At 44.5% G+C, this 57,671-nt stretch carries 49 protein-coding genes (2 of these 49 running past the window's edge); 30 read left to right on the forward strand and 19 right to left on the reverse strand.

Annotated elements, in window-relative coordinates:
• Together J4N43_RS16985 and J4N43_RS16990 are read left to right on the forward strand one after the other, a co-directional pair.
• Window positions 1-1,233 carry the 3' portion of a methyl-accepting chemotaxis protein gene (locus J4N43_RS16985; RefSeq protein ID WP_005375120.1) on the forward strand. It extends 396 nt beyond the left edge of the window, so the window shows 1,233 of its 1,629 coding nt (coding positions 397-1,629); its start codon lies beyond the left edge, outside the window; its stop codon occupies window positions 1,231-1,233.
• A gap of 397 nt (window positions 1,234-1,630) precedes the next feature.
• Window positions 1,631-2,590, forward strand: a complete 960-nt coding sequence (locus J4N43_RS16990) for a porin (RefSeq protein WP_053350045.1) — start codon at window positions 1,631-1,633, stop codon at window positions 2,588-2,590.
• 123 nt (window positions 2,591-2,713) lie between these two features.
• Here J4N43_RS16990 and J4N43_RS16995 read toward each other — a convergent pair whose 3' ends face one another.
• Entirely contained in the window at window positions 2,714-3,460 is a 747-nt protein-coding gene (locus tag J4N43_RS16995) for a flagellar brake protein (protein WP_042521645.1), read from the reverse strand.
• A gap of 127 nt (window positions 3,461-3,587) precedes the next feature.
• Between J4N43_RS16995 and J4N43_RS17000 the strand changes: the two genes are divergently transcribed.
• Both J4N43_RS17000 and J4N43_RS17005 read left to right on the forward strand, forming a co-directional pair.
• Window positions 3,588-3,863: a GNAT family N-acetyltransferase gene (locus tag J4N43_RS17000; RefSeq protein WP_017635482.1), complete on the forward strand. Its 276-nt coding sequence runs from the start codon at window positions 3,588-3,590 to the stop codon at window positions 3,861-3,863.
• A complete protein-coding gene (locus tag J4N43_RS17005) occupies window positions 3,860-4,837 on the forward strand; it encodes a phosphotransferase (protein ID WP_102970225.1) in 978 nt (325 codons plus the stop codon). Before J4N43_RS17000 ends, J4N43_RS17005 begins: the two co-directional genes overlap by 4 nt.
• Window positions 4,838-4,883: 46 nt before the next feature.
• Here the strand turns inward: J4N43_RS17005 and J4N43_RS17010 are convergent, their stop codons facing one another.
• Complete coding sequence (locus J4N43_RS17010) at window positions 4,884-5,384, reverse strand: GNAT family N-acetyltransferase (RefSeq protein ID WP_017820512.1); 501 nt, start codon at window positions 5,382-5,384, stop codon at window positions 4,884-4,886.
• A gap of 395 nt (window positions 5,385-5,779) precedes the next feature.
• Here J4N43_RS17010 and napG point away from each other — a divergent pair, with 395 nt between their 5' ends.
• The 4 genes from napG (at window position 5,780) to J4N43_RS17030 (ending at window position 9,273) form a co-directional block, all read left to right on the forward strand.
• Complete coding sequence (gene napG / locus J4N43_RS17015; protein WP_005383947.1) at window positions 5,780-6,550, forward strand: ferredoxin-type protein NapG; 771 nt, start codon at window positions 5,780-5,782, stop codon at window positions 6,548-6,550.
• Window positions 6,550-7,404 carry a quinol dehydrogenase ferredoxin subunit NapH gene (gene napH, locus J4N43_RS17020; protein WP_053350046.1) on the forward strand — a complete coding sequence of 285 codons (855 nt, stop codon included), beginning with the start codon at window positions 6,550-6,552 and terminating at the stop codon, window positions 7,402-7,404. The genes napG and napH overlap by 1 nt, the downstream gene beginning before the upstream one ends.
• Before the next feature lie 199 nt (window positions 7,405-7,603).
• Entirely contained in the window at window positions 7,604-8,785 is a 1,182-nt protein-coding gene (locus J4N43_RS17025) for an MFS transporter (protein WP_005375129.1), read from the forward strand.
• Window positions 8,786-8,991: 206 nt separating this feature from the next.
• A complete protein-coding gene (locus tag J4N43_RS17030) occupies window positions 8,992-9,273 on the forward strand; it encodes a YrhK family protein (protein WP_025768568.1) in 282 nt (93 codons plus the stop codon).
• A gap of 122 nt (window positions 9,274-9,395) precedes the next feature.
• Here J4N43_RS17030 and J4N43_RS17035 read toward each other — a convergent pair whose 3' ends face one another.
• The 9 genes from J4N43_RS17035 to deoD all read right to left on the reverse strand — a co-directional run bounded on the left by J4N43_RS17035 (window position 9,396) and on the right by deoD (window position 20,085).
• A complete protein-coding gene (locus tag J4N43_RS17035) occupies window positions 9,396-10,235 on the reverse strand; it encodes an energy-coupling factor transporter transmembrane component T family protein (RefSeq protein WP_005383942.1) in 840 nt (279 codons plus the stop codon).
• Window positions 10,232-11,971 (reverse strand): ABC transporter ATP-binding protein, encoded by a 1,740-nt coding sequence (locus J4N43_RS17040; protein WP_053350047.1) that lies wholly within the window; start codon window positions 11,969-11,971, stop codon window positions 10,232-10,234. Before J4N43_RS17040 ends, J4N43_RS17035 begins: the two co-directional genes overlap by 4 nt.
• A 6-nt stretch (window positions 11,972-11,977) precedes the next feature.
• Complete coding sequence (locus J4N43_RS17045; RefSeq protein ID WP_005375133.1) at window positions 11,978-12,526, reverse strand: ECF-type riboflavin transporter substrate-binding protein; 549 nt, start codon at window positions 12,524-12,526, stop codon at window positions 11,978-11,980.
• Window positions 12,527-12,861: 335 nt separating this feature from the next.
• Window positions 12,862-13,992 (reverse strand): HlyD family secretion protein, encoded by a 1,131-nt coding sequence (locus J4N43_RS17050; protein ID WP_005375134.1) that lies wholly within the window; start codon window positions 13,990-13,992, stop codon window positions 12,862-12,864.
• Window positions 13,992-14,372 carry a DUF3302 domain-containing protein gene (locus J4N43_RS17055; protein WP_042521635.1) on the reverse strand — a complete coding sequence of 127 codons (381 nt, stop codon included), beginning with the start codon at window positions 14,370-14,372 and terminating at the stop codon, window positions 13,992-13,994. The genes J4N43_RS17050 and J4N43_RS17055 overlap by 1 nt, the downstream gene beginning before the upstream one ends.
• Window positions 14,373-14,616: 244 nt before the next feature.
• Complete coding sequence (locus tag J4N43_RS17060) at window positions 14,617-16,200, reverse strand: GGDEF domain-containing protein (protein ID WP_252094189.1); 1,584 nt, start codon at window positions 16,198-16,200, stop codon at window positions 14,617-14,619.
• Complete coding sequence (locus J4N43_RS17065; RefSeq protein ID WP_213972887.1) at window positions 16,184-17,668, reverse strand: tetratricopeptide repeat protein; 1,485 nt, start codon at window positions 17,666-17,668, stop codon at window positions 16,184-16,186. Before J4N43_RS17065 ends, J4N43_RS17060 begins: the two co-directional genes overlap by 17 nt.
• 166 nt (window positions 17,669-17,834) lie before the next feature.
• Window positions 17,835-19,304: a hypothetical protein gene (locus tag J4N43_RS17070; RefSeq protein WP_005383936.1), complete on the reverse strand. Its 1,470-nt coding sequence runs from the start codon at window positions 19,302-19,304 to the stop codon at window positions 17,835-17,837.
• A 70-nt stretch (window positions 19,305-19,374) separates the two neighbouring features.
• Window positions 19,375-20,085 (reverse strand): purine-nucleoside phosphorylase, encoded by a 711-nt coding sequence (gene deoD / locus J4N43_RS17075; RefSeq protein WP_005375140.1) that lies wholly within the window; start codon window positions 20,083-20,085, stop codon window positions 19,375-19,377.
• A 398-nt stretch (window positions 20,086-20,483) separates the two neighbouring features.
• On the opposite strand from deoD, the gene J4N43_RS17080 reads away from it, so the two are divergent.
• The 4 genes from J4N43_RS17080 to J4N43_RS17095 are packed head-to-tail and all read left to right on the forward strand — an operon-like array spanning window position 20,484 to window position 24,595.
• Window positions 20,484-21,434: a YbgA family protein gene (locus J4N43_RS17080; protein ID WP_005375141.1), complete on the forward strand. Its 951-nt coding sequence runs from the start codon at window positions 20,484-20,486 to the stop codon at window positions 21,432-21,434.
• Window positions 21,424-22,224: a MerR family transcriptional regulator gene (locus J4N43_RS17085; protein WP_005375142.1), complete on the forward strand. Its 801-nt coding sequence runs from the start codon at window positions 21,424-21,426 to the stop codon at window positions 22,222-22,224. Before J4N43_RS17080 ends, J4N43_RS17085 begins: the two co-directional genes overlap by 11 nt.
• Before the next feature lie 22 nt (window positions 22,225-22,246).
• Entirely contained in the window at window positions 22,247-23,662 is a 1,416-nt protein-coding gene (gene phrB, locus J4N43_RS17090; protein WP_047104510.1) for a deoxyribodipyrimidine photo-lyase, read from the forward strand.
• Between the two features lie 6 nt (window positions 23,663-23,668).
• A complete protein-coding gene (locus J4N43_RS17095) occupies window positions 23,669-24,595 on the forward strand; it encodes a L,D-transpeptidase family protein (RefSeq protein ID WP_025768560.1) in 927 nt (308 codons plus the stop codon).
• Between the two features lie 26 nt (window positions 24,596-24,621).
• On the opposite strand, the gene J4N43_RS17100 is transcribed toward J4N43_RS17095, so the two are convergent.
• Window positions 24,622-24,876 (reverse strand): Lpp/OprI family alanine-zipper lipoprotein, encoded by a 255-nt coding sequence (locus tag J4N43_RS17100; RefSeq protein ID WP_005375145.1) that lies wholly within the window; start codon window positions 24,874-24,876, stop codon window positions 24,622-24,624.
• Between the two features lie 550 nt (window positions 24,877-25,426).
• On the opposite strand from J4N43_RS17100, the gene J4N43_RS17105 reads away from it, so the two are divergent.
• The 6 genes from J4N43_RS17105 (at window position 25,427) to J4N43_RS17130 (ending at window position 35,550) form a co-directional block, all read left to right on the forward strand.
• Complete coding sequence (locus J4N43_RS17105; RefSeq protein ID WP_031812859.1) at window positions 25,427-26,770, forward strand: DEAD/DEAH box helicase; 1,344 nt, start codon at window positions 25,427-25,429, stop codon at window positions 26,768-26,770.
• A 324-nt stretch (window positions 26,771-27,094) separates the two neighbouring features.
• A complete protein-coding gene (locus J4N43_RS17110; RefSeq protein WP_238952491.1) occupies window positions 27,095-29,092 on the forward strand; it encodes a prolyl oligopeptidase family serine peptidase in 1,998 nt (665 codons plus the stop codon).
• Window positions 29,093-31,234, forward strand: a complete 2,142-nt coding sequence (locus J4N43_RS17115) for a TonB-dependent hemoglobin/transferrin/lactoferrin family receptor (protein ID WP_213891096.1) — start codon at window positions 29,093-29,095, stop codon at window positions 31,232-31,234.
• A 9-nt stretch (window positions 31,235-31,243) separates the two neighbouring features.
• A complete protein-coding gene (locus tag J4N43_RS17120; RefSeq protein ID WP_213891098.1) occupies window positions 31,244-33,496 on the forward strand; it encodes a proprotein convertase P-domain-containing protein in 2,253 nt (750 codons plus the stop codon).
• Between the two features lie 25 nt (window positions 33,497-33,521).
• Window positions 33,522-34,973, forward strand: coding sequence for an Lcl domain-containing protein (locus J4N43_RS17125; RefSeq protein ID WP_252094190.1), 1,452 nt, complete (start codon window positions 33,522-33,524; stop codon window positions 34,971-34,973).
• Window position 34,974: 1 nt separating this feature from the next.
• Window positions 34,975-35,550, forward strand: a complete 576-nt coding sequence (locus tag J4N43_RS17130) for an Lcl C-terminal domain-containing protein (protein WP_017635423.1) — start codon at window positions 34,975-34,977, stop codon at window positions 35,548-35,550.
• Between the two features lie 108 nt (window positions 35,551-35,658).
• Here the strand turns inward: J4N43_RS17130 and J4N43_RS17135 are convergent, their stop codons facing one another.
• A complete protein-coding gene (locus J4N43_RS17135; RefSeq protein WP_252094191.1) occupies window positions 35,659-37,302 on the reverse strand; it encodes a methyl-accepting chemotaxis protein in 1,644 nt (547 codons plus the stop codon).
• A gap of 331 nt (window positions 37,303-37,633) precedes the next feature.
• Between J4N43_RS17135 and J4N43_RS17140 the strand changes: the two genes are divergently transcribed.
• The 5 genes from J4N43_RS17140 (at window position 37,634) to J4N43_RS17160 (ending at window position 43,635) form a co-directional block, all read left to right on the forward strand.
• The gene (locus J4N43_RS17140) at window positions 37,634-38,455 is read left to right on the forward strand and encodes a phosphate ABC transporter substrate-binding protein (protein ID WP_005375153.1); all 822 of its coding nucleotides are present in this window, start codon (window positions 37,634-37,636) and stop codon (window positions 38,453-38,455) included.
• 100 nt (window positions 38,456-38,555) lie between these two features.
• The gene (gene pstC / locus J4N43_RS17145; protein ID WP_005375154.1) at window positions 38,556-39,488 is read left to right on the forward strand and encodes a phosphate ABC transporter permease subunit PstC; all 933 of its coding nucleotides are present in this window, start codon (window positions 38,556-38,558) and stop codon (window positions 39,486-39,488) included.
• 22 nt (window positions 39,489-39,510) lie between these two features.
• Complete coding sequence (gene pstA / locus J4N43_RS17150; protein WP_005383923.1) at window positions 39,511-40,374, forward strand: phosphate ABC transporter permease PstA; 864 nt, start codon at window positions 39,511-39,513, stop codon at window positions 40,372-40,374.
• A gap of 60 nt (window positions 40,375-40,434) precedes the next feature.
• A complete protein-coding gene (gene pstB / locus J4N43_RS17155) occupies window positions 40,435-41,184 on the forward strand; it encodes a phosphate ABC transporter ATP-binding protein PstB (protein ID WP_005375156.1) in 750 nt (249 codons plus the stop codon).
• Between the two features lie 327 nt (window positions 41,185-41,511).
• Window positions 41,512-43,635, forward strand: a complete 2,124-nt coding sequence (locus J4N43_RS17160) for a sensor domain-containing diguanylate cyclase (RefSeq protein ID WP_161441480.1) — start codon at window positions 41,512-41,514, stop codon at window positions 43,633-43,635.
• A 128-nt stretch (window positions 43,636-43,763) separates the two neighbouring features.
• Here the strand turns inward: J4N43_RS17160 and J4N43_RS17165 are convergent, their stop codons facing one another.
• Genes J4N43_RS17165 through J4N43_RS17190 form a run of 6 tightly spaced genes read right to left on the reverse strand, consistent with a single transcriptional unit; the run spans window position 43,764 to window position 50,587 of the window.
• Window positions 43,764-45,410 (reverse strand): BatD family protein, encoded by a 1,647-nt coding sequence (locus tag J4N43_RS17165; protein WP_213891102.1) that lies wholly within the window; start codon window positions 45,408-45,410, stop codon window positions 43,764-43,766.
• Between the two features lie 4 nt (window positions 45,411-45,414).
• The gene (locus J4N43_RS17170; protein ID WP_252094192.1) at window positions 45,415-47,187 is read right to left on the reverse strand and encodes a VWA domain-containing protein; all 1,773 of its coding nucleotides are present in this window, start codon (window positions 47,185-47,187) and stop codon (window positions 45,415-45,417) included.
• Window positions 47,180-48,184 (reverse strand): vWA domain-containing protein, encoded by a 1,005-nt coding sequence (locus J4N43_RS17175; RefSeq protein ID WP_047103941.1) that lies wholly within the window; start codon window positions 48,182-48,184, stop codon window positions 47,180-47,182. The genes J4N43_RS17170 and J4N43_RS17175 overlap by 8 nt, the downstream gene beginning before the upstream one ends.
• A complete protein-coding gene (locus J4N43_RS17180; RefSeq protein ID WP_065275458.1) occupies window positions 48,177-48,653 on the reverse strand; it encodes a DUF4381 domain-containing protein in 477 nt (158 codons plus the stop codon). Before J4N43_RS17180 ends, J4N43_RS17175 begins: the two co-directional genes overlap by 8 nt.
• Window positions 48,654-48,690: 37 nt before the next feature.
• Window positions 48,691-49,617, reverse strand: a complete 927-nt coding sequence (locus J4N43_RS17185; RefSeq protein ID WP_025768548.1) for a DUF58 domain-containing protein — start codon at window positions 49,615-49,617, stop codon at window positions 48,691-48,693.
• 13 nt (window positions 49,618-49,630) lie between these two features.
• Window positions 49,631-50,587: an AAA family ATPase gene (locus J4N43_RS17190; protein ID WP_017635415.1), complete on the reverse strand. Its 957-nt coding sequence runs from the start codon at window positions 50,585-50,587 to the stop codon at window positions 49,631-49,633.
• Between the two features lie 310 nt (window positions 50,588-50,897).
• Between J4N43_RS17190 and J4N43_RS17195 the strand changes: the two genes are divergently transcribed.
• The 7 genes from J4N43_RS17195 to J4N43_RS17225 form a co-directional block, all read left to right on the forward strand.
• Complete coding sequence (locus tag J4N43_RS17195) at window positions 50,898-52,814, forward strand: methyl-accepting chemotaxis protein (RefSeq protein WP_213891108.1); 1,917 nt, start codon at window positions 50,898-50,900, stop codon at window positions 52,812-52,814.
• A gap of 56 nt (window positions 52,815-52,870) precedes the next feature.
• Entirely contained in the window at window positions 52,871-53,071 is a 201-nt protein-coding gene (locus J4N43_RS17200) for a restriction endonuclease subunit S domain-containing protein (RefSeq protein WP_005375165.1), read from the forward strand.
• A gap of 246 nt (window positions 53,072-53,317) precedes the next feature.
• Window positions 53,318-53,986, forward strand: coding sequence for a LuxR C-terminal-related transcriptional regulator (locus J4N43_RS17205; protein ID WP_021707603.1), 669 nt, complete (start codon window positions 53,318-53,320; stop codon window positions 53,984-53,986).
• A gap of 228 nt (window positions 53,987-54,214) precedes the next feature.
• A complete protein-coding gene (locus J4N43_RS17210; RefSeq protein WP_213905452.1) occupies window positions 54,215-54,871 on the forward strand; it encodes a LuxR C-terminal-related transcriptional regulator in 657 nt (218 codons plus the stop codon).
• A gap of 206 nt (window positions 54,872-55,077) precedes the next feature.
• The gene (locus tag J4N43_RS17215) at window positions 55,078-55,668 is read left to right on the forward strand and encodes a calcium-binding protein (protein WP_005375168.1); all 591 of its coding nucleotides are present in this window, start codon (window positions 55,078-55,080) and stop codon (window positions 55,666-55,668) included.
• Between the two features lie 152 nt (window positions 55,669-55,820).
• Complete coding sequence (locus J4N43_RS17220; RefSeq protein ID WP_252094193.1) at window positions 55,821-57,539, forward strand: type I secretion system permease/ATPase; 1,719 nt, start codon at window positions 55,821-55,823, stop codon at window positions 57,537-57,539.
• Window positions 57,514-57,671, forward strand: partial view of an HlyD family type I secretion periplasmic adaptor subunit gene (locus J4N43_RS17225; protein WP_005383906.1) — the start only. Its footprint extends 1,183 nt past the window's final position; 158 of the gene's 1,341 nt are visible here — the first part of the coding sequence; the start codon lies at window positions 57,514-57,516; its stop codon lies beyond the right edge, outside the window. Before J4N43_RS17220 ends, J4N43_RS17225 begins: the two co-directional genes overlap by 26 nt.

A 57,671-nucleotide genomic window follows, 5' to 3' on the forward strand; every position in this document is an offset into this window, starting at 1 on the left:
TTCAACCAATACGATCAAGGTTTGAAATCGGATAGCGAGTACCGTGCATTTGTCAAAGAGTATCGCAATGTTGGCCGAGAAATGGTCCAACAAATTAACACGCTATCAAAGCATGTAAACGAGCAAGCTGAACAATCTACTATCAGAAGTCATCAGCAAAATGAACGTGTGCAAAATAACGCTATGTTGACGGTTTTAGCGGTATTTGCTTTCTCATTGATAGGCGCTTGGTTCCTATCTGGCATGATTGTTACACCAATCCAAAAGCTGCAAGAAGTGATGCGTCAGTTAGCAATGGGTAATCTATCAGTACGTGCAGATGTCGATGGGGACAATGAGATCTCTAAGCTGAGCAAAGATGTAAACCAAACCGCAGAGCAGTTATACAACACTGTGGACCAGTTAACCCGTATTAGTGAGGAAGTTGCATCTGCATCGACCGAATTAGCTGCGGTAATGACGCAAGCGGAAGCGAACGCTCAACAAGAGTTGGCGGAGATCGAGCAAGTTGCATCTGCGGTTAACGAGCTTGCAAGTACTGCGAATAATGTGAGTGATAACGCGACCTCTGCTGACGCAACAGCGCGTGAAGCTGATGGACTTGCTCAATCAGGTTTGGCTATCTTCCAAGAAAGTGCGGAAGCAAGTGCGCAAATGTCTCAAGCATTGAACGATGCAGCGCAAGTTGTTTTGCGTCTAAAAGAGCAATCTGTACAGATCAACGATGTTATTGAAGTGATTCGCGGCGTATCTGAGCAGACCAACTTGCTAGCATTGAATGCTGCGATTGAAGCGGCGCGAGCTGGTGAGTCTGGTCGTGGTTTTGCGGTAGTAGCTGATGAAGTACGCATGCTAGCAGCGCGTACTCAAGACTCGACACAAGAGATCCAAACGATCATTGAAGAGCTTCAAGCGCAGTCTGGGCTGGCGAATGACAGTATGCAAGTCAGCCTTGATATGCTTAGCCGCAACAACGAGCTGACGCAACAAGCGAATGAAGCGTTGGTTGGAATTACCGAGTCGGTCGCCAACATCAACGATTCAAACACGCAAGTAGCAACCGCAGCCGAAGAGCAGTCTCAAGTTACTCAAGATATCAATCGCAACGTGGTTAACATGTCGGAGCTTGTAAACCAAAATGTAGCGGGCATCAGCCAGAGTGCAAGTGCGAGTACTGAGCTTTCATTACTTGCAGAGAAGCAGAAAGAGCAATTAAGTTTCTTTAAGCTTTAATTCATCATCTACTTATCAAATCTCTAAATCCCTGAGTGAATGCTCAGGGATTTTTTTGTTTGTAATAATCGGATTTATTATCAATAAGTCTATCTAAAACAGTTAGTTAACAAGATTTTTTTGCGGGCAATGTCACGTTTTGTGATATTGTTTTTACATTTTTTTCGTCAATTTTTTTTTGACGCGAACATTTTTTTTAACTCAACCGATAACTTGATGGTTGAGAGGTATTCATATCGCCATTTTAAGTGGTGTTTTCTTCTATAAGCGCTGTTTATTCAACACGTTGCGTGAAAAATAACAGCTGCTACTATGCCGCCAGTTTTCTCGTTGGTACAGAAAAGTCCTGTTTTTCTGGTGAGAAAACACATATAAAACAATGATATGGAAAATAAAAATGAAATTAAAAACTTTAGCTGTAGCAGTGGCGCTAATGGCATCAGGATCTCAAGTTGTCGCTTCAGAACTATACAACCAAGATGGCACTTCTCTTGAGATGGGCGGCCGCGCTGAAGCGCGTCTTTCTATGATGGATGGTAAGGCAGAAGACCGTACTCGCATCCGTCTTAACTTCCTAGGCAAACAGGAAATCAATGAAAACCTATACGGTGTTGGTTTTTGGGAAGGTGAGTTCAAAACAAAAGAAGAAGGTGCTGTAGATAACGACAGTGATCTTGAAACTCGTTACGCTTATGCAGGTCTGGGTGGCAAATACGGTGAAGTAACTTACGGTAAAAACGACGGCGCACTAGTGGTTCTTACTGACTTTACTGACATTATGGCTTACCACGGTAACACAGCAGCACTTAAACTGCCTGTTTCTGACCGTACAGATAACATGCTGTCTTACAAAGGCCAATTCGAGCAACTAGCTGTACGCGCTAGCTACCGTTTTGCTGATCGCACAACAGATGCACAAGGCTTTACAGACAACGAGGAAGATGGCTTCTCTCTATCTGGTGTTTACGCGTTTGCTAACACTGGTTTTGAACTAGGTGCTGGTTACGCAGATCAAAACGACAGCGATGAGTTCATGCTGGTAGCTGCATACTCTGTAGGTGACTTCTACTTCGCTGGTAACTACACTGGCGCGGATATGGATGTTGCAGGCAAGACTCTTGATTACAAAGGCTACGAACTAGCCGCTGCTTACACTATGGGTCAAACTGTATTCACTTCTACGTTCAACAAAGGTGAACTAGAAGACGCAGATACTGTAGAAAACCTAGCTGTTGATGTAACTTACTACTTCAAGCCTAACTTCCGTGGCTACGCATCATACAACTTCGATCTAATGGATAACGAAGGCGCTGATGAAAAAGATGAGCTAGCGCTAGGTCTACGTTACGACTTTTAAGTCATGACTCTTATCTAAGATACTGCCTTATTCTTAGTAAATAAAACCCCTTACTGAAAAGTATGGGGTTTCTTGTTTTCTAGCACTTCGAAGCTTCTTGATAAGCGATAGGGGTTATCAAATCTATCTTTTTAGTGTGAGCTTAGTACCATCAAATTTGAGGTGACTGAGGAGGTTTTTAGCGTTGTTTTTACCAACCTCATCAAACTCCATTCCGTAGCGAGCATAGTGCGTTGATTTTTGTAAATTACAAATACGACCTCGCAACGGCGCTAGCATACGACTTTCTCCGGGCATCGTTAGATCCAATGAAACGTGGTCACCAACCTGAAGTGGTCGGCTCATTGGTGATGTTACAAAACGACAGCCACTACGAGATAAATCTCTTATTTCGCATTCAGTTCGATAGGCTTCTAAACAAACACGCGCTCTCAAATTTACTTCGTAACGTACTTCTTTGCGAAGCTGAAAGACCTGCATAGTGTTAGGTAGGTCTAGCACCAAAATTGGGTACGGATCGCCTAGTCGATGCTGTAATTGGGCCCGAAATGGGATAACGGCCCCTTCACCTCGATGAGAGTAGGCTTTTACATTGATCCAAAAGCCTTCTTGAAAATAGAACTTCAAGTCTTCATCGGAGATGTTCGGAACCTCTATCAATGCAGTATTATTTGAGTGACAGCCAACAAATGTGCTGGTTGTAATAAACTTTGTACCAACGGGGGTGGTGACGTTTAAGCTCACTTCACTGCCATGTTCGACCATTGCCATTGCATCGGTGCTATTTAATGTACTTGCCTGACGTTCTGGTGCCTTCTTGCTTTGCAGAGGTAGCTTGCCGTCTCTGGCAATTGGGCTCATATTTCTCATTATAATTGTCGTACCTGATGTAAGAAGGTAATCGCGTGAGGCGAAGCAGCACTCTCGCATGGTATCGATTTTATTCAGTGATATAGTTTGATTCAATCAATCTGTAACAAAAATTAGAGAGCAAGATATGCATAAAGTAACTCATGAGACCACGAATAGTACATTCTGGGTTGATTTAGAGCAGGGTTATAAAGCCAAGGTGATTTATCAGCTTAAGGGTAATGTCATGCACATTACATCAACGGTTGTTCCTGAAGCACTGCGAGGTAAGGGGTACGGAAAAGTGATGATGGAAGCGGTGTTGCCAGAAATTGAGTCACTCGGTTATCAAATCAAACCAGTTTGCCCATATGTTATTCACTATATGGAGAAGAACCAAACGTGGTCACATCTGCTCGCATGATGAGTAACAACCACCAACGCTACCAAACTATTGGCCAGGAACTCAATCTCGGTAATTACCGCTCTGTAGAAGTCATACAATCGCTATGGGGAGGCTATGGGGAGTTAGTCCGAGTTACTTATTCTACTGGTTCGGTGATCATTAAGCATGTAAAACTCCCTAAGCCTTCAGAGCATCCTAGAGGCTGGAATACGGACCGTTCTCATCAAAGAAAGTTGCATTCTTATCAGGTGGAAGTGAATTGGTATGAGTATTTTTCCGGAGGGGTGGATACTCGCTGCCGAGTACCACAAGGTCTAAAAACGTTCCAATCGGAGAATGAATGGCTCATTGTGATGGAAGATCTCGCCGAGGTGGGCTTTCCAAAAGTCATCACAGATGCACAGCTAGAGCATCTACAAGCCTGCCTCACTTGGTTGGCGAACTTTCATGCGCGATACATCGATGTTCGTTCGGATAAGTTGTGGCATACCGGAACATACTGGCACTTAGCAACCAGACCCGACGAGCTTGAAGCATTGCAAGACACTGAGCTACAAAATGCGGCTCAATTGATTGATCAAACGCTTTCGCAAGCTAAGTTTAAAACACTAGTACATGGTGATGCCAAATTGGCGAACTTCTGTTTTGATGAAGAAGAATCAAGCGTTGCTGCGGTTGACTTTCAATACGTTGGATGTGGGTGTGCAATGAAAGATGTGGCACTGTTTATGAGTAGCGCCGTTAAGCCAGAACGTTGTGCAGAGATGGAAGTTTGGGTTTTGGATACGTATTTTGCTCAGTTGCAACACGCGCTAATTGTCTATCAACCGAATCTTGACCCTAATGAAGTCGAGCGTGAGTGGCGTCCTTTGTTTGCTGTGGCTTGGGCAGACTTTCAGCGATTTGTGAAAGGTTGGAGTCCCGACCACTGGAAGATCAATCCCTACACAGAAGCATTGACTCGCAGAGCGTTGGCTTACTTACGAAAGTGAGTCGAAGTTTAAAAAGAAAAGCCTCCAATTAGTAGGAGGCTTTGTTTTATCTTTGGCCTGGTCTGATGCGCGCCATGTAATAGGTATTGATGAATTCACCATCACGGAAGGAACCGTCAATCGCTTCACCCTCAATTTGAAATCCATGCTTTTTATAAAGCCCAATGGCGGCGTCGTTATCGGCATTGACCTCTATCTGAATTCTTCTCACATTTAACCAGTTATCTGCTAGTTCAGTGACTGTTTCTATCAATTTACTACCAATACCGAGTCCGTGGAAACTATCATGTACTCCGATGCCAAACGATGCCGTGTGCATCGTTCTTGGACGTAGAGAGTGGTGAAAGCCAATATTTCCGACGACTTTACCATCAATTTCAGCGACATAGCTATAAACACCATCAGGTATGTTTGACAATCTTTCCACCCACATCGCGAGCGAAGGCTTTGGGAGTTGCAGGGTTTCACGTTGTGCTTTTGGTTGTGAATAGATTTCTACGAGTGCCGCTGCGTCTTCGACGGTCGTTGGACGTACGATAATTTCCATGCCTCTCTCCTTCGCTTTTTAGTTTTAATTTTTAATCTAACCACAGTTTTCTTATTTGGATAGTGTTTTTTTATGTTTAATGGATAAATGCCTTTTAAATTAGCTTGTTATGATGTCATTTTTTGAATTTTTAGTAGTGATTTATCATCGAATTGAGCGAGTAGATTGCAAAGGTGTTGAATTATTGTACTGAGAATGGCGCGTACTGCAGAGTATCGTGGTGAATTTCATGTCGCAGTAAATAAACGCATTTAGTCAAACTGTGACGACGGCACTGTGCGTCAGTTGACTTGAATCAATAGAGGATGGGGTTACCTCCTATGAGGTATAGGGAAACGACACGTTTAGGGCTATTTATGCTTAACTTGATAAGGGAGTTTTGTTGAGGAAATAGCATGAAATCCTCTCAGTCTAAAATATCGCAAAGTCGGCGCCGATTTTTGCGTGATACAGCTCGAACTGCGGCTGGTGTTGGCGCAGCTGCGTGTGTATTGGGCTTACAATCGCTACAAAGCCAAGCTCGAGAAACCAAAGGTGTGCCTATTCGTCCGCCTGGTGCACTGCCGGAAGGCGATTTCGAATCAGCTTGTATTCGATGTGGCTTGTGTGTTCAGGCATGTCCTTACGATACCTTGAAACTTGCGACATTACTTTCACCCGTCGCGACTGGCTCACCTTACTTTACTGCACGCGATATTCCCTGCGAAATGTGCGAAGACATTCCTTGTGTTGTCGCTTGTCCGAGTGGGGCGCTGGATCCGAAACTAACCGATATTGATGATGCTCGAATGGGTACAGCGGTTCTTATTGACCATGAAACTTGCCTTAACTGGCAAGGGTTACGATGCGACGTTTGTTATCGCGTTTGTCCGCTGATTGATGAAGCCATCACATTAGAGATGGTTCACAACGACCGAACCGGTTATCACGCCAAACTTATCCCAACAGTGAATTCCGAAGTGTGTACCGGATGCGGTAAGTGTGAACAAGCGTGCGTGTTGGATGTCGCTGCTATTAAAGTCGTCCCGACGGATTTGGCGAAAGGCAAAGTGGGCAGCCACTACAATTTTGGTTGGAAAGAGATCGACAAACCACTCGAAAATATCCTCCCTAGTGAGACGCCTGTACCGGAAGGTGCGCTTGAATCGCTAAAAGGAGGTAAGTAATGGCAAAGAATTTAGCTCAAAATGCTGGCAAAGAAGCGCTTGAAAAGCTTGGTTGGTGGCGCGCGCATCGGTTTTTGATTTTACGTCGGCTATGTCAGTTCACCATCATTGCGCTGTTTATGGCTGGGCCGACGCTGGGAATTCTAACTGGTAATCTGTCATCAAGTATGTTGCTCGATACCGTGCCGTTAAGTGACCCGTTAATTGTGCTTCAAGCTTTGGCGACAGGGCATGTTCCGGAGTTTAATGCGTTGTTAGGCGTAGTGATTGTCGTTGCGTTTTACGCGATTTTGGCGCCGCGCGCATTTTGTGCTTGGGTGTGCCCGTTGAACATCGTGACAGACTTGGCGGCGTGGTTGCGTCGAAAGTTCAACATTAAAGCGAGCTATCGTTGGTCTCCCATGATTCGTTATTGGCTGATCCCTGTTTTGATGTTGGGCAGTGCGCTATCTGGCGCGATTCTTTGGACATGGTTAGATCCAGTTGCGGCACTGCATCGCGGGTTGGTGTTTGGTATGGGCGCAGGTTGGGTGCTAATCGCCCTAGTGTTTGTGTTGGATTTACTCTTGGTTGAGCATGGGTGGTGTGGGCACTTATGTCCACTGGGGGCTACCTATGGCGTGATAGGCCGAAAAAGCCTGTTGCGCGTTACTGCTGTTCGGCGCGAAGATTGCACCAAATGCATGGATTGCTTTTACATTTGCCCAGAACCAGAAGTGCTTCGGCAGCCTTTGAAAGAGGGAGATCGTCGAGTTATGGATCAAAACTGCATTAGCTGTGGCCGTTGTTTGGATGTGTGTCCAGAACATGTGTTTGAATTTAAAAATCGCCTATCAGTAAAAGTCATTGATTAAGCCACTGAGCACATTTACTCATGCTTTAGTTCTCTTGATACTTGAACATCGCGCTTAGCCAAGGAATTGAGTGCGATGTTTATCTTCATAACAATATTCCTCAGCCATATCAGCTTGCTCTGGGTTGAAAATAATAATGATATTGCGAATTTGTTACATTTAAAGCTATGATGATGCCTTCATATTTAAAGGAAACATCATGACTACCTCATCGCACGGCTGGAGAACGCCGCAAAATTTCCTCCTGTTAATTTCCATTATCGTGCCCATTGCTTTTTCTACCTGGATGGCGTTGTTGAACAACTTTGTTATAGAGAAAGCAAACTTTGATGGTGCCGACATAGGCCTATTGCAAAGTGTGCGCGAAATTCCGGGTTTTTTGGCCTTTACCGCCGTGTTTGTATTGCTGTTTATCCGAGAGCAACGCTTTATGCTCGTATCTTTGGCGATGCTTACGCTTGGTACGGCATTAACAGGTTATTTTCCCACTTTGTACGGTCTACTTTTTACAACCTTGTTAATGTCCACCGGCTTCCATTACTTTGAAACACTCAAGCAGTCTTTGTCTTTACAATGGCTATCTAAAGAAGAAGCGCCAGAAATGCTGGGTAAGTTTATTTCTGTTGGAGCTTTGGCTTCTCTGTTTACCTACGGCGCCATTTGGGTTTCGCTCGAACAGCTCAAACTTGATTTTAAAACGGTCTATTTAATGGCTGGTGGTTTAGGTTTTGTGCTCATTTTGGTGATGGCATTTGCCTTCCCACAATTTAAGACAAAAGTGCCTCAGAACAAGAAGCTCATCCTGCGTAAACGTTACTGGTTATACTATGCGCTTACGTTTATGAGTGGAGCACGCCGTCAAATTTTTACGGTGTTCGCTGGTTTCTTGATGGTAGAAAAGTTTGGTTACTCCGCCGCAGATATTACGTTGCTGTTCCTGATTAACTATGTCTTTAACTTCTTGTTTGCGAAGCGAATAGGCCGTTTTATCGGCGTTGTAGGTGAGCGCAAAGCGTTGATGTTTGAATACGTCGGTTTGATCTTCGTGTTTGTCGGGTACGGTTTGGTGCAAACGGCTGAGTGGGCGGCAGCATTGTATGTTGTCGATCATCTATTTTTCGCGTTAGCGCTTGCGATTAAAACCTACTTCCAGAAAATTGCCGACCCAGCAGATATGGCGTCGACCGCGGGCGTTGCGTTTACGATTAACCATATTGCGGCGGTTGTAATACCTGTTACGTTTGGTGTGATTTGGCTGGTTTCACCTGCTAGCGTATTTTACATCGGCGCTGGTATGGCAGCAGTGAGCTTGCTGTTGTCACTCAATATTCCAGCGAAGCCGGAAGAAGGCAACGAAACTCGCTTGTTGAAGTGGAGTTAAGTTGGTACTCACTATCTAATCATTAAAGCGAATACCTGTAATTAGACTCGCTAAAAAGGGTGCTTATGCGCCCTTTTCTTTTTATTGCAAATAGATAATCCCTCCAATGGTTGTCAATGCATGCCACGTCCGTTAGGGTTTAGAACTAAGTATTTCGAAATAACTTGGGCGTAACTGACGCGAAACAATAAGAGGGGAGCTATACAGTGCAGATACATGGCAGAGAGTTGGATTTAGATCTAGGAAGCCGTCACATCGTTATTCAGCGCCGCTATGAGGCGTTAGGTGCTGCAAACGACCTACTCATTGCTATTTGGTTTTTAATTGGTAGCTTTTTCTTTTTGAATGATTCGTTGATTGAAAGTGGTACTTGGCTTTTCATTGTAGGCAGTGCGCAGTTGATCATTAAGCCCCTGATAAAACTGATGAGTTTAGTTCATGTTGGTCGTTTGAATAAGCAACTTTCTGGCACATCAGCGAGCCGCTGAAATTACCGCTTCTTTTGAATACTTGCAAGCAAGAAGCCAACAGGCGAGTTATCGAGGGGAAAGACGGAAGATAACGTGGTCACAACACTAACCACGTTATGTTCAGTTTGAAGCTTCAGAATTTAAAACGGATACCAGAACAGTTGTGTGTCCATCACACGCTTGCTGATCGCAGCAATCACTATCACCGCAATCCCAGCCATGCAGATCATATCGGCTTTGGTCAGTGGTTTTAAGCTGTACCAAGTGCGAGAGGAGTGGCGGCCAAAACCACGTAGCGTCATCGCGTTTGAGATTTGATCGGCTCTGTCTAAACTAGAGAAAATCAGAGGTCCAAGAATCTTCGCGACGTTCTTCATACGATTGAACAACGGAGCCTTCTTGCTCAGTTCTACTCCGCGTGCTTGTTGCGCGTGCATGATGTTAACAAAGTCCTTTTTCACTTCCGGCAAGTAGCGCAGCGTTAAGCTTACGGCATAGGCGATTTTGTAAGGTACACCCAAGCGGTTCAAGCTGGCTGAAAACTCCGTCGGGTGAGTGGTAAATACAAACACCAACGCGATTGGAAACATGCTGAAGTATTTCAACGTCACTGTTACTAGGTAAAACAACGTCTCTTGAGTGAGCGAGTAATTACCGGGTAACGAGAGTAAAACCGTTGATGAGCCCATGAATTCAGTACCTTGTTGCGGTGCTAACGCGAACATAAACAGGGCATTGATCAGTAATACCGTGCCTGTACCGAATAACAGCGGTTTGTAGACATGAAAGGGCACTTTGGTCATTTTCAGTAAGCCTAAACCAAGCACGATCAACAGTGCGATGATTCGCAAGTCAAATGTGGTCAACACCACCGTTACCCAAGCAATGAAAAGCAAGAACTTAGTAATGCCATTCAACTTATGAAGTGGTGATTGGGTATCGATGTAGTTGATACCAAACTTCATCTTATTGTCTTTCATGCCACCGCTTTCTCTAGTTGGTTTACGTCGTCGCTTTTTTGTTGGCGGTGCGCTTTTTCTACATTGATAAAGTGCTGCATAAAGCCATTGGTGTCTTCGATGCCAACTTTCGTAGCCAACTCAAACAGACTTGTTGTGGTGAGGTTTGCTTTGTCTAGTAGCTCTGGACTGCTGAATACCTGCGTCATTGGTGCATCCGCGACTAATTTACTGTCTGCAATCACGATAGAGCGCGTGGTGTATTCCAGCACTAAATGCATGTCATGAGAGATGATCATCACGGTTACGCCCAACTCGCGATTGAGCTTTTCGATGAAACTCAGCATAGACGTGTAGTTTCGATAGTCCTGACCTGCCGTCGGTTCATCAAGGATCAGAAGCTCTGGTTCCAATACCAAAATTGACGCAATGGTTACGCGCTTTTTCTGGCCGTAGCTCAATGCTTCGATTGGCCAGTGGCGGTATTTGCTCAAACCGCACAGCTCAAGGACTTCAAGTACTTTAGCTTCGATTTGTTTCTCTTCAACGCCACGATTACGGAGGCCGAAGGCCACTTCGTCGAAAATCATGTGATGGGAAATCATGTGATTCGGGTTTTGCATCACCACGCCCACTTTCTGGCTGCGCTCGAAGATGGTCAGTTCGTTAAGATCTTGACCATTCATACTCATTGAGCCGCTATCCGCTTCAATAACGCCCATAATCAGTTTGGTGATGGTCGATTTACCCGAGCCATTTTTGCCAAGTACAGAGACAAACTCGCCACGCTTGATGTCAAAACTCACGTCTTCTAACGCGTTTTTCTCACCGTCGTAAGAATAGGTGAGGCCACGGACTTCAAGCAAAGTCTCGGCTGGCGTTTTGGGCGGTTGTGCTGTTGAACCATCAAACCATGCTTGTACTGCCGGTTTATATTGCTCCAACGGTAAGGTAGTTAAGCTAGAAGGTTTTGCATCGCCCTCAATCGCGCAGCCTGCTTCTTTCAGTGCTGAAATATAAAGCGGTTCGCGGATGCCGTAATCTTCTAGCAAAGGCGACGCTAAAATTTCATCTGGCGTTGTATCGGCAATGATTTTGCCGCTTTCCATCAAGATAATACGGTCAACTGAGCAATGCAGAACGTCTTCAAGACGATGCTCAATGATTACGATGGTTTTGCCCGTTTCGCGGTGTAGATCATCGATGATCTCGATGGTTTTTTTACCCGTTTTAGGGTCAAGCGCAGCTAGTGGTTCATCAAACAAAAGAATATCGACATCATCGACGAGAATGCCCGCCAAAGAAACACGCTGTTTCTGCCCGCCAGATAAATCGTGGGGTGAGCGTTCTAGCATCTGTTCCAAGTCGACCATTTTGGCCGTGGCTTTGACCAATGGGTACATGTCGATATTTGAAGTTAGCTGGTTCTCCAGCGCAAATGCAATGTCTTCGCCAATGCTCAAACCGACAAATTGGCTGTCCGTATCTTGCAGTACGGTGCCAACTTGCTCAGTGTATTGGTGCATGTCGAAAGGGGCGGTGTCTTGACCATTGATGGTCAATGTTCCACTGGTTTCCCCTTTGATTGCGTGTGGGATCAGTCCGTTAAGACATTGCCCAAGGGTAGATTTACCACTACCACTTGGACCGATAATGACGATTTTCTCTCCTTTCTCTATCCTTAGATTGATATTTTTTAGCGTCGGTTTGTCCAGCGACTCATATCTAAAAGAGAAGTTAGAAAATTCGATTGTCATTCGACATTAAGCCTCTGTTAAGTTACGGCTTTGCTTGTTACGTTTAGCGACAGACTTAAGAATGAAGAAGCCAACAATAGCAATAAGAATGGTGTTACCGATCGCGATAATAGAAAGCTGGGTAAACACTTTAGTGAACGGTTCTGCGTATAAAATCGTGTCGAGGAATGCAGAGCAACCGTAACCAAATACGTTGCCTAATAGCGCAAGTACTACGAATAACGCGAAGTCTTTCATATTGAAATCACCTTTCTCCAAACGGTAGCGCGTTAGAGAAGGGAATAGACCGATAATCAAACCAACAATACCTGAACCAAGTACCCAAGTGAGCCATACGCCCCAACCTGCAAATAGGTCAGTAACCCAGTGACCAATAAAACCAACCAAGAAGCCAACAAGTGGTCCAAATAGTACTGAGAACAATGCTAATACTGCCATTGCTGGTTTTAGCGTTGTGTTTGCAAACACAGGGATGCCAAACATAGGTAAGCCGCCGATACCGTAAAGAGCAGCACCGATTGCAATAACCACAACAGTTTTAGCGGAAAGATTCATAGATAACCTCAGTTCAATAGTCGATTTTAAAGAACGTTCATTTATATTGTTGGAAAGCGTTAGTTATTTGATTGTGTAACATATATTCAAAACAACCAAGCTGCTTATTGTTTGCTCTATTTTTCTTCAGGAAATGTGTGATTTGATTCACGCATCCCTTTGACTGGCTTTGGTTTTAGCAAGCATTAAAAATAAGGCGCGCATTATACAGAATATTAATAAAAGTGGGAATGCTATCTATCTGGATGGCTAGAATGAATCAGGGGCTGATCGTCAGCCCCTGATTACACGGTTTGATGTTATTTTTACCAATAAATGAATGCGCTATATGTTCATTAATGGTCGAGGTATAAATAGTTCTGCCAGCTCTTCATACGAATAAGCACTTTGCGCATCACTGATACGTGAGTAAAGCTGTCTGAATAAACTGCAACTTCAACCGCAGTACCCATTGGTAGGTGGTATCCACTCAAGTCGTCGGTAATTTTCAGCTTCGCAAAAACACGTCCGCTCGTGCGCAAGGCATCAGTCCCAAGCAGAGCGCCTCGCGCTTGAATTTGGCTTTCACCAATGGCTGGAATCACGTCAATGACTTCGCCACGGAACACTTTGCCCGGAATTGCGCGGAACATAAATTCTGCTTCAAAGCCTGGCTTCAAGCGTTGTAATGAGTTCTGTCTGAATGCCGCGGTGTACGTAATGTCTTCGGTATGTACGAAGGTCATTGCCGGGGCAAGTGGCAACGGCACAGCCATCACTCCAGGACGTAAAGCCAATTGCGTAACGTAACCATCGGTTGGCGCACGAACGACGGTTTGCTCTAGGTTAAACTCTGCTTTACGCAGCTCGGCAAGAAGTTGCGCGACTTGGGTATTTTCGCCTCCGATTTCAGAGTCCAGAGCGATTTGCGCTTGTTCTTGTTGCAAAATCGCAACGTCTAACATGGCTTCTGCCGCTTTATACGCTTGGCGTCGAGTATCCAAATCTTGTTCAGTAAACGCGCCACGATCAAAGCCCCTTTGATATCGGCTAAATTCCCTTTGTGCTTTATCTCTGTCCGCTTGCGCTTTCAATACAGCAGCTTCTGCCTCTCTTAGATCAGACTCTAAGCCCAACGCACCTTGGCTTGCTTCTTTGACTTTCGCTTCCAGGCGAGCAACTTCTGCTTCAAAAGGCACAGGATCGATTTTGAAAAGAATATCGCCCGTTTTGAGCGGTTGGTTGGCCTGGACTGGCACTTCCACCACGCGGCCACGCACGCCAGAGACGATAGGCGTAGTCGGGAACACTTGGTTACCCAATTGAGTAAATGGGTGGTTGTAGTTCATAAGCAGCACGAGTGTGCCCACTAACACTACGCCGCCAAGTACGGCGGTTGGAACGGTCCATTTGTTTAGAGGAATATTGAAAATTTTAAAAATGGCAATACAAAGAGCGGCGTAAGTCAGAATCAGCAATAAGTCCATTATTCGTCCTCTTTACTTTGTTCAGGCAAAGGCTTTTGCTGAATATTTTGTTGTTTCAACATCGATACTTCGTTTTTGAGTTCGTTGACTTCATCGATGAGTTCTTCAAGGCGGTGATGAATGTCGTGTGTTTCTTGTTCTAGTTGTTTAAAACCCCAGCCGCGTTCCTTGCGCCATAATGTTGCCCAGATCCATAAAAATGGCCACAGCGCATGCAAAGTGAAAAGGCTGACCCAGCCAGCGTAGTGAATTGCGTCTTGGTGCGGGTGCTCTCTCTCTTTGGCGATTTCATATGGAATATCATGGATGACAATGATTCCGTAAAAGATCACTAAAGCAACGAAGATGAGTAACCCAAGTGCAAAATAGTCTAGAAACATCTTACCTACCTGTGCGTATTGCGAAATGGAAAATCTACGTAAATTAACAATTTAAGTATTTGTCTTAACTACAGATGAATCAAGCGGTTTTTATGTAGGAATTATGTTTATGCGATGTAAGTATCCACTGATGTTTATTGGCAGTTAAGGTGTTGCTGAGTACTTATTTAAACAAGCAGTGAAGTGATATAGGAAGGATAAGTAAAAAGTATACTAAAGCCCCAGGTGTCAACCGGGGCATGGTTTAAAGTTCGGTACAGACTTGGTTTCTGCCATTGGCTTTGGCGCGATAAAGAGCTTTGTCTGCACGATAAAAAGTTCGCTGAGTATTCTCGCCTTCTCGATGCAAGGTAATCCCTATGGATACGGTCAGCCCCCGCTCACCAAGAATATCGTCCCAACCATATTGATAAATCCGTTCACGATAATTCTCGGCATGCATTTCTGCGCGTTCCAGTTGGGTATTCTCAAGGATCACGAGGAACTCTTCACCACCAAATCGTACGCACGATGCGCCTTTAAATCTGAAGTAGGACGCCAGTTCCTGTGACACACTTTTGATCGCTTTGTCGCCCACCAAGTGGCTTAGTTCGTCATTGATGGATTTGAAGTGATCGATATCGATGACCATCAATGCAAATGCAGTATCGTGCAGAAGTAGATCTTTTAGTTTAACTTCTAACCAGCGTCTGTTGTGTAAAGACGTAAGTGGATCGGTAAAGACGTCCTGCTGTAGCTGAGCAACAGTATTTTTATGCTGCTTGGTGGTTTCTTTTAGTTCTTTGTTTTCTAGCTCTGACAAAATGAGTTTGAGTTGTAACTCAAAGCGTGAAAGTCGGCGTAGTTGAGCAGACCCTAACTCACCGATCGGAATATGTTTTACAAGATCAGATTCGATTCTATGCGCTTTTTTTTCACAATTTAATGCTTCTTGATACACCCCTTGAGAGGCGTAAACTTGACTCATCGCGTTATAAAAATGCTGAGTAACGATAGGAGATAGCTGCTTTTGAATCCTTTTACTGATGGAGTCCAGCGTTAAGTTAGCTAAAGAAGTGTGCCCTACACCGTTTAGACAATACGCAGTCTCAATTTTGACCATCGTGGATAACCAGTATGTCGTGGCACTACCCGTTGTATACTGAACATTCGAAATAGCCAGCAACGCACTGGGGTAGTCTTCTTGCAGACGATGTAATTTGGCTCGGTAGAGGTGAATTTGTGCGGCGAGGTTTTTATCACTGACGAGAATGCTCAGTTCTTCACATTCACTCAATAGCTCTTTGGCGTCTGCGGTACGGTTCAAGCTGATATAACAGGCAAGCATGTACAGCTTGTAACGAAGGCGTAGGGATCGACTGCCAATAGCGTGATCGATAGCATCTATTTTTTGATAATAACGTAATGCACGTTGGTGATCCCCATAGGCATCGCACAAATTACCCATTCCAATAATGGCCAATACGTACTCATCAATATAGCCGTACTCGACGGCGATATTGGTTGAAGCAACATACTCGGTTAATGCCGCATTGTAGTCACCTACTTCAACTAAACGCTCACTCAAGCTTGCTTTCACAGAAAGAATATCTTCTACATCCTCTGGTAAAACAAGCAACTCAAGCGCTTGTTTCAATTCACTAATGCTGTCGTTGAGCTGTTTGATCTCTCTTCGATACTCGGCGCTAATGATATAGCAATGCGCTTTCTCTCGGTTTGTTGACGCAATATGTAACCCTATGTGTTCCCATAGCGTAATCGCTTCTTCACCTGAAACGGAAGAAGGATCGATACCTGCGTCAGTCACCTTGCTAAGCAGTTGTTCCATTCTTCATTACCTCAATATAACTTTCTTCGAGCTGTTCTAACGTGAATGGGAAGGTCAGGATATCTTGCAAATACAGTATCGGTTTAGGGCCTTTGATTCCGCGTCGCTTCCATGGATAGATGTCTAACATCGCTTGGACAGTGCGGTAGACCTCTTCTGCTGCTTTACCTTTTTCTGCAATTAACATTGCTAGCCTGTTACTGGAAATTCTCGAGATGAGGTCGCTGGAGGTTGTCAATGCATGAACGAGCTCGGTACAAACATCGAGAACTTCGGGGTTTGAATGCTGAATCATAATGATGGCGTGGTTAGAGCGTTTGAGCTCCGTTTTAAACAAAACTAACTGTTCCCACCAGTAGGTCTCAGAAACGACATTAGAGAACTGTTTTTCAGGGTCGTATTCGTGTTGAGAGCGAATATGATTGATCAGCTTACGTGCTCGCTGCTCTAGTTGGCGTTTAGAGCCTCTTGCTTTATCCATGCTGATTCGGTGAGTTTGTTCTTTGAGCATTTTGAGTGCGTGCTTACGGTATTTCTTGAACGCGTTAAACGCAGACTCAAAGTCTCCTTGTTCTTCAGCGACTCGTGATTGTTGGAAGCAAATTTGGCTGAGTAGCTCACCGTGGTCGAAACTGAGTGCAGACTCTTCTGCTGCTAGTAGCAACTTGGCAGCGCTGTCTGTATTTTGGCGCAAAAGCTCAAGTCTTGCTCGGCTAATAAAAGAGTGTGCTTTCATCCAAACGAGATCATGCTCAATGGCGAGCTGGTGGGCTTTTTGGGTGGCTTCTTCGGCCGCATCAAGGCGTTCTAGTCCAAGCAGTGCTAACCCTTTAAAGTCCCAGATCTCGGCTTGCCACGTACTGTCATCATGATCTTTTAATACTTCGGTTGCTCCATCCAGTACCGTAAGCATCTCGACAAACTTATTTAGTAAGTAATAGTCCCAAGCTAATAGGATGCGCGCTTTGCCTTCTAACCAAGCAATACGAACATTGTTTGCCACTTTAACGGCTAACTCATGAGTTGAAGCGGCAAGTTGGTGTTCATTAGTGATGCGCCATACATTACCAAGCCCAATTAGAGATTCGATTTGAATTTCAACATCATCAACAAGAGCAGATTGTTCGAGCGCATTAATCCAATATTGTTGCGCGGAATAATACTTTGCTTGGCCCCAATATTGGAGTGCAAAAAGATGGAGAATTTCCGGGAGATGATCGTCGGTTTCAAGCTGTGTTTGTTTGCTGTAAGCGTCTTTGACGAGTTTTAAGCCTTGTCGATAATCCATTAGGCACCAACAGCATTGCGCCATGATGAGTAAGGCTTTGATCTCTCCGTCCACAAATAAAATTTGTTCCGCGCGGATAAGATATTGCTGCGCAACATTAAAGGTATGTTTAGGGGCCGATTTTATTTGGCCTTTAAGCTTAGTGAGATCATCTTCTAGCTGAATTTGGTTTTTATCCAACGTTCACATCCATGACTATCGAACTGGAAATCACACCTAATATTAAGTGGTTAGATGCATGTTTCTTTACCAAAGCGATGCGGATAACGTTTTGGTAAACGATCAGGGGCCGTAATGTATACCGTTACAACCCCTAATTACTACATCTAAATTACCAATAGAATAGCTACGATAGGAGCTGTTTGATTGTCAAAGGTGCATCAGAGACTTCTAACCTTTGTGCAGCGGTAAGACCTTGTTTATCCTGATAGCACAAATTATGCCAAGCTCTGAATATATCTAAAAGAGGTAAAATACCAGCAGGTCGTAATTTGCGACGTGGCTCGTTAATGAAGCTTTCGAAAAGAATCTGAAAGCGGTTTTGATAAAACTTCACATGACGAGTTGTCGCAACGTTAAACCATTTTTCAGGCTCATTTTGATCGCCAGCGAGGTAGCAAATGCCTTTGTGGTTTTCGTTTTGACTAGAGATTGCCCAACGATCGCGCCACCAACTCATATAGGCGATATCGACTTTGCCAAAGGGAGTACTCATGTCCCAACTAGCGTCCTCTTCTACGTACATCAAGTCGACACTTTTCTCTTTAATGCGAGGTAAACAAACGCTCAGTGCAGCCGAACGTAGTAGGGGATCTTGAGGCATGTATAGAGATACACGTTTGTTTGGGCAGCACATATCAAGTACGTGCAAATAGTGTGCATATGAGGTGTATGGTGGACGGACTAATGCCCCTTTTGAAGGGTAATGAAATACAGATAGATTACCAAGAGGGTCTTCTACGTTACCGCGAGCCAAAATTGTTTGGTATTTTTGGTCAATTCGCTCTCTGAGGTGATGAGAAGGTTCCGCAAGCGGCTCACTTGCTTCCGCTACGTACTCCTGGGAAACAAAACGAGACACCTCATCGTAAGGATTATGATCGAGCGTTGCGATTGGCTCTTCATCAGCGGAATAATTGACGTGCTGGCAAAGAATATAGCCAGAATGCGCTTCGCCAGAAACAATCCAATACACACCATTATTGCTGTTCGGTTGCAATGCAATATAGTTTGAGGCCAATTCATAATGCGTTGCGTGGTTTACCCAGCGCGCATCAATGGTTGCCAGCTTACGGCGGCAGCGGCTAGCTATATGGTCAACATGGTCGTAAAAGGTTTTTGGGTTAATACTAAGCTTACGGCAGATTTCTCGTACGGAATATCCCGTAAACAACAAGCCCATCAAGTTCTCTTGAAATTGAAGCTTCTTGTTGGCACCAGACCACTTGTCGACAAAGGTACTTTGACACACTTTACAGCGGTAACGTTGGCGATCGCCACTGTAACCGAAAGCGTGATAGAGGTGTTTGTGAGTGTGGACAGAAAGTCCAAAGTTGTCGCAATCATCATTACGGCAAGCAGGCAACCCGTCACTGTGGACGTGCCGCAGGCGATGAAGTTCGTTCACGACATCGCGATTATTAAGTAAGGGGGGGAAAGCTCCACATTCACGGCATACCATCGCCGGACGCTTAGGGTTCGCATGTTGCAGAACGTAACGCTTTGCATCACTCAATCCAAAGTTGTCACACGCCAATGTTTTACAAAAGTTGAGTTGTAACCCATCTGCGTCTTTTGGCAGTTCGCCGTTAGACACAATCGCCCCCTCGGGATAATTCGGGCAGCCAGCATAACTCTGGCTGCAAATTATTACTTACTATTTGTTCTTAGATGTTGATTGCAGTTTCTAGTGCAACTTTCATCATGTCGTTGAACGACTTCTGACGCTCTTCTGAGCTTAGTTTTTCACCACGGATGATGTGGTCAGAAACTGTCAGGATAGTCAGTGCTTTCGCGCCTAGGTCAGCTGCTACGCCGTAGATACCAGCCGCTTCCATGTCTACACCTAGGATGCCTAGTTTTTCCATCTTCTCGAAGATGTCTGCTTCTGGTGTGTAGAACAGGTCTGCAGAGAATACGTTACCTACTTTTACAGGCACTTCCTGAGCGCGCGCTTGGTTAACTGCTTCTTCTAGAAGACCGTAATCAGCGATTGCTGCGAAATCGTGGTTGTTGAAACGGATACGGTTAACTTTAGAGTCTGTAGAAGCACCCATACCGATAACAACGTCCATTAGTTTCACGTCGTCACGTACTGCACCACAGCTACCTACACGGATAACGTTTTTCACGCCGTATTCAGCGATTAGCTCGTGTACGTAGATACAGCAAGACGGGATACCCATGCCGTGGCCCATTACAGAAACTTTTTTGCCTTTATAAGTGCCAGTAAAGCCGAACATGTTGCGAACGTCACAAACTTGTTTCACATCTTCTAGGAACGTTTCAGCGATGTATTTAGCGCGCAACGGGTCGCCTGGCATTAGAACTGTTTCAGCGAAATCACCTGGTTGTGCGTTAATGTGTGGGGTTGCCATAAGTGCTCTCCAAAGTTTTGTTTTGATAAAACGCCTCTATTATAGAACGCTATTACCAATTCTGTTGAACTTGTTCGTTTTCGTTGAGGCAATAATATCGGGACGTACAGTGGCCCCTTGAGAGCTTAGTCACAAAAACCACGCATTTAGAAACTGCAATTACTATTGATAACCAAATCTGTTGAAACCAAAAGAGCAATCGATTTGCTTTTGAGCAGTTTGTCGATTGCGCGCACAAATTCTTTGTTTTTGGGCCAAACTTTTTTCTGACAGCTGGTTGATCGAAATACTTTCGAGTGAAGTAAAACGATTAAATTGTACAACTTATTTTCTTGTACAACTTGGAAAGGCTTGCTATAAGTTATACAACAAAACTTTTTGTATAGGGATGCGTCATCATGGAATCTTCAATCAAAGTAGGTATCAGTTCGTGTGTTTTGGGTGAACGAGTGCGTTTTGACTCTGGTCATAAGGTGAGCAACTTTGTGACTAAAGAGCTCAGCCCGTATTTTGACTTTGTTTCGGTATGCCCTGAAGTCGGCGTAGGTATGCCAGTACCCCGTCCAACAATTCGTCTTGTTTCTAATGAAGAGCGTGTTGCATTGGTTGAAACCAAAAATCCAGAAAATGATCATACCGACAATATGCTCACTTACTCGGCCAATAAAGTAGATGAACTTCAAAGCGAGCAGCTTTGTGGTTACATCGTTTGTGCCAAGTCACCAACTTGTGGCATGGAGCGAGTCAAGGTTTACAGCAAGAACAGTGCTGCGAAAGAAGGTGTTGGCTTGTATACACAAACATTGATGCAAAAAATGCCTTGGTTGCCTGTTGAAGAGGATGGCAGACTTAACGACCCTGTATTGAAAGAAAATTTTATTACTCGAGTATTTTGTCTAAATGACTTTTACGACTCGATGGATGGTGAGCCTACTCGTGGCAAAATCATCGACTTTCATTCGCGCTACAAACTGACGTTAATGGCACACCACCCAGAGTCATACCGATCCCTTGGCCGCTTAGTTGCCGATGTCGCTAATTATGAAATTGAAGACTTTTACCAAGAGTATCGTTTAGGACTGATGAAGGCGTTAACGAATCGGGCTAGCCGCAAAAATAACACAAATGTGTTGATGCATTTACAAGGGTACTTCAAACGCTCACTAACTAAAGAAGAAAAAGAAGAGTTAGCGACAGTGATTCACGACTACCGTATTGGAATGCTGCCTCTGCTAGCACCACTTACGTTGATTAAGCATTACTTAAATACTTACCCAGACGAGTATTTAGCAAAACAGAAGTTTTTAGAACCGTATCCGCAGGAGATGAGATTACGCTATGGTTTGTAGTTCAGAAGAAAAACTATACGCGATCCGAGATGTCGCAGAAATCACGGGTGTAAAACCAGTTACGCTGAGAGCTTGGCAACGAAGATACAACTTGATCCAGCCTCAGCGAACTGAAAAAGGACACAGACTCTATCGCCAGCAAGATCTCGATACGATTCGCGAAGTCCAGAGTTGGCTCGCGAAGGGGATTTCGATTGGTAAAGTTAAGGGGTTGCTAGGAAAAAGCGCCGATGTCGAAGTCAAAAACGAGGTTCGCACACTCGAAGAAGTTGAAAACATGCTGCTTGCGCTGTCTACCCTGAATCGAGGAAAAGCAGAGAGTTTACTTGCCTCTGTTCTTAAAGAGTACCCACTAAAACTCGTTATTGATCAGTTTATTAGCCCAGTATTTGATGCGCTAGATATGGTAAAAGGATCGTTGCGATCCTTGCAGGTGGGGTTATTTCAGACTTGTTTAATCACTCGACTTGCCCTTGTTATCGATTCTGAAAACAAAGCCGCTTCCAAAGGAAAGTGTCTGCTCATTAGCTTTGAACAAAACAGAGAATCTGAGAGTTGGATTCAAGCAGCGAAGCTTTGTGAACAAGGGTATCACACGACTTTGATCGATAAGGTTGATGATGTTTCTGGTCTACTAGATCACGAGGTCATTGAAAATGGTTCGTTTATCTACCTTTTCTCCAATAAAGCACTAGCTGCTAAACAAGTAGCGTCCATCAAAATGCTTCACGCACAGCTAGGTGATCGGATGGGGTGCTCTGAAGTGATAGAGAAATTACACCTAACTTAGTAGACAAAAGATAGGAGCTACCATGATTTTAGTATGGTTTCGACGTGACTTGCGTACGTTAGACCACACGGCACTCAAAGCGGCATTGGATTCAGGTCAGCCTGTCGTCGCTTGCTTTATCGCGACGCCAGAGCAGTGGCGGGAGCATCACATGGCGCCGATGCAGGCAGACCTCATTGCTCGTCGCTTAGCTTGTCTTAACGAGGAGCTTGAAAGCCTTAATATTCCTTTTTTGTACAAAGAGGTGCCGTCGTTTTCCGATTGTACAGATGTGATTAGTGGGTGGGCGGAAACACTTGAAGCCACGTCTGTCATGGCAAACATTCACTATGAGGTGAACGAACGAGAGCTCGACACACAAGTAAGTGAAGCGTTAGCTTCTCACGATATCGAATTTGAACTGTTTCATGACAAATGTGTGCACGCGCCAACGACGGTTCTTAATAAGCAAGGCGAATATTTTAAGGTATTTACGCCATTCAAGCGTGCTTGGTTAACGCAGTTCCATATGCCGACGGTAGTAAAACCTCACGAGCAAGCGCCACTCAATAAAAAGGTACTCGAACAATTAGAGTCGGCTCGATTTAATTCAAGCTTCACATTTAGCTATCCTCGAGAATCCAGTGAAGACTGGCTGGCTTCGACTAATGATATTTTGAAGCAGCTTAGGGAATTTGCACGGGAGCGCAGTGACGCGTATCAAAGCGAGCGAGACTTTCCAGCTATTGATGGCACTAGCCAACTGTCTCCATACCTTGCGATTGGCGCGCTATCACCAAGGCAGTGTATTGCTCGTTTGTATGCTGAAAATCAACAAAATGACCTTACAGAAGGGAAAGCAACTTGGCTAAGTGAGATCATTTGGCGTGAGTTTTATCAGCACCTATTGGTTTTCGAACCAAAACTCGTCAAAGGCAAAGGATTTATCGATTGGGAGGATAAAATCCAGTGGTCCTATGATGAGAAGGCCTTTGAGCGATGGAAGACAGGAACAACAGGATACCCAGTCGTTGATGCAGCAATGCGTCAGCTCAATCAAACAGGTTGGATGCACAATCGATTACGTATGATTGTCGCGAGCTTTCTTACCAAGGACTTACATATTGATTGGCGATGGGGAGAAGCGTACTTCATGAGTAAGCTGGTGGACGGCGATTTTGCAGCGAACAATGGTGGCTGGCAATGGTCTGCTTCTACGGGCTGTGACGGGCAGCCATACTTTCGTATTTTCAACCCGATAAGCCAAGGCGAAAAGTTCGATGCTAATGGTGAATTTGTGCGCCACTGGGTACCAGAAATCAAAAGTGTACCGAACAAATACATCCATAAACCTTGGACTTGGGAGGGCTTTTCTTTACTGGAATATCACAAGCCGATGGTTGATCACAAGACAGAAAGAGAGATAACCTTACAGCTCTTTAAAAGTGCCAAGGAATAGAGTGAAATGCTTAGCAAAAAGCGATCAATGAGTTTCGCAAAACGTACCCTGCTATCTGTGTCGTTATCTTTAGTGAGTGGTCTATCATTCGCTAAGATGTACGAATTACCAGAGGATGGAAGCCGTTTAATTGGTCGCCTTGAAAACCACGTCGTGCAAGAAGGCGAAACCATGGCAAATATCGCTAAGCTCTACGATGTGGGTATGCTAGGTTTAATGGCCGCAAACAAAGGCGTGGATCCCTTCTTACCAGAAGAGGGGCATGTTCTTACTATTCCGACACAGCTAATCCTCCCAGACGTACCTTATAAAGGTATCGTTATTAATCTAGCCGAGCTGCGCTTATATTACTTTCCGAAAGGAGAGGATATTGTCCATGTATTTCCTGTCGGAATTGGCCGAATAGGGCGCGATACCCCAGTAATGACAACGCGTATCAGCCAAAAACGACCGAACCCTACATGGACTCCTCCAGCCTCTATTCGTGCCGAGTACAAAGCAAAGGGCATTGACCTACCAGCCGTTGTTCCTGCGGGGCCTGATAATCCACTTGGTATGTTTGCATTGCGTTTAGCTTACGGGAATGGCGAATACCTAATTCATGGTACCAACAAGGACTTTGGGATTGGTATGCGGGTCAGCGCGGGTTGTATTCGTATGGACCCAAGTGACATTGAGTGGTTATTTGACAAGGTTCGTAACGGTGAAGACGTTAACATCATTAACCAGCCTATCAAAATGACACTTGAGCCTGACAGAAGTGTGTTCTTAGAAGCACATGAGCCTTTGACTCGTAGTAATGGCGAGAAAGATGAACTCAAAGTGCCGAAAGAGTTAAAGTGGTGGTTGGATGAATTCGGTATGAAAAACGTGAAGGCTAAAGCAGCAATCGCTGCACAGAATGGGGTTCCTATCGAAATAACCGCGCCTTAACGGGCGTTAAGACGCGGTATTAAATCTTACTTAGTGTAAGACTGAGCGATGTTATCGATACGCTCGTTAGCACGCTCAGCTTCTTCTTGAGCAGCCATTGCTGCTGCGCCTGATTTTTGAACGTCAGATTGAAGAGCTTGTACGTCTTGGCTTAGTTGGCTAACTTGGTTGCTTAGTTCGTCTAATTTTGCTGCATTTGCTGTAGCTGCGTCATCAGAAGAAGCACAACCGGCTAGTAGAAGTACTGAAGTTGCTGCAGCTGCGATCAACGTTTTGTTCATATAAGAACTCCTTGCTTATAGTGAAAGTCTCGCTACTAACTATTATTTTATACAGTAGCGAGGTTAAATGTGGTTACATTTTATCAGTACATGATGTAGCAAAAGTCAAAAAAACCCAAGAATTTCATGGAGTACCTGACGTCAACTTTTACCTGAACTTAACAAAGTTTAACTACCTATCCTTTATTTCGTTCTCACAACAGTTTTCATAGCAGGTGTATTTGCCACGTTCCTGATATCAATAATTTAGACGATATTGACACAAATGAAAGTTTATTGGCCCAAATAACTGCTATTTAAGTCGTTTTGTTGATGGATAGAAGGCATATTTGAACGGCTTTTCTCTAAACTTCCTGTCCAGCTGCTCATCAAAAAGGCTAGTCTTTACTCTGAACTGAGCCACAAATGATGTTTTACCGTTACCACAGGGAATTAGTTTGTGTGATCTCTATCTATACTCCTATGATTTGCGGTATTATACCGAGCTTTATTTTTTTGCTGCGTTAGAGCGGAAACGACACTACAGAGCGCTCAGACGCTGACTGATTTATTGGAGAATACTTTGCAATTTAAAGATCTAGGCCTAGACAACCGATTGTTGAAGAACCTAAAACACTACGATTTTAAAAAAGCGACTGACATTCAGCAGCAGGCGATTCCTGTTGCGATTGCAGGCAAGGATCTATTGGCATCTTCGAAAACAGGTTCGGGCAAGACTTTGGCGTTTGTATTGCCAATGCTTCATAAGTCTTTAAAGACAAAATCGTTTTCTGCGAAAGACCCTCGCGCGGTAATCCTTGCTCCTACTCGTGAGCTAGCGAAACAAGTATATGGTGAGCTTCGTTCTATGCTAGCTGGCCTATCTTATGAAGCAGCACTGATTTTGGGTGGTGAGAACTTTAACGATCAAGTAAAAGCTCTGCGTCGTTACCCGAAATTTATCGTGGCGACACCAGGACGTTTGGCTGATCACTTAGATCATCGTTCGCTTTATCTGGATGGTTTGGAAACGCTGATTCTTGACGAAGCAGACCGCATGTTGGATTTGGGTTTTGCACCAGAGCTTCGTCGCATTCATAAAGCAGCCAAGCATCGTCGTCGTCAAACGTTGATGTTCTCTGCGACATTAGATCATGCAGACGTCAATGAAATCGCGGCTGAAATGCTCAATGCGCCAAAGCGAATTGCTATCGGCGTTTCTAACGAAGAGCATAAAGATATCACGCAAAAATTTTACTTGTGTGATCACCTAGATCATAAAGAGGCAATTTTAGATCGTGTTCTTTCTGAGGCTGAATACCGTCAAGTTATTATCTTTACGGCAACGCGTGATGATACTGAGCGACTAACAGAAAAGCTAAACGAAAAGAAACTGAAGGCTGTAGCACTAAGTGGTAACTTGAACCAGACTCAACGTAACACCATTATGAGTCAGTTTGAGCGCGCAGTATTTAAGATCCTTGTAACGACTGATGTTGCTTCCCGCGGTTTGGATATTGCAACTGTGACACACGTCATCAACTTCGATATGCCAAAGCATACCGAAGAATACGTACACCGAGTTGGTCGTACTGGTCGTGCTGGAAATAAAGGGGATGCAATCTCTCTTGTTGGTCCAAAAGACTGGGATAGCTTTAAACGTGTAGAAGCATACCTACAACAAGATCTTGAGTTTTCATTGTTCGAAGATTTGAAAGGTAAGTTTAAAGGCCTTAAGCCACCTAAACCAGATTTCCGCAATAAGAAAGCGACCGCAAAGAAAGCTCGCCCTCAAGCGAAAAAATCGGCGAAAAAACCAGCTAAGCGTGACAAGAGCTTCTACAAAAACGTATCTGTGGGTGATGATGTCTTCATCCCTAAGAAAAAACCAGCGGCACCGAGCTCTGAAGAGTAAAAGCTGCTGTAGTTTCCCATTGATTTTAGTTCTTAAAAATCCGAGTGTTCGCACTCGGATTTTTTATGTCTGTCGCTAGGTGAAATAGCGTCTTTCCATACTCACTCGTTAGTCAGCTTTTATATTTGTCTGGTTGTATATAAACAGCATAGAACGCTAATTTAGGAAGTTATTAAGTTTTATAACCTCGGTCAAAGCAAACGTTTTTCCTCACACACTAGATAAAAATCTCACATGATTATGAAAATGATAATTGATCTCATTTTTATTTAAGGGCAGAATACGCGCCATTGTATTAATCCTATAAATGAATTCGCTCTCTATATGAAATTTACTCATGTTTTTTTAGGGCTCATAATTACCTCTAGTTCTGGCTTTGCTGCTGATGATTTCAACTGGCTTCGAGATGATGCTCGTAAAGATGAGCGAGTTCTTACCTACCTAACAGAACAAAACCACAAAACTGAACAGCACCAAAAAAGTTATCAGACGTTGACAAAAAACCTACTAACGCAGTGGGATACCATTGTGGCAGACAAAGGTGATAAGCCATGGTCGATCGTGAGTGGAAGAGAGTGGACGCTAATGCGTCGCGATGGTCGTTACTTACTATTATCCCGTGCGAGTCAACATGCACCAGAAAACGTGGTGTTCGATTTCGATGAACGACAATCTGCGCATCAGTACTACCAACTTGGTCAATGGCAAGTGAATGGTGACACGCTACTTTTCACGGAAGATATCGACGGCAGCGAACAATATCGTGCTGTGGTTGTTGATTTACTCTCCGGTCAATCTACGGAACTGGCGACGCACGTCGATAGTGGCGTATTGTTGTCACCTAACGGGAAAGTGGCATTCCTCGTTGCAAAAGAAAAGCGCACCCAGCGACCTCATCAGATCTTACGTATCTCCACTGAATCTTTGGCAAAAACAGTCCTATGGAATGAACCCAAGTCAGATTGGTTACTTTCTTTCTATCGTGCGGCAGATAGCCGTTACGCTGTGCTGCAAAGCAACAACGAGTCAACAACAGAGCAGAAGCTTGTCGACCTAGAAACGGGGACTGTCTCAGATTCATTGCGAAAGCCTGAAGTGGGTGTGGAATATTACGCGGATGTGGCGAAAGGTTACATTTATCTTAAAAGCAACCTGGAAGGAAAGTTCGCCCTTTACCAAGCCGAACTCGCACCGCTTGGCGCAACATGGCAACGCTTTACCAATCCTCGTGAGCCGCTTGAACAGTTCTACCTTTATGATGCAGGAGTTGTGGCACTTAGTAAGCCAAACAACTTGTCGACATTGACGGTGTATTCTTACCAAGGGCAGGAAAAAGTGATACTGCCATTGGAACACGATGGTAATGTCGCTTGGCTAAGCACATTGGGCGATTTTGAATCAAACAAAATTCGTATCCGAAGCATGTCGATGACTACGCCTCCTCAGTGGGAAGAGTTCGATGTAAAAACGCTGAATAAATCCTTGTACTCTCAAGATGCTTACCAAGACTTTGATAGTCAGCGTTATGTATCCCAACGTATTTTTATTAAGCACGACGGCGTTTCTGTCCCTGTCTCTTTGGCGTATCGCAAAGACAAATTGCACCCACAATCTCCTGTGATGATTTACGGTTACGGCGCGTATGGTTTTACGATGAAACCGTACTTTATGCCTCAGGTTATCAGTTTACTCGACCAAGGTGTGATTTACGCTATCGCCCATGTCCGTGGCGGTGGGTACTTTGGCGATGAATGGCACGAGCAAGGCCGTGGTGTGCGAAAAGCCAATTCTATTGGTGATTTTGTCGCGGCCGCGAAGGCGCTGCAAACATTCGAACGTGGCAATAGAGAGGTTTTCGCCATCGGTTCTAGTGCTGGTGGCACGTTGGTGGCCGGAGCGGTTAATCAAGATCCTAAATTGTTTTCAGGTGTCGTACTTAAAGTGCCTTTTGTTGATGTGGTTGCAAGTATGTCGGATACCTCACTTCCGCTTACCACACAGCAGTATGGCGAATGGGGTAACCCAACCAAACCTGGACAATTGGCGTTAATGAAGGCGTACGATCCGATTCTCAATATCCATAAAGACGCTTACCCACCCATGTTGGTTCAAGTCGGTTTAATCGATCAGCGCGTGCCATATTGGGAAGGCGCAAAGTATCTCGCTAAAGTTTCAGCGTTAAGTGAGCGCAACGGGCCGTACTTGTTGCAAACTGATTTTAATTCGGGCCACCAAATGGACCCACGACAAGCGCAAGAACAACAAGCAAAAGAATACGCATTTCTACTATCACTCATTAAAACATCTAAAGCGGAGCAGTAAATGAAGCTTACCCCAGTGTCAGCGGCAGTACTTTCGGTACTTGCTGCCAGTCAAGTGCACGCCGAATCTAAGGCTTTCTCAATGGAAGAGGTGGTGGTAACCGCCAATAAAATCGATCAGCCATTGTCAAAAGTGGCAGGTAGTGTCGCGGTTATCACAAACGAGCAAATCGAAGAAAGAGGCGAGACCGAGCTATATGACGTGCTGCGTAACGAACCTGGTGTAAGCGTGACGGGCGGTGCAGGACGTCCGCAAAACATTACCATCCGTGGTATGACGGGTAACCGCATTATGATCGTTCGTGATGGCATTCGTTCTGCGGATGGCTTCGGTGCGAATGACATTAATGATGCCGTTGGGCGAGATACTTTTGATTTATCCAATTTTGAATCGCTGCAAATCATTAAAGGGGCAAGTTCTTCGGTGCATGGCTCTGGCGCGATCGGCGGTGTGGTGATTTTAGAATCCAGTCAGCCGGGTGATTTCTTAAAAGACAAAGACTTCTACACCGATGTTTCCGGTACTTACACCGATATCAGCAACAAGTACAAAGGCACGAGTAATCTAGCTTTCCGTTCCGGTGATACAGAGAGTTTGTTTAACGTTTCATACTGGCAAGGACAAGAGACACGTAACTTTGATGAAGATTTGTATAACCGCGACCTCGATGGTTACAGCGGTGCTTATACGATCAACCACTTTTTCAATGAAGAGGTGATGTTGAAAGCCAAAGCGGAACTCTACACCCAGAACCAAGAGCGTTTGGAGGGTTCACCGTCCATTCAACCTGATGGAATTTGGCATATTGAAGACTTTGCTGAGGATGAGACCACAGAAGAGTACAGCGCTTATATTGGTGCAGAGGTGACTCCGATTAATCCAACTTGGTTCGAAGAGTTGGATACCAAAGTTTACTGGCGTCACACCGAAGTGGTGGAAGACACCAACCGTTTAATGCGCCAAGTGGATCATAATGGTTTGATCACCAAGCGTCGCGAGCTGGAACACAAAACCTTCATTGACGAAACAATTGGCTTCCGTGGCGATTTCACCAATACGATTTATGCAGCAAATGCTGAGCACCAATTGGCTTACGGTGTCGAGCTTTCTACAGACTATTACGAACGCACAGATAGCGACTCCAAGATTGATTGGAACGGAGTAACACCTTCGACCAAACAACCTTTCGCTCCTGCTCGTGCTTATAACATTGGCTTGTATGTCCGAGACATGGTGGAACTGGATAAATGGACCATCACAGGTGGCCTACGCTTTGATGCGCACCGTCTCACGCCAGACGGTGCGGGTGAAGTGGGCGGCTTCCCATTAAAAGACATGGATAGCTCAGAGGTATCTCCAAGTCTGTCGGTTTCTCGTGAAGTATTTGCCAACAACATTGCTTATGTATCTTATAACCATGGTTACCGTGCTCCGGAATACGATAAAGCGTATGGCTTCGTAAGCCACGACTTTGTGCCGCTCACGCCGTTTGTCATTGCACCAAACATGGATCTAGAAGCTGAAACTTCCGACTCATTTGAAATCGGTAACAAGTTCGATAACGGTCGTGCGTATGTCTATGCGTCTTTGTTCTACAACAAGTTTGAAAACTTCATCGACGTTGTGACCACGGGCTTTGACTCAAGCAATGGTAATTACATTAAACAATACCAAAACCTCGATGGTGTCGAGACGTATGGTGCAGAGCTTTCTGCAGGTTACGCGATCACTAAGCGATGGAACATCAGCACCAAGTTTGGCTACGTAGATGGCAAAGACGCGGAAGGTGAATACGTTCGAAGCATTACGCCATTCGAAGGTAACGCTCAACTGAAATACGCCGACCAAGACTTCAATGCTTACGTGGCTTGGAACTGGGCCGCGGCCATGGATCGCGTTCCTAAATGCCAGACCACGCTTGGTCTAGCGACAGAGTGCGCGCAGACAAGTGCGTGGAATACGTTTGATATTGGCGCAACTTACCACGTTTCCAAAGACCTTCGTGTTAGCGCAAACATCATCAACCTGTTCGACAAAGAATACATCCGATACCAAGACGTAGCGGGTATCGCTGAGGAAAGTAAGCGTTACTCAACTGAGCCAGGGCGCTACTTCACGCTGACTGCAAAATACGAATTCTAGGACGAAATCATGAAGCTAAAACCATTGGCGTTTTCACTGCTTATTGCATGTACCCCTGCGGCGCTGTCTGCAGAGTGGGATTATCCCACAACGGATTCTGTGGTGACCAATGAAGCGCAAGCGAAAACTTATTTAGACAGCCACTACTCAGAAGCGGGCGAGTTTAAGTTCCGTTACAAAACCCAGTCTCAGCTTGGTGAGCATTACAATTTTGATGTTTGGGTTAACGGTGAATATCAATCTCAGCGTGCCCTTGTAGTAACAACTGATAAAAATCATCACGTTGTGCGAGTGTTTAAGAGCCTTGAAGATACGATAATTCGCAACGGTAAACCAACGGTTGCAATGGAATTGGAATCGCCTCGCCAACTGCAAGCACAAGAGCCACCGGCTTTGAGCTCTGGAAGTCTGGTTGATGTTGAGGTTTCTTTATTCAACCCAGATCTGCGCACCATGCAACAGCAAGCGGCACCAGAATCGACATGGTCAGCACTGTCCGATTACCCTCAGCCGATCGAGTACGTCACCAAGTCGATTGAGGTTTTAAAGTCGGGAGGTAAGTTCTATCTCTCTAACCCAAGATTAAAGCAAGTGGATGCGACGGGTTTATTTTCAGCCCCAGCACCTGGTGAAGCGCCTGTACTCGATACGTTGGACTTCCTCAGCGCAGAAGGGGTTCAAGCATTTGACAGTGTTGATGAGATGCAAAGCACCGAGTTTGGTGACAATGCGTTCCCACAGTTGATGGCTTTTTATCATCTTGATAGCTCGATCCAATATCTGACAAGCCTGACTTACGACTTGTTTGATGAACCGCTTCGTTTTGACGCTCGCGGTTTATCAAAAGATAACTCTACTTACTATTACGGTCCGAAAGCACTCATGCTGGGTGTTGGTGGTGTTTCTCCGGATGCAGTCGATGCTGATGTCGTGATACATGAGCTTGGGCATGGTATTCATTACCAAATCGTACCGGATTGGGCGTACGGCCACACTGGTGCTATCGCAGAAGGTTTTGCTGATTACTGGGCGGGCAGCGCGAGCTACCGCACTCAATATTTGGATGCTTCGCGTCGTGGTCAAGAGTTCGAGTTAGATACGGTGTTCAACTGGGACGGTGTGTTCGGAACACGCAAAACAACTCGTAGCTTATGGAACCAAAGAGCGCGTTACTTCGAGGGCTCAGAGTATCCAGCGCACGTTAGTGTGGGCGGTGAACTAGGCGATGAGCTATGGTCAACGCCACTGTTCCAAGCACTTAAAGCATCGGTTGAACGATACGGTGATGATACCGATAACGTGTTCCGCGAGTTTGACGCCATTGTACTTGAAGGTATGTACGGCATTGGTCGTGGCGTGAAAATGCATGATCTGGCGGAGTCGACCGTGTTTGCCGCAAACACCTTGTTCCCAAATAAAGACTACGCCCAATTCCTGACGGACAGCTTCAACAGACACAACTTACTTAAAGCGCCTCTTCGTGTTCGCTATGACGCTCGATACATCGCACAAGGTCAAGACGTTGGTTTGAGCCTGAGCCAAACTGGCCGTGAAGCGAGCATCAAAGGGCAATGGAAGCTAAACAACGCATCTGTTTTCGACTTTGATGAAACGCTTTCTGACTTGACCTCAATGAAGGTGGCGTTACCAAGCGGTCTAACATGTGGCACGCAATTCGATTCCTCTATTTCATTGGATTATCAATTTGCTGAAGGCCTAAAGACTCACCAGTGGAGTGAACAGGTGATGCTGGTTAATGGTACGCCAGAGCTTGATATCCAGCCTCAATCAGTGAATTCCGCTTTACCGGAGCAGGGCGACAGACTGTTCTCTCAGACGCTATCGGACAAGTCACGCACGATTGATGATTCGTTTGCGGTTTACCTGAACATCGAACATGACTCACTGCAAGATCTGCAAGTGACGCTAGTGTCTCCACAAGGCAAATCGGTCGTGCTACTTAGCCATCAATCAAGCAATACCAAAGGATTTAAAGGTTACTTCACCGCTCAGTATGACGAGGAGTTACAAGCACTTGTCGGTCAACCGAGTTGGGGTACTTGGCGTCTCGAAGTGTCTGACCGCGTGTCAGGGAACTCTGGGGTGTTGAAAGAGTGGGGTGTGAGTCACTTTGCTCAGTATCAGTGTAGTGCTGATACCACTAAAGAAAGCAGTGGCGGTGGTTCAGGTGGCAGTGGTTCGCCTTGGACCTTGTTAGGACTTTTCCTGCTTTCAATGGTGAGAGTGATTCGCTCTCGTTAATTAAAATCAAAAGAAGATAAAATCTATGAAGTTTCAATATTCTTTCGTTGCTATGTCACTAGCCCTAGCTGGCTGTGGCGGTGGTTCTGGTGGTGATACGTCGGCACCGACCTATGATGTAGCTGGCACCATCGTTTCTGCAGGTACACTTCTTGATACGCCAGTGTGCATCGATTTAAACCAAAACTACGTTTGTGATACGACTGAACCGAGCACTAAAACGGATAATGCCGGTAAATTTAGCCTGACTTCAAGCGACAAAAACATACTAACTAGCACCATTCTTGCTCAAGTTGAGCAAGGTTCAAACCAAACGTTGCGTCTTGCGGCTCCAGGCCAAAATTTAGCAACGGGTAACACAATCAATGGTGTAACAACGTTGCTCGCGGGTCTTGTGGTTGACGGTAAAACCGTTGCTCAAGCTGAAGAGATTGTGAAAGCGCAACTCGCCGATGCTGGCGTTTCTCTTTCTGGTACGGTGATGTCTAACGCAGAAGCCAGCGAGCTAGACAAGCTAGAGCAAAACACGGCTGCACTATTAGCTGCAATGCAGCCACAACAAATGACCCAAGGCGTAGCGCTGCTTGCTCAAAGCCTTAGCTTCCAGGGTAAATCATTGGCCTCTGATCTTCTGTCTGAAGTGGAAGTGAGTGCATTTGCTGAAGAAATTGTAGCGGTTGCTGAACAAACGGTTGGTAGTAACGATACGGGCGCCGTTCTTTATTTTGCTGAAGGAGCAGCAGACGTAGCAGAGGTTCAAGCGTCTTACCCTGGTCAAGATGCGGAATACGGCTTCGACAAAGAGGACAAGCAAACGTCGACAGGCGCTGGCTTTAAGTTCGTTAAGCTAGATTCACAAGGTGCAGCTTTAGCTGCAGATGCGACTGAGTGGGCTTGTACTATGGACGAACGTACTGGTCTTGTTTGGGAAAATAAGAGTGCGGATGCGAGCTCGGTTCAATTTAAAGATCGCCTGTTTGCGTTTGAGTCTGAAGCATTTAAGCCATTTAGCAAAGATGTAGAGCTTGCAGGTTGTAAAGACGCTGGTGATGAAGTTTGTACCACTAGCCAATATGTTGAGTACATAAACAAACAATCGTTATGTGGAATCACTGGTTGGCGCTTGCCTACTTACCGTGAGACTTATGACTTACTAGACTTTGGTGAACAAACACTGTTTGCTCCGAACGATGAATATGCAAAATACAACGTCTATGGTTTTAATGTTAAATACTTTCCACAGCAAACCATAGGTAGCCCTTATTTAGGATATGGTGCGTTTTGGCATAGTGACTTTAAGTTTACGAATGCATCATCACAACTTATTGATGGCGAGATTTATTTCCCTGCGATTGTCTCCCGGGGCAAAGATAGAGGCACTATTTCATACGTCGAGATTCGATCAAGCAACACAAGTGCGGGTGCCGATGATTCTTACCAATTCCCAATCCGTCTAGTCGCAGTTAAGGGGCAATAAGATGAAGAAATTAATAACTGTACTATCTCTTACTTTGGCTTCTCAAACTGCAATAGCTGCACAAGAGTGTTCTACTGACTTTGCTAAAACGGCACCTAACACGCGTTATACATATTCTGAGAGCGGTACCGTAACTGACCTGAAAACAGGTCTAACATGGATGCGCTGTCCAGTTGGTATGACATGGAATGTAGGAAACCAAGAATGCCAGGGGACGCGATCTACAATGTCATGGCAACTCGCTCTCTCCACAGCCAAACAAATTCGTAATAAGGACGGCAACCATCCTCTTCACAATTTTGCTGACAAAAAAAATTGGCGACTAGCAAATATCAAAGAGCTAGTATCTCTAACTGAGCGAGCTTGCCACAGCCCAGCCATAAATAGTACAGGGTTTGCTAGCGGCTATAGTCTGACAGATGGAGATGATGTTCTAGGGCGTTATGTCTGGAGCAACACACCTAATGGCGACGGTAAGCATGTTGCAACTTTTGATACGACTAATGGTGAGGTTTTCAATAGAGATCCGTTAAACTCAAGTTTCAAAAGTTCTCTCTTGTTAGTGACAGATGAATAATAATTATTACGTTAATAAGGGTTGATAGCTTTGCCTTTATAATAAGCTCCGCCAGTGCGGAGCTTTTTCTTTTCTAACCTTTGGAACTTATCGTGTTGAGCAGAGAATTTAAACTTGGAACTGCTTAAGCTGATGTTTTTGGTTTTCTGCTAAACCAGACAACTCTTGCGCTGCCGCGGCTGATTGAGTGATACCAGTGACGTTCTGGCTCACTAGTTCATAGATGTTCGTTAAGTTGTTGTTGATATCAGCCGTGACCTGTTTCTGCTCTTCTGATGCGGTCGCAACTTGAGTGTTGATTGAGTTCAGATCGGCGATAGCATTACTGATATTAGCAAGTGATTGGCTAACTTCTTGTGTCAGAGCTTGGTTGTCTGACAACATGGCTAAGCTGGAATGCATACTTTCATTTGCGTGACCAGATTGTTGCTGTAGCTCTTCTATAATGGTTTGGATCTCTTTGGTGGACTCCTGAGTTCGCGCTGCCAGCATACGTACTTCATCGGCCACTACCGCAAAGCCTCTGCCACTTTCGCCCGCTCGTGCAGCTTCAATCGCTGCATTCAGTGCAAGGAGATTCGTTTGCTCAGAAATACCTTCAATCACTTCGATCACGCGACCAATGTGTTCTGATTGATCTTTTAGTGAAGTCACGACGGCAGCGGCTTCGTTAAGTTGTTCCGCCATCTTTTCACTTGCGCGAGTACTTTCCCCAAACATGCTTATACTTTGTGAGGTTAACGTACGTGCTTGATTTGATGCACTATCTGCTTCTTGTGCATTGGTCGATACTTCAGCTGCGGTCGACTCTAGCTGATTGATCGCCGAGGCTACTTGCTCAACTTCTTGCTTTTCTTGATCCGAGTTGACGCTGCTTTGAGTCATAACAGTTGCTAACTCGGTTGATGCTGATGCCACATCTTCACTAATGCGAACCAATGCGCTTACAGTTTCACGCAGTTTTTCTATGGTCTGGTTTACATCTCGAGCCAACTGAGACACTTCGTTTTTCCCGATGGCTTCGGCCTTAACTAGTAGGTTTCCCTTCGCGACTTCCTGCATCGTTACTTGAAGGTTACGAATCGGCGCAACGATGTAGCTGGCGAGTACCCAACTAATAAGTGAAGCAGCACTCAAGATCACCGCAAGCGAGACGGTGCTGTAAGTGAGCGTGGTTGAATGTTGTTCGCCATTCGTTTCGACTTCATCGGTGACGATTTGATTCAATTGTTTAGATAGTTTGTCGATGGCGTTGATCATCGCTTCGCCAGCTAATCGATACTCAGCCATTGCAGATTCGTACTTTTGATTGAAATCAGAGGTGGTGTAATCAGAAGAGTGTTTAGTGGTGAGCAGAGGTGTCATGGTAACGCGAGTGAAATCAACATAGTGATTCATGGCCTTACGCATAGCATTGACTTCATTTTGAATGCCAGGGAGATTGTCGATGGAGTTAAGAAAATCGCGGTTTTTGTTTTGTCGCTTAGAAAGCTCTTGGTTGAGAGACTGAACATCTTCGGCTCTAAATAGACTATAAATGGCTTTGATGCGCATGGCGTAAGTGTTGTCTACGATGCCGCTAAGTTCCTCTTTGTGAATGATTAGCTTATGGGTGGAAGCCGAAACCTTATTGAATGCTTGATCGAGTTTACCGATTCCGACACTCAGTCCAATGATGAGTAATATAACTGTGAATAGAACAGGCAGAAAAACCTGAAGTTTAATAGAAAGCGTACTAAGAAATTGACGCATGAGATTGACCCTCTATCGGTTTGATTATTATCTTTTTTATAAATAAGCATTTCGATTTTAATTGTTATATTTGCCAAATCAATGAGTTACTCATGCCTAATTGCTATGAAATGTACCAAAATCGATGGGGTTATCATCTTGAACATGAGGCAACGTTATAAAAACGTTACGTTCAAATTGAGAGAGGGATAAGTCGCGGAATTAATAGTTAGAAATGACAACGTGTCATAGAGGGTTCAACTAAGTGAAACACAACTGTCATATTCAAATTCTAAAGTGAGCACCGTTCAAGTGAAACACAACGGCAATAAAGCCACTTAAGGAAATTGTGATGAAAAAGACAGTAATCGGTGCAATCGCACTTCTAGGCGCAATGGCAGTGACTCCTGTTTCTGCTAAAGAAACTATCTCTGCAGTGGGTTCTAGCAGCGTAACTCCACTGATGGAAGTTTTCTCTGAAACGTACATGAAGAAGAACCCTAACGTATTTATCGAAGTTCAAGGTCCTGGTTCTTCAGCTGGTGTAAAAGCAGCGAAAAATGGTTCAGCAGACCTTGGTATGTCTTCTCGTAATCTAAAAGACTCTGAAAAAGAATCAACACTAATCGAAGAAGTGGTTGCTCGTGATGGTATCGCAGTGGTTGTTAACCCACAAAACAAACTGCCAGGTCTAACAGCCGAGCAAGTGACTGCAATCTACAAAGGCGAAGTATCAAACTGGAAAGAAGTCGGTGGTGCAGACAAGCCAATCGTAGCCATTACTCGTGACACAGCTTCTGGTACTCGTGGCGCATTTGAAGACATCATGTCTCTAAAAATGAAGATTTCTGGTAAGAAGGTATCAGCTATCTCTCAACGTGCTCAAGTTGCAAACGGTAACGGCGCACTGAAAACAATGGTTGCATCTAACCCATACGCAATCGGCTACATTTCTCTTGGTACTGTAGATAACACTGTTAATGCGCTAGCAATCGACGGCGTTGATGCAACGGTAGCTAACGTTAAAAACGGTTCTTACAAAGTAGCGCGTCCATTCCTTGTTCTTTACAAAGAAGGCAAGCCATCAACAGAAACGCAAAAATTCCTAGACTGGATGCTAACTGACGAAGCGCAAGCGCTAGTTGACCAAAAAGGTTACATCTCAGTTAACTAATCCCATCGGGACTCTAAAGTTTGCTCAGCCCAACGTTTCGGGCTGAGCCTTTTCTATCCATTGTGTTCAACGGCATTGCCCAGAACCGTGAGATTTTTAAATGACCATCGCAACAAATAGTGAAAAGCTTATGAATACTGACGCTAGAGCTATCAGCAAGTCAGGCCTACGCGAGAAGCGTCGTGTAGACTGGAAAGAGCGCATCTTCCACGGCTTGTTCCTAACGAGTGCCGTAATCGGCATTGTTTCATTAGCCGTTATTGCATACTTCATCGTTCGAGAGAGTATTCCGGCATTCCAAGAAGCAGGCGTATCGGGCATTGTCTTAGGACAAAACTGGTTACCACCTGCGCTTTACGGTGTCGCCACCATGATTGTGGCATCTATCGTATCGACGGCTGGTGCTGTCATTGTTGGGGTTCCAATTGGTGTTCTGACCGCCATTTTTATCGCTGAAATCGCACCAAAGCGATTAGCAGACATCATCCGTCCAGCGGTTGAGCTGCTAGCCGGTATTCCTTCAGTGGTCTACGGCTTCTTCGGTCTGGTTATTATCGTTCCATTGATTCAGAAGGTATTTGATGTACCTGCAGGTAACACTATCTTGGCCGGTATTATTGTTCTTGGTGTGATGATTCTACCAACAGTAATTACGGTTTCTGAAACGTCTATCCGTGCTGTCCCTCGTACTTATAAAGAAGGTTCTTTGGCACTGGGCGCATCGAAAATCTACACCATCTTTAAATTGCTCGTTCCAGCGGCTCGCTCAGGCATCATGACAGGTGTGATTCTGGGTATCGGTCGTGCGTTGGGTGAGACTATGGCGATCATTATGGTTATGGGTAACGCGCCGGCAATGCCAGAAGGCATCTTGGATTCGGCTCGTACACTAACTGCAAACATCGCTATTGAAATGTCTTACGCAAGTGGTGTTCACGCGAACGCACTTTACGCTACAGGTGTAGTACTTCTGGTCTTCATCATGTCGTTGAACGCTGTACTACTGTACCTAAACCGAGAAAAAGCGAAGTAATCGCTCGTTAAAGGTGACTATTATGGATCGCGCAAAACTGAAAAAAGCACGCCAGTTCAAAGATAATGTCTTTAACGCATTTGTCTGGATCTCGGCAGCACTAACGGTAGGTTTTTTGTTCTGGATTATCTGGTACATCCTATCAAACGGTCTACAACACGTAGATTGGAACTTCATTACTGATAACTATACGCGCACAGGTGAAGAGCATGGTATCTTCCCAATGATTGTGGCGACCATTTACATGGTTATCGCTTCTATCGCAGTGGCAGCGCCACTCGGTATCATGACGGCAATCTACTTGACCGAATACGCGAAAGTGGGCAGTCGTTTGGTGAAAATCATCCGATTCTGTACCGAGTCATTGGCGGGTATCCCGTCGATCATTTTCGGCCTGTTTGGTATGACTTTCTTCGTGGCGATTCTTGGCCTTGGCTTCTCTATTCTGTCGGGTGCATTGACGCTAAGTATCCTAATCCTGCCAGTTATCATCCGTACAACGGAAGAAGCGCTGATGGCAGTACCACAAACGTACCGTGAAGGCTCTTATGGCCTCGGTGCTTCTAAGATTTACACTATCTGGCGTTTGATTCTTCCGAGCGCAATGCCAGGTATCTTAACCTCGGTCATTCTAAGTATTGGTCGTGTCATTGGTGAGTCTGCTCCAGTATTCCTGACAGCAGGTATGGTTGCACGTATTCCGGATTCTTTATTGGATTCAGGTCGTACGCTAACCGTTCACCTATACAAACTGACTACCGAACTGTTTACCGTTGAAGAATGGAATCAGGCTTACGGTACGGCAACAGTGCTTATCGTAGTTGTTCTCTTGATCAACATGGTAACGAAACTGATTGCTAGACGTTTTAACACCGCAACTTACTAACAACACTAATTAAGAACGCACGTTAAAAGACACGAATTCAAGAATTAAGAGATTAAGACAATGAACAAATTTGATATTGAAAACCTAGACCTATTCTACGGTGACAACCAAGCACTGAAATCGATCAACTTACCAATTCCAGTTCGCCAAGTAACTGCACTTATCGGCCCGTCAGGTTGCGGAAAATCAACGCTTCTACGCTGTTTGAACCGAATGAATGATCTAATCGAAGGCGTGAAAATTACAGGTAAATTGGCGATGGACGGCGAAGATATTTACGGCAACATTGATGTTGCTGACCTTCGCATCAAAGTCGGCATGGTATTCCAAAAGCCAAACCCATTCCCGATGAGCATTTACGAGAACGTGGCTTACGGCTTACGTGCTCAAGGTATCAAAGACAAAAAGACAATTGATGAAGTGGTAGAGCGTTCGCTGCGCGGTGCTGCCCTTTGGGATGAGGTGAAAGATCGCCTTAAATCACACGCATTCGGTCTTTCTGGTGGTCAGCAGCAACGTTTATGTATTGCACGTACAATCGCGATGGAGCCGGATGTGATTCTGATGGATGAGCCAACGTCGGCACTTGACCCAATTGCGACACACAAAATCGAAGAACTGATGGAAGAGCTAAAGAAGAACTACACCATCGTTATCGTGACTCACTCAATGCAACAGGCGCGTCGTATCTCTGACCGCACTGCGTTTTTCCTAATGGGTGAACTGGTTGAGCACAACGATACGCAAGTGATCTTTAGCAACCCTCAAGACGACCGTACTCAAGGCTACGTAAATGGTGATTTCGGTTAATCCACCGTATTTACAAGCATAACTAAATAACTATAAGCGATGGTAACTTTGCCCCTCTTGATGAGGGGCCTTTTTCTTTTTAAGTCGTAGGCTTAAAACATCTACCAACACAAAAATCTTGTAAATAAGAACAACTTTCCTCCCCAGTTTATAAAGCATGTAACTTATGTGAAACATGGCTTTAAAAGTGCTGAAGAGCTCTCGAATGTAACACTAAGTCTGATAATTTTGCGAATGACTTAACAGCTCAAATTTGAACGTATTGATTGCATATCATGGCCTAAGTAGTTTTTTATCGAGGATAAAAAAGTAGATTAGGTTGGTAGGGTGAGTTTAAGAAGTTTTACAAGAAAAGTGTCTTCAACGAGGGACCATCGGTTGCTAGCGGAGGCAATCTTTGATCATTTAGAGAGTCTGTTCTCCCCTCAAGCCCTCGCTATTTTTGAAGATCCTTCAATTAACCCTCGTCATTCAATGAGCTTCTCTCGCGGAGAGCTTTACCCAACCCAAAACTATCCTGAGACATTCTGGGAGTGGGCAAGTCAGTTTGACACCTCTGAAAGCATCATACCTCTGGCGATCAACACTTGTAATTGGAATCACACCCGAGATTTAGGTGGTGATAGTTACATCATGATGCTCGACAACACGCCTATCAAACGTACCTACCTACTGATTCAATCTGTTCATGCTCGCACAGCACATAATATCTATGAAGAAAGTTACGACGCAATGCAACTCGCAGCGGCGCGTTGGCAATGTATTCGTGCTGAAAAAAATGCCTCGAAAGAGATCAGGCACAGAGATATTCGTGAAGCGCAATATGTTGATGAGATTAGCCAACGCGAGCGCTTTATCGAAAATATGAAGTTAGTTCAGCAAGTTGCACTCGAAATCTCTAATCCTGATTCTTTAAAGGACTTGTACTACAAAGCCGTCGAAGCGTTACGTGAACGACTTGGGTTTGATCGCTCTACACTGATGCTTCTCGATATGAAAAAGCGTAGCTTCAGTGGTACATACGGTACGGATGAGTCAGGAATTACGATTGATGAATTTCACACACAATATGATTTACACCAACTTAGCGAGGAGTATATCACCGCGTTATCTAGCCTTGAGAGCAACTTAGTTATTGTAGAAGACGCGCCAATATACACAGCAGGCAAGGTCATCGGGCAGGGCTGGAATGCGATGTTGATTTTACGCGATGGCAATGAACCGTTTGGGTGGTTCGCGCTAGATAACTTTATTCATCGTAAGCCGATAACGGCATATCAAAAACAGATGTTGGACTCGTTTGGTTCACTCTTCTCTCAAATTTACATTCGTAAGCGCCAAGAACAAAACGTACGCATGCTGCATTCAAGCATGGTTGAGTTATCACGTTGCACTACTGTCAGTGGAGTATGCAAATCGGCCGTCACTTTCGCCATTAAAAATCTTGGTATTGATCGAATGGCGGTGTTTTTAACTGATGAAAATTGCTCTTACATGCAAGGAACGTGGGGTACCGATATTCAAGGGAACGTGGTGGATGAATCTTACTTCTTTGGCGAAACCCAAGATTTCTCTCTTATAAATCTGGCTCGCTCAATGCCAAACGAAGTCGCATTTGAAGAATCAGTGCCTATTTATCATGACTGTAATATTGTTGGCTTTGGTTGGGCTGCGATGACGGTATTGACTTCAAATAGCAGTGGTCCTATCGCCTTTATCGCTGTTGATAATTTGCTGACACGTGCGCCCTTAACTTCTCAGTTACGTGAAGTGATTCGTATGTTCGCGTCCAGCTTAGCTGAAGTATTGCAACGTACTCAAGCTCAAGAGGCGATTCGCGAATTAAACGAAAACTTAGAGCTGGAGGTTCAGAACCGAACAAAAGAGTTGGAGGAAGCCAATCGACAGCTTGAGGTACTTTCTAAGCTCGATCCTTTGACGCGTCTTGGTAATCGCCGCATGTTAGAGCATGTGATGCAAAAATATTGCGCCCTAGAGTGTGAAGACGACATGTCGTTTGGCCTGATCCTGATTGATATTGACCATTTTGGCTTATTCAATAATCACTATGGTCACCTCGAAGGCGATATTGCATTGATGCGAATTGGCTATATCTTGGATCATCATACCAAAGGTGAAGATGAAGTTTTTTGCCGTATCGGTGGTGAGGAGTTTGCGTTGCTCATGATTGGTTCTGAGCAAGAGGAGGTTCGACTGAGAGCAGAGTGCATTCGTCAGTGCATCGAGGGCGAGGGGATAAAACATCGACATAACCCAGAAGGGGAGTTACTTACCGTTTCAGTCGGTTACTCCTGTTATAAAGCGAAAGGCAAAGACTTTAATTTCGACCATTTATATCAGTTGTCGGATAAGGCACTCTATCAAGCGAAGAATCATGGGCGAAATTGTGTAAGGCGATACGAATACGAGCTCCAAGTGTTTGTTGAGTGAGTGATGTTCATAAGAGCAACTTGATAGGGAAGGGGCGGCGGTTGGTGCTCTAGATAAAACCGCTAAAGCAAATTTGGCCGGATAAGAGAATGGGCAGCTCATGAGAGCTGCCATTGTTATCTAGTTATTTATAGCTTTTCGAGTTGGTGGTCGGTTTTTGTTACGTTTGCTTTGCCAAGGTTTTGAATTTTCGCTAGCAGCGAATCAGGGCTCCAAGGTTGTTGGTTAGCACTAAAATACGCTTGATTCATGGCATTAAGCTCTTGCTTAATTGCTTGTACGTCGCCAGGGTTTAGCCTGTCTTGATGAGTGGTTAAATACTCATTTACAGAGCGTTCAATTTTCGCAGCATCGCCCTCTTCGATGACTTTTTTTAGCGCGTCGATGCAAAGTGGTTGTTCAGTGTTTGAAACCGTTCCACTCGCTGTTATTGACCGCTTTTTCCATGCCCAAATAGCGATTCCCAATGTCATTATCCAAAGCCCTAGGAAAACAAAGGTTAATGTTCGCCAGAGACTGTTTACATCGCCGCTTGATTCAGGACTAGGGGCTGACACTAAAGGCGCTGAAAGAGGCGATTCCGGCAACGTGATTAGCCCAGTGTCATTTTTCTCTACGTCTAATGTTAGCTCTGGTAACGTTGTTTTCTTCGCTTCATCATTTTGACTGTCCCACCAGTTCAAGTCGTATCCTGGTAAGGTATATTTCCCGGCCTCTGTAGGAATAATGACTTGCTTCACCGTCATGGTAACGGTGCCATCTCTCGCGCTATCGAACTTAGGTTGTTCGGGATACACGCGCAGTGAACTCGGGTAACTAATATTGACTCGTGGCAGATATTCGGCTTGTGTACCGCGAGCCTTAACTTGAATGGTTCGAGTGAGTGAAGAGCCTTGTTTTACTGTGTTGATCGCGTTAGTCGACAGTAGATTACCTTGATCGTCTTGCCAGCTCTGTGTCGTTTCTAACGCTGAAGCAGGAAGCCATTCACCTTTAAATTCGCTCGGAATCGGTTTGACCGTGATTGGCATGCGTTCCGCTTTGGTGTTGATAGGCATTATTTTGGTTGAGCCCGTCAAGCTGTCGCCATAAATATAAGAACCGGTCAGTTTAGGACCTATCAAGGTATAAGTGCCTGGTTGATTGGCCGTTAAGCGAAACGACTGCTCTATGATCGCTACTTCTAACCCATTTAAGATCTTCTGTCTTTGTTGTAAGCCACCCAGTGCCTCAAGCTTCATGCCTTTAATCTGCGGAGGTACTATTTGCGGGTTATCTAGGCGTCGAGTGTCCGCTTTAATTAGAAGTTGTATACGTAATGTTGCAGATTGCTGAGGGTAGAGCGTACTGTTGTCGACCGTAATATTGAAGCTAAATAGATCATCAAGATTGGGGTCTGTTTGGCTCGCGTTGACACGTAGTTTGATCGGCTCCGTTTTCATGCCATCAGCGGAAAAACTTGGAATAGTCAGAACACCTTCTTTCATTGGTGCAATTGAGATACTCCACTCGGTACGCACTGATTTTCTTCCGTTAATGTTATTGCTAGAGCGGCCATAACGAGGTTGACCCAAGAAGAAGTCTTTCTCTAGAACATTGAAGTCGATTGAGTCTGAGCTGAGCTCAGTATCTGAAATGATTCTGAGGTTAATCACTTCATTCTTGGCTATTTGTGTTTTATTCACACTAGCTTGAAGTGTCTGTGCCATCACCGAGAAACTGGATATTAGGCTGGCCACAAAAATAAAGACCAGTTTTACGCCTTTGTTCATCACAGGCTTACCACTCCTTTTGAGATTGTTGTGGAGGTTGTTTTTGTTGCGCTTGAAGTTGCATTTGCGCACGGATCAAAAAGCTTGGGTCGCGAGCACTTTCTACTGCTTCTAGTCGACGAAACTCAGGATCATCCTGATGCATTTTTTCGGGATGCGCTTTAGCCTGTATTGGTTCACCTTGATCCTTCACTTGCTTGTCATCTCGTTGCGGTTGATGTTGTTCCGTTTCTTGTTTTTCTTGTTTTTCTTTTTTATTTTCAGAATCTTGCTGATTTTGTGACTGTTGTCCTTGCGCTTCTTTCCCTTCGTTTTGAGACTTTTGTTGCTGTTGCTGTTGCTGTTGCTGTTGCTGTTGCTGTTGCTGTTGCTGTTGCTGTTGCTGTTGCTGTTGCTGTTGCTGTTGCTGTTGCTGTTGCTGTTGCTGTTGCTGTTGCTGTTGCTGTTTTAGCTTTTCTTCTACAACCGATAGGTTTTTCTTCGCGGCTTCAAAGTTAGGCTTTTCCTCTAGCAGCTTTTTATACAAATCAGCCGCATCTTCTAATTGACCATTTTGAGCGAGCGAGTTGGCGAGGTTATAGCGGCCGTTAAGGGAGGCATCATGAGAAAATGCTTCGATAGCGGCTTCGTAGTCACCTTTTTGATAACTGGCGGCTCCTTTCCAGCTTGGGTTTGTAAATAGGTTTTGCGCCTGTTCATACTCACCTTGCTTGTAGAGTTCCGCTCCTTGTTGGTCGGCATTTAAGAACGGATTAGCTTCTGCATGCGGTGTCCACGTTACTGGGACTACAGTCACAACTACCATCCAAATCAGGCCGCGTCGAAACAGTAAAGCCGCAGGAAGAAGTAACAACGGCAGTAACCAAAAGCCACTGTTGAGACGAGAATCAGTTTTAACTTCTTCGCTTTGGGTCGCAGAAAGCTGGCTACCAATGTTATTAGTAAAGGCCGCGATATTTTCAACATCACGGTTGGTGTGCTGAATAGGAACAAATAGACCGCCAGTTTTATTCGCTAGCGTCTGTAGGTTTTTCAGGTTTGTTTTCGCTACGACGGTTGTGCCTTGTGCCGTTTTTAGCAGAGAGCCATCGGGCAGCGCGATAGGCGCACCGTTAGGAGTCCCGACGGCAAGAACAGAAATGCGAAACTTTGTACCTTGGACTAAATCTAACGCGCGAGACAGCTCTGACGTATCAAGATCATCCGCTAACACGATGATATCGCCTTGTTGCGTGCCGGCTTGAGAAAACTGGTTGATCGCAAGTTCAATCGCGGCAGGCAGGTTTGCTCCTTGAAAAGGCATCAGCTCTGGTGACAAATTTTCGATAATGCCCGCAAGCGTGCTGGAATCAGTTGTCAGTGGACTTAAGTTATAGGCATCGCCAGCGTAAGCAATAAGTCCAGTGGCTCCCTCTTTCCATTTAGGCAGCAAATCGAGCGCCTTATAACGTGTTTGTGCTAGCCGATTGGGTTTGATGTCTGTAGCAAACATAGAGCGAGACATATCAAGCACCAAGATACGGTTTTGGTTTAATTCAAAGCTTGGTCGAGCATTGGACTGCCAGCTTGGCCCCGCTAATGAAATGCAAGTTATTGCCCAAGCTAAACCCCATAGAGTGAAGTAATGCTTAGACTGCGTGTTTTGTCCGAGCATCCGCGCTAGATGAGGGGCAATCAGTGTGGACTTTTGGGCTCTAAATTTGTGATTAAGCAAGAGTGCAATAGGGATCACGATGAGCCCCAAAAGCCAATAAGGATTGAGGAAAGTAAACTCAGCCATGTTTTCTCCTTAATAGGAATAACAATACCGACAATACAAATGCAGCGCTTAATGGATATGGAAACCATTCAGACTGAGGGCGCCAAGTTTGTGTGTCGCTAGATACGGGTTCTAGCTGGTTGATGGTGTCATAAATCTTTTCGAGCTCTTCCGTATCTCGCGCTCGAAAATATTGTCCACCTGTCACCTCTGCCACTTTAGTCAGTGTTTGTTCATCTAAGTCGGCTGCGGTGTTTACTTTGCGAGTCATGAAAAACTCTTTTACCATCATTTCACCAGCGCCCACGCCCACGGTGTAAACAGTGGCGTTGTATTTTTTCGCAATTTCCGCTGCTTCTAGCGGCTCGAGCACCCCTGCAGTATTGCTGCCGTCACTGAGCAAAATCATGACTCGTTGCGGAGCATCACTGTCTACAAAGGTTTTTGTGCCTAACCCAATACCATCACCAATGGCGGTTCGTTGACCAACCAAGCCGATGACGGTTTGATTAATCTGTTGCATGACGCTTTTGCGGTCTGCAGTGAGTGGTGTTTGCAAATAAGCATGGTCGCCAAACAAAACAACTCCGAGACGGTCACCTTTTCTCTTTGCTACGAAATCAGACAGAACTTTTTTGACTGCTGTGAGGCGATCGATATATTCGCCGTTGAGTTCCATGTCTTCCTGCTGCATCGAACCGGACAGATCGACGACTAACATCAAGTCCCGATATTTGGGTTGGAATTCAACGGGATCGCCAAACCAAACTGGACGCGCACACGCGACGACAAGAAGGCCCCAGATCGCGATTGAAAGTGCTTTTTGCAGCGCTTGCTTAGGCTTGCTGCGATTCTCATTGGTTGGTAAGTACGCCAATTTGATCTCGGCTTGTTGAGATTCTTGTGGCAGGAACTTGTATACCAGCCATGGGATGGGCAACAAAAACAGTGCCCACCACCAGACAAATTCAATGTTTAGCCATTGGGCAAGATCGGTTATGAGTGTTTGCTCAGTCACGGTTATTTGCCTTTTTCTTTGGTGGCAAAGCGTAGGTTATCCAAAAGACACAATCGTCTACCAAGCTTTGATGCTGCCCTTGGGAAGAATTCTGATACAACGCTTCTTGCCACTGATGTTGTTTGTCTACGAATCGACTTTCTTTGGTATGGCTATCGAGAAATTTATACCAAGCGATTCCGGTTAATGGTGCGATCTCTTCACGCGGAAAGTAACTCAATGCTGCCTGGCGCAATATTTCCAGAGCAGAAGAGGGGGTATGAGGCGCGGTAGGTTGAGTTAAAAGTGTTAATGCTGTCTTTTTTGCGCGTAAGTGTTTTTTACGCCATCTCACATAAAGACAAATGCCGAAAACGAAGAGCAAGGTGGCTGCAAGCACCACCCACCATCCCCAAGCGAGCGGAAACCAATCCGGAGCGTTTGGCAAAATCAAAGGTTCAAGGTCTAGGCTTTGGTTGTTTGTTGTCATTATTATTACTGCTTAATAAATACTGCTTGTCAGTTTGTTAGCTTAATTGTGAAATTAAGGGCCAGCCACTTGATAGCGTGTTAAATGGAATTGCTATCGAATGGCACTGCTGCTTAATGGTTTCTTGATGTTGGGTAAAGTGGCTTTCGAGTTCTCTTCGTTGTCCTTTAGAGCCAAAGTTAAACCATTGACTATGCAGCCCATCCGAAGCTTTCACTTGACCTCTAAAGTCTGTTTCGCCTCTTTCTAACGGATCATAAAACTGAACGGCCCTTACGCTATTGTGTTGTTTGAGTCGACGTAGTTGTGCCAGTTCCGTTGGTGTTACGTGGGCAAAATCACTGAGCATAATCAATTCGCTGCCTTTTGGGGTGAGCGTATGAAGTGTCTCCAATACTTGTGTATAAGGCAGTGTACGAGTGTCGTTGCTTGCAGTACGAGTTACTTGCGCATTATGTATGTCGACTATGGCGTTAAGAATCCGCAGCCCTTGTCTTTGTAAAGAAGAGGGGCGAAATTCAAGACATTGATGTCCGTCATCAATCACTGCGCCGATGCGATCTTTTTTAGCTAGAGTTAGCCAAATTAGAACACTGGCAAAGTGGGCCAATTGAACGGATTTGAGTACATACTTAGATCCAAAATGTAGACTAGAACTTAGATCAAGATAAAGAATGACCGCTTGCTCTTTATCTTCTGCAAACAATTTTGTATGTGCTTTACCGGTCCTAGCGGTGACTCGCCAATCAATGCTGCGAATATCGTCGCCAGGTTGATATTGGCGCACCTCCATAAAATCCATACCTCGCCCTTTTTGGCGACTGGTATGGTTACCACTCATCTGCGACCAGAGACTCTGTGCTGGTGGTAACCAACGTACAGATTGAGTGCGATATTGGAGCAGCTCTTCAAGGGTTAATGTCACCCCATTCGCATGAGGTGGTAATGAATGTGTAGCGGACATATCACTCACTCGTTTATGCACTGCCAACAAGGTTTAGCAGTTTATCGATGACCTGGTTTGCCGTAATGCCTTCCGCTTGAGCGTGGTAACTCAATAATAAACGGTGGCGCAGTACCGGATAAGCCATGGTTTGAACATCTTCCGGAGAGACAAAATCACGACCAGCAAGCCAAGCGTGCGCACGTGCACAGCGATCAAGAGCGATGGTAGCACGCGGACTCACACCCATTGACAACCATTTGTCCAACTCAGTGTCATATTTGTTGGCTTGACGTGTCGCCATAACTAAACGGACGATGTACTGCTCTATCGTTTCTGCCATATGAATATCCAACACTTCTTTACGTGCGGTGAATATATCTTGTTGGCTTAACATTGGGCGTTCAACCTTTGCTTCGCCTTTTGCTTCTCCGCGGTTAATACGCAAGATAGATAGCTCATGCTCCGCATCTGGGTATTCCACTTCTAAATGCAATAAAAAGCGGTCTAGCTGCGCTTCAGGAAGGGGGTAGGTCCCTTCTTGCTCTATCGGGTTTTGAGTTGCCATAACCAAAAACAACTCTGGCAGCGGGTAGGTATGACGACCTGCTGTGACTTGTTTCTCTGCCATTGCTTCAAGCATTGCCGCTTGTACTTTGGCTGGTGCACGGTTTATCTCATCCGCAAGAATAAGCGAGTTGAAGATAGGACCTGATTGGAAAGTGAATTCTCCGGTTTCGGGACGGAAGATATCGGTGCCGGTTAAATCGGCTGGCAGCAAATCAGGGGTGAACTGAATGCGGTGGAAGTCGCCTTCAACACAGTCTGAGAGTGATTTTACTGCACGGGTTTTTGCTAACCCAGGAGGGCCTTCAACTAAAATATGCCCATCCGCAAGAAGCGCAACAAGCAGTTGCTTTACCAGATCTTGCTGTCCGATGATCTGCGACTCTAAGTATTGCTGAAGAGTTTCGAAGTTAGATTTATGCATGCTTTGGACTCTCGGTATCCATGTGATTTTCGTGTTGAGTATTGGTCATTTTCCATGTGAAAAAAGTTCCAACGCTCTATTGCAATTTATCTTTTCAATATTGGGACGCTACAGAGAATTGCAAGTACGTGCTATCTCTGAAAGTGCTTATTTGACAGTGTGTTACATTTATTTTTCATAATATAATGAGAAATGCCTCTAGTTTTGTACATATGAGCCGATAAAGATTCCGTGGTGTGCGTGTCATGAGATATGCACCTGATTCCCCTTGTGGGGCCAATAACAAGTGATTCTTTTAAAAGGTCCGAATATGTTGAAACTTCATTCCTTGAGCATCAAACAGAAGGTTGTACTTGGCATTACGTTTGCTGTTCTAGCATCAACAATCATTGTTGGTGTTATGGCTCAGCGTCATGCGAGAGATGTATTGAGCCATCGTCTTATTGACATCGAGCTACCTGCGATGTTGCAGCAAATCAATACCGAAATTGACCGCGAAGTTGTCGAAATGCAACAAGCGGCAAAACAGCTGGCTACAAACGAATTTATTGTTGAAGCCCTATCTAATACAGACCGTGATCCGTCAGTAGAAGTTCAGTTGGTTCAGCAGCTCAATAACGTTAAATCACAGTATGGTCTTAATGATGCGTCGGTAGCGAATCGTCAAACGGCATATTACTGGAATCAAAACGGATTCTTACGTCAACTTAACCGAACGCAAGATGCTTGGTTCTTTGGATTTACGTCGTCTGGTCAAGAAACGTCCGTGAGTGTGTTCCAAGAGGCAAATGGCGAAGTGAAAATGTTTGCCAATTTCCAAGAGCTTAATGGTACATCAATGTCAGGTCTCTCTAAATCTATGGGAGACATGGTTACTTTGCTCAATGGGTTTAAAATTGAAGATACGGGTTACGTGTTCCTCACTAATGAACAAGGCCAGATTCAAATACACCGCCAACAAGGTAAGAACCAAACTTCTATCACTAAACTATTTGGTAGTGACGCAAGTGCGCTGTTGAACAAAAATAGCTTCAACCTAATTAATGTGGAGTTTGAAGGGCAGGATACTTTTGTTTCTAGTTTGTATGTTCCTTCAATGAACTGGTTTGTTATTGGCGTGGTTCCCGTTGATGAAGTATTCGCTGACCTGAATGCGACAGCTAAAAAAATGCTGTTTACGACCATCATTGTTGCCGTTGTATTCATCCTCATGGGCGTATGGTTAGCAAACAGCATTACGAAACCAATCCGACTGATTGCCGATCGTTTTACCGACCTTGGGCAAGGTGAAGGCGATTTGGCGCAGCGTATTGAAATTAAGGGTAATGATGAAATTGCTCAGCTTTCAAAAGGCTTTAATGGATTTATTGAGAAGATTCATGCCACGATTAAAGAGGTTGCTTTAACCAGTGGCTCATTAAGTCAAGCGGCAGAAAGTGTGTCAACGAAAGCAACATCCACACACGACAACAGCCAAGAGCAGCGTGATCAAACCATTCAAGTAGTTGCAGCTATCAACCAAATGGGTGCGACCATCAGTGAAATTGCATCGAACGCTGCTACCGCTGCTGATACGGCAAATCAGGCTTCAGATAACACTCAAACTGGTCGAGAAGTTGTGATGAAAGCAAAAGAGGTGATCAGCCGCCTAGCCGATGATGTTGAAACAACCAATATTGTTGTTACGCAGTTGGCATCGACAACCAAAGATATTGGCTCGATTCTGGGTGTAATTCGTGACATCTCTGAGCAAACGAATTTACTTGCGCTAAACGCTGCAATTGAGGCTGCTCGTGCTGGTGAGCAGGGACGTGGTTTTGCGGTTGTTGCTGATGAGGTAAGAAACCTAGCTTCACGCACGGCTGATTCTACAGAAGAGATTCAGCGCATGATCAATCAGCTTCAAAGTGACGCACAAGACGCGGTAAGTGCTATGGAAGCGGGCAAAGCGGTCACCATAGAAGGGGTTACTTCTACCGATGAAGCAGTCGAGGTATTAATCAGTATTTCTGAACGAATCACCGACATCTCTGATCGTAATACACAGGTTGCAACGGCGACGGAAGAGCAATCCACGGTGGTGCATACCATTAATCAAAATATCGAAGAAATCAACGCGATAAATGAAATGACAACCGCGACAGCAGAAGAGTTGGCGGATGCAAGTCGCGATCTTCAAGCGCTCTCTTCTCGTTTGGACAAGATGGTTGGTAGCTTCAAGTTATAGAGTTGGATAGAATAGGCGAAGTTTAAAAGTTCAATCATTAATTTTAGGTAAGTACTATGAATGACTTCGAAAAAGAACTAGAGCAAATTTCTCAAGAAACCGCTCAGGAGCCAGAAGTAAAACTGCCGTCGCTAGAAGAGCAAAAAGCGATCGTCGCTGAGCTGAAAAAGCTGGAAGCGGAAGGTAAGCTGACGCCAGAAGTGTTAGAACAACACTTTGGTAAGTTTAACCAAAAAAACGCAGTTCCAATCCACTAAGTTAGGTGGTGTTTTGCCTCTAACGTGCGTGATTAAATCACCTGCTCAAACACAAAAAGGGAGTTTATACTCCCTTTTTTAATGTCTGAAAAATGCTAATACCTCTCATATACTTGCCACTTAAAAATTATTGACACTTCAATGAGTTATTAATTAGTACTAGTGATTTTCATACTTGACAATACTACCGCTCTATCTAAATCTATTGCGTATTTCAATAAAAACGACCAAGGGAATGCGATCAGGATGGAGCAGCAAAAAAAAAGAAACGTTATTTTAATCACGGAGGGAAGTCTACAGTCATCTCTGTTGAAAGATGTATTGGAGACCAAACTCGGTATTAGTGTTGCTCTAATCACGCCAGATAATCTGATTCACGGAGTGTTACATGAATCTCTTGCATCAGCCATTATTGTTGATTGCAGCGTGATCACGGATGAAATTTTTCGCCGTTATGCGGAGTTTAAAGCGGCCAAGCAGAAAGACACGCTTGAAATCTTAATTAATTGTGAGCAATCCATATCGACAGAAGATCTCTTTGCTTGGCGTACTTTGGCCGGTATTTTCTATACCTCTGATGATATAAAAACGTTGCAAGTTGGTATTGGTAAGGTGCTTCAAGGAGATATGTGGTTCAGCCGTAAGTTTTCTCAGCAGTACATTACTTACCTTCGTCGACATTGCAAACCTATAAATAAGAATGTTTCCGCTATTCTGACCAAACGAGAGCAACAAATAATTACCTTTCTTTCCATGGGGGCGTCCAATCAACAAATCGCCGAACAATTATTTGTCAGCGAGAATACGGTAAAAACGCATTTACATAATATTTTCAAGAAGATTGATGTGAAAAATAGAGTTCAAGCACTTATTTGGGCAAAGGAAAATATTTCAGACAACTCGTTAACGGTGTAATGCTATTGCAATATTAGGTTGCCTAATTTAGTAAACTCTTAATAATTTCTGTGACCTGAATGTGTTAAAAGTGTTTCTTTTATGAGAAACACTTTTTTTGGTTCTCTTTTTAATAACTTTAGAATTTAAAAAAGTAGCAAATAACTTTACTCTGTGAACTAGCACTTACATATCAAACTAAGTGCTGACGATTAACTACTAATTTAAGAATGTTAAGTCACTGAAAGTATGAGAAACATTATGGGACAGTATATGGAAAAGCCTGAAATCCTAATGCTCACTCAACAAAGTTTACAGAGTGAAAACTTTAAGGAAATGCTTTCTAAAAATACAGAAACTAAAATAACGATCATTGATACTAAAAACCCTAGTTATCATGAACTCATTCCGGAACGCTACTTTTTGCTTGTTGATTTTTCAGTTGAGATTCCTTCCGAAACTTTAGTTTATTTAAAAGATAGTAATAAAGTGCTAGGAACTATAATGCTTAATCTAGGTTATGACTTAGACACAGAAGAACTCGCTTCTTGGCCTCATGTAAAAGGTATATTTGGTCCAGGAGATTCAATGGACAAGGTTTGTCAGGGATTAAAAGCAATAATAAAAGGGGATAATTGGCTGTCTCGAAGATTACTTGATCAGCTAGTAAATTATTATCGAGGCAGAGAAGTAAATAGCATTATCGAACCTGCTATTGAGGTTGAGCTTACTCGGCGTGAAGTTCAGGTTTTAAAAATGTTGAAAGAAGGTGGTTCAAATATGGAAATCGCTGATTCTTTATTTATCAGCGAGCATACTATTAAATCACATCTATACAATATTTTTAGAAAGTTAGAAGTAAAGAACCGTACGCAAGCTACAAGTTGGGCTAAGAGAAACCTGTAGTACTAGTATTAACTTGCTGTAATAAAAAGAAAATACTCTATAAAGTACTAAATTTTATATTTATTATTAAAATGTCAGTCTGAAATATCATCCCATATTCAAACTTATTCCTATTCAGTTGACTATTAGACTTCTCATGTCGTGACGAATCTAGTCAGACGTGGAACAGAAGGTCTATTCAATTAATAAGCTAAGAGGGAATAAAAATGAGCGCAAGTGACAATGACACGTATTTAGGCGATGCAGGTGTAAATAACCAATTTGCTGATTTCGATGGCGGCGATGATTTGTTTATCGGTTTTGGTGGTAATGACTCGTTTGTTGGCGGTGGCGGTAATGATTATGTGATCGGCGGCGACGGCGACGATCGCCTAACTGGTGGTGCTGGAGATGACATCCTTAGGGCTGGTACAGGAAACGACTACCTCGGCGGTGGTACCGGTAATGACTTGCTGTTGGGTTTGCTGGGCGACAATAAATTAAATGGTGGTGTCGGTGAAGATATTCTTGTTGCTGGTTCTGGTGACAACGTTTTAGTTGGCGGCAGCAATGGCGATAAGTTTGTGTTCACGGATAAGTTTGGTGGCCATGGCGAAGCCAAAGTTGTTGACTTCACCATTGGTGAAGACTCTTTGCACATCATTAGCGACTCTGTCACAGACTTTGGTGATTTAAGCTTTAGCTACGATGCAGTTGGGAATGCAGTGTTTACCGATGGGGCTGATCTAACAGTGAAACTTATTGGCGTGACTGAAACTGACATCAACACCTATGGTGCTGATCTGTTCGTAATCTAAACGACTGAAAATAACTCTGGATGGGAATTAGTTTGCGTGGCTCTGCCATGCTGAGGTGAACTAATCGGACACTCTAGAGCGATTTGAGGTTACCTTAAGTTAGGCGCTAGTATTTCTGGCGCCTACAATTTTCACATTAAACGGAAGTAGTCGTGCAAAAAACGGTTTTCAAAGAAGTGAAACAAAAACTATGCACGCTTGCGGGCTTGCTGATCGTTTTTAGCCTTTTTATCAACTTATTGGTTCTCTCGATTCCGCTGTACATGCTTCAAGTGTACAACCGAGTGATATCCTCCTACTCAACCGATACTTTATTCTTGCTCACTGTCATCGTAATTGTCGCGCTGTTAACCATGTCCATCATCGACATTGCACGAGCACAAATGAGTAAATCTTTTGGTTATTGGATGGACACAAAACTCTCCGCTTTCATGCTCAAGCGCACGATTCAATATCAATCACATACTGGGAAGAGTTATACCTCGCAAACTCTGAGAGACATTCAGAACATCAAAAGCTTTTTGAGCAGTCAAGCACCTTATCCACTGTTGGATGCGCCCTGGACACCGCTGTTTATTTTATTTGTGTATTTATTGCACCCGATACTAGGTCACATCGCGTTACTTGGATCTATCGTATTGTTTAGCCTAGGTCTACTCAATGAGCTGATGACGCGTAAAACAATGCAAGAGAGCGAAGTCAGGGCGATTTCTCATATCAACAACGCAGAATTAGCCACGCAAAACTCCAATTCAATTCTCGCAATGGGGATGATGAATGCATTTTTAGAGAAGTGGCAGTCGCGCGTGAGCGAAGTGAATGTGCTTGAAGAGCGAGTTGCAGGTAAGTCTATCTACATGGCTAACTTTTCTAAGTTTGTGCGTGGCTCATTACAGATATTTTTACTGGGAGGTGGTGCATGGTTAGTTATCCAACATGAGATAACGGCAGGGACGATGATCGCGAGCTCCATATTAATGAGTCGGGCATTATCGCCGATGGAGCAGGCGATAGGCACGTGGCGAAGCGCGATGTCTGCTAAAGGCGCCTATAAAAGGTTGAAAGAAATCGATGCGATCGTGCGCCAAGATGAATCAGATATGCCACTGCCTAAACCAAAAGGACACTATGAGCTTACCGGACTGGCCTATCGCCATCCTGGAGCAACCGAACCAGTGCTCTCATCGATCAGCTTATCGATTCCTCCGGGTATTGCTGTTGGGGTGATTGGCCCTTCTGGTACGGGTAAATCGACGTTTGCTCGGCTGTTATTAGGTACGGTTAAGCCATTAGCGGGTAAAGTGACTCTTGATGGAATGGAAGTCTCCGTATGGGCATCTGAAGATCGCGGCGTGCATTTTGGGTATCTCGCTCAAGAGGTGGAGTTATTTCCTGGCACAATTCGAGAGAACATCGCGCGCTTTAAAGAAGAAGACCCCGCTAAAGTCATCAAGGCGGCGCAACTAGCAGGATGTCATGAATTAATACTCAAGAAAAACAAAGGCTATGATTGCATTATTGGTGAAAATGGCCGTGGTTTATCTGGGGGGGAAAGGCAGAGAATCGCTCTTGCAAGAGCCGTTTATGGCGACCCATCTATTGTGATTTTCGATGAAGCGAATGCCAACCTCGATGGTGAGGGAGAGGCTGCGTATCAACGTTTGATTGCCCATTTAAAAGCACAGAGTACAACGATTATCGTCATAGCCCACAATCCGAGTACGTTACGACAAATGGATAGGCTGTTGTATTTGGCTGACGGCCGAGTCAAGTTATACGGCGCTAAAGATGAAGTATTAAAACGTTTGATGGGCGAAGAAAGAACAGATATCCCAAGGGTAAGAAATGAGCAATCAACTGCCAACCGTTAATCAGAGTTCTACCGAGATCGTATATCGTTTTAGCCCCAAAGCGAGACTAAGCTTTCGAAAACCAATTTTACTCGGTGTGGTGACCTTAAGTGTTTTTCTTGGAGGTCTTGGCTACTGGGCTGCAACAGCCAA

The sequence above is a fragment of the Vibrio sp. SCSIO 43009 genome (assembly GCF_023716525.1).
Taxonomy (GTDB): domain Bacteria; phylum Pseudomonadota; class Gammaproteobacteria; order Enterobacterales; family Vibrionaceae; genus Vibrio; species Vibrio alginolyticus.

What these genes read in the sequence shown, in the direction of transcription:
- J4N43_RS16990 (WP_053350045.1), top strand. Translation starts at nt 1,631, where the DNA reads ATGAAATTAAAAACTTTAGCTGTAGCAGTGGCGCTAATGGCATCAGGA.
- J4N43_RS16995 (WP_042521645.1), bottom strand. Translation starts at nt 3,460, where the DNA reads ATGAGAAATATGAGCCCAATTGCCAGAGACGGCAAGCTACCTCTGCAA.
- J4N43_RS17000 (WP_017635482.1), top strand. Translation starts at nt 3,588, where the DNA reads ATGCATAAAGTAACTCATGAGACCACGAATAGTACATTCTGGGTTGAT.
- J4N43_RS17005 (WP_102970225.1), top strand. Translation starts at nt 3,860, where the DNA reads ATGATGAGTAACAACCACCAACGCTACCAAACTATTGGCCAGGAACTC.
- J4N43_RS17010 (WP_017820512.1), bottom strand. Translation starts at nt 5,384, where the DNA reads ATGGAAATTATCGTACGTCCAACGACCGTCGAAGACGCAGCGGCACTC.
- napG (WP_005383947.1), top strand. Translation starts at nt 5,780, where the DNA reads ATGAAATCCTCTCAGTCTAAAATATCGCAAAGTCGGCGCCGATTTTTG.
- napH (WP_053350046.1), top strand. Translation starts at nt 6,550, where the DNA reads ATGGCAAAGAATTTAGCTCAAAATGCTGGCAAAGAAGCGCTTGAAAAG.
- J4N43_RS17025 (WP_005375129.1), top strand. Translation starts at nt 7,604, where the DNA reads ATGACTACCTCATCGCACGGCTGGAGAACGCCGCAAAATTTCCTCCTG.
- J4N43_RS17035 (WP_005383942.1), bottom strand. Translation starts at nt 10,235, where the DNA reads ATGAAAGACAATAAGATGAAGTTTGGTATCAACTACATCGATACCCAA.
- J4N43_RS17040 (WP_053350047.1), bottom strand. Translation starts at nt 11,971, where the DNA reads ATGACAATCGAATTTTCTAACTTCTCTTTTAGATATGAGTCGCTGGAC.
- J4N43_RS17045 (WP_005375133.1), bottom strand. Translation starts at nt 12,526, where the DNA reads ATGAATCTTTCCGCTAAAACTGTTGTGGTTATTGCAATCGGTGCTGCT.
- J4N43_RS17050 (WP_005375134.1), bottom strand. Translation starts at nt 13,992, where the DNA reads ATGGACTTATTGCTGATTCTGACTTACGCCGCTCTTTGTATTGCCATT.
- J4N43_RS17055 (WP_042521635.1), bottom strand. Translation starts at nt 14,372, where the DNA reads ATGTTTCTAGACTATTTTGCACTTGGGTTACTCATCTTCGTTGCTTTA.
- J4N43_RS17060 (WP_252094189.1), bottom strand. Translation starts at nt 16,200, where the DNA reads ATGGAACAACTGCTTAGCAAGGTGACTGACGCAGGTATCGATCCTTCT.
- deoD (WP_005375140.1), bottom strand. Translation starts at nt 20,085, where the DNA reads ATGGCAACCCCACACATTAACGCACAACCAGGTGATTTCGCTGAAACA.
- J4N43_RS17080 (WP_005375141.1), top strand. Translation starts at nt 20,484, where the DNA reads ATGGAATCTTCAATCAAAGTAGGTATCAGTTCGTGTGTTTTGGGTGAA.
- J4N43_RS17085 (WP_005375142.1), top strand. Translation starts at nt 21,424, where the DNA reads ATGGTTTGTAGTTCAGAAGAAAAACTATACGCGATCCGAGATGTCGCA.
- phrB (WP_047104510.1), top strand. Translation starts at nt 22,247, where the DNA reads ATGATTTTAGTATGGTTTCGACGTGACTTGCGTACGTTAGACCACACG.
- J4N43_RS17095 (WP_025768560.1), top strand. Translation starts at nt 23,669, where the DNA reads ATGCTTAGCAAAAAGCGATCAATGAGTTTCGCAAAACGTACCCTGCTA.
- J4N43_RS17100 (WP_005375145.1), bottom strand. Translation starts at nt 24,876, where the DNA reads ATGAACAAAACGTTGATCGCAGCTGCAGCAACTTCAGTACTTCTACTA.
- J4N43_RS17110 (WP_238952491.1), top strand. Translation starts at nt 27,095, where the DNA reads ATGAAATTTACTCATGTTTTTTTAGGGCTCATAATTACCTCTAGTTCT.
- J4N43_RS17115 (WP_213891096.1), top strand. Translation starts at nt 29,093, where the DNA reads ATGAAGCTTACCCCAGTGTCAGCGGCAGTACTTTCGGTACTTGCTGCC.
- J4N43_RS17120 (WP_213891098.1), top strand. Translation starts at nt 31,244, where the DNA reads ATGAAGCTAAAACCATTGGCGTTTTCACTGCTTATTGCATGTACCCCT.
- J4N43_RS17125 (WP_252094190.1), top strand. Translation starts at nt 33,522, where the DNA reads ATGAAGTTTCAATATTCTTTCGTTGCTATGTCACTAGCCCTAGCTGGC.
- J4N43_RS17130 (WP_017635423.1), top strand. Translation starts at nt 34,975, where the DNA reads ATGAAGAAATTAATAACTGTACTATCTCTTACTTTGGCTTCTCAAACT.
- J4N43_RS17135 (WP_252094191.1), bottom strand. Translation starts at nt 37,302, where the DNA reads ATGCGTCAATTTCTTAGTACGCTTTCTATTAAACTTCAGGTTTTTCTG.
- J4N43_RS17140 (WP_005375153.1), top strand. Translation starts at nt 37,634, where the DNA reads ATGAAAAAGACAGTAATCGGTGCAATCGCACTTCTAGGCGCAATGGCA.
- pstC (WP_005375154.1), top strand. Translation starts at nt 38,556, where the DNA reads ATGACCATCGCAACAAATAGTGAAAAGCTTATGAATACTGACGCTAGA.
- pstA (WP_005383923.1), top strand. Translation starts at nt 39,511, where the DNA reads ATGGATCGCGCAAAACTGAAAAAAGCACGCCAGTTCAAAGATAATGTC.
- pstB (WP_005375156.1), top strand. Translation starts at nt 40,435, where the DNA reads ATGAACAAATTTGATATTGAAAACCTAGACCTATTCTACGGTGACAAC.
- J4N43_RS17170 (WP_252094192.1), bottom strand. Translation starts at nt 47,187, where the DNA reads ATGGCTGAGTTTACTTTCCTCAATCCTTATTGGCTTTTGGGGCTCATC.
- J4N43_RS17180 (WP_065275458.1), bottom strand. Translation starts at nt 48,653, where the DNA reads ATGACAACAAACAACCAAAGCCTAGACCTTGAACCTTTGATTTTGCCA.
- J4N43_RS17185 (WP_025768548.1), bottom strand. Translation starts at nt 49,617, where the DNA reads ATGTCCGCTACACATTCATTACCACCTCATGCGAATGGGGTGACATTA.
- J4N43_RS17190 (WP_017635415.1), bottom strand. Translation starts at nt 50,587, where the DNA reads ATGCATAAATCTAACTTCGAAACTCTTCAGCAATACTTAGAGTCGCAG.
- J4N43_RS17195 (WP_213891108.1), top strand. Translation starts at nt 50,898, where the DNA reads ATGTTGAAACTTCATTCCTTGAGCATCAAACAGAAGGTTGTACTTGGC.
- J4N43_RS17200 (WP_005375165.1), top strand. Translation starts at nt 52,871, where the DNA reads ATGAATGACTTCGAAAAAGAACTAGAGCAAATTTCTCAAGAAACCGCT.
- J4N43_RS17205 (WP_021707603.1), top strand. Translation starts at nt 53,318, where the DNA reads ATGGAGCAGCAAAAAAAAAGAAACGTTATTTTAATCACGGAGGGAAGT.
- J4N43_RS17210 (WP_213905452.1), top strand. Translation starts at nt 54,215, where the DNA reads ATGAGAAACATTATGGGACAGTATATGGAAAAGCCTGAAATCCTAATG.
- J4N43_RS17215 (WP_005375168.1), top strand. Translation starts at nt 55,078, where the DNA reads ATGAGCGCAAGTGACAATGACACGTATTTAGGCGATGCAGGTGTAAAT.